Origin of the sequence: Ensifer canadensis (assembly GCF_017488845.2) — a bacterium.
GTDB classification, from domain to species: Bacteria; Pseudomonadota; Alphaproteobacteria; order Rhizobiales; family Rhizobiaceae; genus Ensifer; species Ensifer canadensis.
This window is the reverse complement of record NZ_CP083370.1, coordinates 56,898-114,118: the sequence shown is the minus strand read 5'-3', so window position 1 is coordinate 114,118 and position 57,221 is coordinate 56,898. Positions and strand designations below refer to the sequence as shown.

At 63.0% G+C, this 57,221-nt stretch carries 52 protein-coding genes and 1 tRNA gene (1 of these 53 only partly in view); 32 read left to right on the top strand and 21 right to left on the bottom strand.

All coding sequences use genetic code 11. The features are described from left to right. Positions 1-194: 194 nt before the first annotated feature. Together J3R84_RS00540 and J3R84_RS00535 are read left to right on the top strand one after the other, a co-directional pair. A complete protein-coding gene (locus J3R84_RS00540; protein WP_025425769.1) occupies positions 195-1,427 on the top strand; it encodes an ROK family transcriptional regulator in 1,233 nt (410 codons plus the stop codon). Continuing rightward, positions 1,427-1,855, top strand: a complete 429-nt coding sequence (locus J3R84_RS00535) for an RbsD/FucU family protein (protein ID WP_025425768.1) — start codon at positions 1,427-1,429, stop codon at positions 1,853-1,855. Before J3R84_RS00540 ends, J3R84_RS00535 begins: the two co-directional genes overlap by 1 nt. Before the next feature lie 71 nt (positions 1,856-1,926). On the opposite strand, the gene J3R84_RS00530 is transcribed toward J3R84_RS00535, so the two are convergent. Continuing rightward, positions 1,927-2,349, bottom strand: a complete 423-nt coding sequence (locus J3R84_RS00530) for a DoxX family protein (RefSeq protein ID WP_025425767.1) — start codon at positions 2,347-2,349, stop codon at positions 1,927-1,929. A gap of 265 nt (positions 2,350-2,614) precedes the next feature. Here J3R84_RS00530 and J3R84_RS00525 point away from each other — a divergent pair, with 265 nt between their 5' ends. Next, entirely contained in the window at positions 2,615-3,319 is a 705-nt protein-coding gene (locus J3R84_RS00525; protein WP_025425766.1) for a Crp/Fnr family transcriptional regulator, read from the top strand. A gap of 5 nt (positions 3,320-3,324) precedes the next feature. Then, entirely contained in the window at positions 3,325-5,199 is a 1,875-nt protein-coding gene (locus J3R84_RS00520) for a CHASE2 domain-containing protein (protein ID WP_203527349.1), read from the top strand. A gap of 68 nt (positions 5,200-5,267) precedes the next feature. Here J3R84_RS00520 and J3R84_RS00515 read toward each other — a convergent pair whose 3' ends face one another. Next, entirely contained in the window at positions 5,268-5,888 is a 621-nt protein-coding gene (locus J3R84_RS00515; protein WP_203527391.1) for a FecR family protein, read from the bottom strand. 231 nt (positions 5,889-6,119) lie between these two features. Here J3R84_RS00515 and J3R84_RS38990 point away from each other — a divergent pair, with 231 nt between their 5' ends. The 8 genes from J3R84_RS38990 (at position 6,120) to J3R84_RS00475 (ending at position 15,982) form a co-directional block, all read left to right on the top strand. Then, on the top strand, positions 6,120-6,980 hold the full coding sequence (locus tag J3R84_RS38990) for a tetratricopeptide repeat protein (RefSeq protein WP_025425763.1): 861 nt from the start codon (positions 6,120-6,122) through the stop codon (positions 6,978-6,980). A gap of 129 nt (positions 6,981-7,109) precedes the next feature. Next, the gene (gene spdA / locus J3R84_RS00505) at positions 7,110-7,916 is read left to right on the top strand and encodes a 2', 3'cyclic nucleotide phosphodiesterase SpdA (protein ID WP_025425762.1); all 807 of its coding nucleotides are present in this window, start codon (positions 7,110-7,112) and stop codon (positions 7,914-7,916) included. Between the two features lie 310 nt (positions 7,917-8,226). Further along, complete coding sequence (locus tag J3R84_RS00500) at positions 8,227-8,541, top strand: YkgJ family cysteine cluster protein (protein ID WP_025425761.1); 315 nt, start codon at positions 8,227-8,229, stop codon at positions 8,539-8,541. A gap of 189 nt (positions 8,542-8,730) precedes the next feature. Further along, positions 8,731-12,438, top strand: coding sequence for a trifunctional transcriptional regulator/proline dehydrogenase/L-glutamate gamma-semialdehyde dehydrogenase (gene putA, locus J3R84_RS00495; protein ID WP_025425760.1), 3,708 nt, complete (start codon positions 8,731-8,733; stop codon positions 12,436-12,438). Between the two features lie 170 nt (positions 12,439-12,608). Beyond that, positions 12,609-13,193 carry an IMPACT family protein gene (locus J3R84_RS00490; protein WP_025425759.1) on the top strand — a complete coding sequence of 195 codons (585 nt, stop codon included), beginning with the start codon at positions 12,609-12,611 and terminating at the stop codon, positions 13,191-13,193. Between the two features lie 97 nt (positions 13,194-13,290). Next, a complete protein-coding gene (locus tag J3R84_RS00485; RefSeq protein ID WP_025425758.1) occupies positions 13,291-14,277 on the top strand; it encodes an aldo/keto reductase in 987 nt (328 codons plus the stop codon). 204 nt (positions 14,278-14,481) lie between these two features. After that, positions 14,482-14,919 carry a DUF1810 domain-containing protein gene (locus J3R84_RS00480; protein ID WP_198956827.1) on the top strand — a complete coding sequence of 146 codons (438 nt, stop codon included), beginning with the start codon at positions 14,482-14,484 and terminating at the stop codon, positions 14,917-14,919. Positions 14,920-15,511: 592 nt separating this feature from the next. Continuing rightward, a complete protein-coding gene (locus tag J3R84_RS00475) occupies positions 15,512-15,982 on the top strand; it encodes an aminoacyl-tRNA deacylase (protein WP_025425755.1) in 471 nt (156 codons plus the stop codon). A 159-nt stretch (positions 15,983-16,141) separates the two neighbouring features. Here J3R84_RS00475 and J3R84_RS00470 read toward each other — a convergent pair. The 5 genes from J3R84_RS00470 to J3R84_RS00450 all read right to left on the bottom strand — a co-directional run bounded on the left by J3R84_RS00470 (position 16,142) and on the right by J3R84_RS00450 (position 22,372). Beyond that, a tRNA-Arg gene (locus J3R84_RS00470) sits at positions 16,142-16,218 on the bottom strand. Between the two features lie 161 nt (positions 16,219-16,379). Next, positions 16,380-17,861 carry a sensor histidine kinase gene (locus J3R84_RS00465; protein ID WP_025425754.1) on the bottom strand — a complete coding sequence of 494 codons (1,482 nt, stop codon included), beginning with the start codon at positions 17,859-17,861 and terminating at the stop codon, positions 16,380-16,382. 22 nt (positions 17,862-17,883) lie between these two features. Then, positions 17,884-19,308 (bottom strand): dihydrolipoyl dehydrogenase family protein, encoded by a 1,425-nt coding sequence (locus J3R84_RS00460; protein WP_025425753.1) that lies wholly within the window; start codon positions 19,306-19,308, stop codon positions 17,884-17,886. 16 nt (positions 19,309-19,324) lie between these two features. Next, positions 19,325-20,125 (bottom strand): TVP38/TMEM64 family protein, encoded by an 801-nt coding sequence (locus tag J3R84_RS00455; RefSeq protein ID WP_025425752.1) that lies wholly within the window; start codon positions 20,123-20,125, stop codon positions 19,325-19,327. A gap of 243 nt (positions 20,126-20,368) precedes the next feature. After that, complete coding sequence (locus tag J3R84_RS00450; protein WP_025425751.1) at positions 20,369-22,372, bottom strand: methyl-accepting chemotaxis protein; 2,004 nt, start codon at positions 22,370-22,372, stop codon at positions 20,369-20,371. A 388-nt stretch (positions 22,373-22,760) separates the two neighbouring features. Here J3R84_RS00450 and rpmH point away from each other — a divergent pair, with 388 nt between their 5' ends. The 5 genes from rpmH to J3R84_RS00425 all read left to right on the top strand — a co-directional run bounded on the left by rpmH (position 22,761) and on the right by J3R84_RS00425 (position 26,615). Then, positions 22,761-22,895, top strand: a complete 135-nt coding sequence (rpmH, locus tag J3R84_RS00445) for a 50S ribosomal protein L34 (RefSeq protein WP_081788836.1) — start codon at positions 22,761-22,763, stop codon at positions 22,893-22,895. 20 nt (positions 22,896-22,915) lie between these two features. Continuing rightward, positions 22,916-23,314: a ribonuclease P protein component gene (gene rnpA, locus J3R84_RS00440; RefSeq protein WP_025425750.1), complete on the top strand. Its 399-nt coding sequence runs from the start codon at positions 22,916-22,918 to the stop codon at positions 23,312-23,314. Continuing rightward, a complete protein-coding gene (gene yidC / locus J3R84_RS00435; RefSeq protein ID WP_025425749.1) occupies positions 23,314-25,110 on the top strand; it encodes a membrane protein insertase YidC in 1,797 nt (598 codons plus the stop codon). Before rnpA ends, yidC begins: the two co-directional genes overlap by 1 nt. 192 nt (positions 25,111-25,302) lie before the next feature. After that, positions 25,303-25,956: a ribosome biogenesis GTP-binding protein YihA/YsxC gene (yihA, locus tag J3R84_RS00430; RefSeq protein ID WP_025425748.1), complete on the top strand. Its 654-nt coding sequence runs from the start codon at positions 25,303-25,305 to the stop codon at positions 25,954-25,956. A gap of 119 nt (positions 25,957-26,075) precedes the next feature. Then, entirely contained in the window at positions 26,076-26,615 is a 540-nt protein-coding gene (locus J3R84_RS00425) for a DUF1269 domain-containing protein (protein ID WP_025425747.1), read from the top strand. Positions 26,616-26,767: 152 nt separating this feature from the next. On the opposite strand, the gene msrB is transcribed toward J3R84_RS00425, so the two are convergent. The 4 genes from msrB to J3R84_RS00405 all read right to left on the bottom strand — a co-directional run bounded on the left by msrB (position 26,768) and on the right by J3R84_RS00405 (position 29,511). Then, positions 26,768-27,223 carry a peptide-methionine (R)-S-oxide reductase MsrB gene (msrB, locus tag J3R84_RS00420; protein ID WP_371412231.1) on the bottom strand — a complete coding sequence of 152 codons (456 nt, stop codon included), beginning with the start codon at positions 27,221-27,223 and terminating at the stop codon, positions 26,768-26,770. Between the two features lie 266 nt (positions 27,224-27,489). Further along, positions 27,490-28,047, bottom strand: a complete 558-nt coding sequence (locus tag J3R84_RS00415) for a fasciclin domain-containing protein (RefSeq protein ID WP_025425745.1) — start codon at positions 28,045-28,047, stop codon at positions 27,490-27,492. 205 nt (positions 28,048-28,252) lie between these two features. Further along, positions 28,253-28,975, bottom strand: a complete 723-nt coding sequence (locus J3R84_RS00410; protein ID WP_025425744.1) for an anti-sigma factor — start codon at positions 28,973-28,975, stop codon at positions 28,253-28,255. Then, positions 28,972-29,511 carry a sigma-70 family RNA polymerase sigma factor gene (locus J3R84_RS00405; protein ID WP_025425743.1) on the bottom strand — a complete coding sequence of 180 codons (540 nt, stop codon included), beginning with the start codon at positions 29,509-29,511 and terminating at the stop codon, positions 28,972-28,974. The genes J3R84_RS00410 and J3R84_RS00405 overlap by 4 nt, the downstream gene beginning before the upstream one ends. A gap of 156 nt (positions 29,512-29,667) precedes the next feature. On the opposite strand from J3R84_RS00405, the gene argB reads away from it, so the two are divergent. Next, positions 29,668-30,555, top strand: coding sequence for an acetylglutamate kinase (argB, locus tag J3R84_RS00400; protein WP_203527347.1), 888 nt, complete (start codon positions 29,668-29,670; stop codon positions 30,553-30,555). A 77-nt stretch (positions 30,556-30,632) separates the two neighbouring features. On the opposite strand, the gene J3R84_RS00395 is transcribed toward argB, so the two are convergent. From J3R84_RS00395 to J3R84_RS00380, 4 genes are all read right to left on the bottom strand, one after another. Then, positions 30,633-31,400, bottom strand: coding sequence for an isocitrate lyase/PEP mutase family protein (locus J3R84_RS00395; protein ID WP_025425741.1), 768 nt, complete (start codon positions 31,398-31,400; stop codon positions 30,633-30,635). Further along, complete coding sequence (locus J3R84_RS00390) at positions 31,397-32,476, bottom strand: bifunctional transcriptional activator/DNA repair enzyme AdaA (RefSeq protein ID WP_025425740.1); 1,080 nt, start codon at positions 32,474-32,476, stop codon at positions 31,397-31,399. The genes J3R84_RS00395 and J3R84_RS00390 overlap by 4 nt, the downstream gene beginning before the upstream one ends. Before the next feature lie 80 nt (positions 32,477-32,556). Next, positions 32,557-33,471: an EamA family transporter gene (locus J3R84_RS00385; RefSeq protein ID WP_025425739.1), complete on the bottom strand. Its 915-nt coding sequence runs from the start codon at positions 33,469-33,471 to the stop codon at positions 32,557-32,559. An 80-nt stretch (positions 33,472-33,551) separates the two neighbouring features. Next, positions 33,552-34,349: a sterol desaturase family protein gene (locus J3R84_RS00380; protein WP_225906198.1), complete on the bottom strand. Its 798-nt coding sequence runs from the start codon at positions 34,347-34,349 to the stop codon at positions 33,552-33,554. Between the two features lie 151 nt (positions 34,350-34,500). On the opposite strand from J3R84_RS00380, the gene J3R84_RS00375 reads away from it, so the two are divergent. After that, positions 34,501-35,214, top strand: coding sequence for a pyrimidine 5'-nucleotidase (locus J3R84_RS00375; protein WP_025425737.1), 714 nt, complete (start codon positions 34,501-34,503; stop codon positions 35,212-35,214). A gap of 128 nt (positions 35,215-35,342) precedes the next feature. Then, positions 35,343-35,864, top strand: coding sequence for an EF-hand domain-containing protein (locus tag J3R84_RS00370; protein ID WP_158071680.1), 522 nt, complete (start codon positions 35,343-35,345; stop codon positions 35,862-35,864). A gap of 444 nt (positions 35,865-36,308) precedes the next feature. Here the strand turns inward: J3R84_RS00370 and J3R84_RS00365 are convergent, their stop codons facing one another. Further along, positions 36,309-37,208, bottom strand: a complete 900-nt coding sequence (locus tag J3R84_RS00365; RefSeq protein WP_025425735.1) for an LOG family protein — start codon at positions 37,206-37,208, stop codon at positions 36,309-36,311. A 310-nt stretch (positions 37,209-37,518) separates the two neighbouring features. Here J3R84_RS00365 and dapD point away from each other — a divergent pair, with 310 nt between their 5' ends. The 3 genes from dapD to J3R84_RS00350 all read left to right on the top strand — a co-directional run bounded on the left by dapD (position 37,519) and on the right by J3R84_RS00350 (position 40,888). Then, complete coding sequence (dapD, locus tag J3R84_RS00360; RefSeq protein ID WP_025425734.1) at positions 37,519-38,376, top strand: 2,3,4,5-tetrahydropyridine-2,6-dicarboxylate N-succinyltransferase; 858 nt, start codon at positions 37,519-37,521, stop codon at positions 38,374-38,376. 4 nt (positions 38,377-38,380) lie between these two features. After that, on the top strand, positions 38,381-38,764 hold the full coding sequence (locus J3R84_RS00355; protein WP_025425733.1) for a DUF805 domain-containing protein: 384 nt from the start codon (positions 38,381-38,383) through the stop codon (positions 38,762-38,764). A 156-nt stretch (positions 38,765-38,920) separates the two neighbouring features. Further along, on the top strand, positions 38,921-40,888 hold the full coding sequence (locus J3R84_RS00350; RefSeq protein ID WP_203527345.1) for a DEAD/DEAH box helicase: 1,968 nt from the start codon (positions 38,921-38,923) through the stop codon (positions 40,886-40,888). A 93-nt stretch (positions 40,889-40,981) separates the two neighbouring features. Here the strand turns inward: J3R84_RS00350 and J3R84_RS00345 are convergent, their stop codons facing one another. Next, positions 40,982-41,299: a DMT family transporter gene (locus J3R84_RS00345; RefSeq protein ID WP_025425731.1), complete on the bottom strand. Its 318-nt coding sequence runs from the start codon at positions 41,297-41,299 to the stop codon at positions 40,982-40,984. A gap of 82 nt (positions 41,300-41,381) precedes the next feature. On the opposite strand from J3R84_RS00345, the gene J3R84_RS00340 reads away from it, so the two are divergent. After that, on the top strand, positions 41,382-41,783 hold the full coding sequence (locus tag J3R84_RS00340) for a winged helix-turn-helix transcriptional regulator (RefSeq protein ID WP_051509149.1): 402 nt from the start codon (positions 41,382-41,384) through the stop codon (positions 41,781-41,783). Between the two features lie 2 nt (positions 41,784-41,785). On the opposite strand, the gene J3R84_RS00335 is transcribed toward J3R84_RS00340, so the two are convergent. Beyond that, positions 41,786-42,697 (bottom strand): LysR family transcriptional regulator, encoded by a 912-nt coding sequence (locus tag J3R84_RS00335; RefSeq protein WP_025425729.1) that lies wholly within the window; start codon positions 42,695-42,697, stop codon positions 41,786-41,788. A 140-nt stretch (positions 42,698-42,837) separates the two neighbouring features. Here J3R84_RS00335 and J3R84_RS00330 point away from each other — a divergent pair, with 140 nt between their 5' ends. The 5 genes from J3R84_RS00330 (at position 42,838) to J3R84_RS00310 (ending at position 50,239) form a co-directional block, all read left to right on the top strand. Beyond that, positions 42,838-43,662, top strand: coding sequence for an alpha/beta hydrolase (locus J3R84_RS00330; RefSeq protein ID WP_025425728.1), 825 nt, complete (start codon positions 42,838-42,840; stop codon positions 43,660-43,662). Positions 43,663-43,746: 84 nt separating this feature from the next. Beyond that, the gene (locus J3R84_RS00325; RefSeq protein ID WP_025425727.1) at positions 43,747-44,952 is read left to right on the top strand and encodes an efflux RND transporter periplasmic adaptor subunit; all 1,206 of its coding nucleotides are present in this window, start codon (positions 43,747-43,749) and stop codon (positions 44,950-44,952) included. Positions 44,953-45,091: 139 nt separating this feature from the next. Then, positions 45,092-48,277: an efflux RND transporter permease subunit gene (locus J3R84_RS00320; protein WP_025425726.1), complete on the top strand. Its 3,186-nt coding sequence runs from the start codon at positions 45,092-45,094 to the stop codon at positions 48,275-48,277. A 185-nt stretch (positions 48,278-48,462) separates the two neighbouring features. Then, positions 48,463-49,656 (top strand): succinyl-diaminopimelate desuccinylase, encoded by a 1,194-nt coding sequence (dapE, locus tag J3R84_RS00315; protein WP_025425725.1) that lies wholly within the window; start codon positions 48,463-48,465, stop codon positions 49,654-49,656. Continuing rightward, positions 49,643-50,239, top strand: a complete 597-nt coding sequence (locus tag J3R84_RS00310; RefSeq protein ID WP_025425724.1) for a hypothetical protein — start codon at positions 49,643-49,645, stop codon at positions 50,237-50,239. The genes dapE and J3R84_RS00310 overlap by 14 nt, the downstream gene beginning before the upstream one ends. Before the next feature lie 38 nt (positions 50,240-50,277). Here the strand turns inward: J3R84_RS00310 and truA are convergent, their stop codons facing one another. The 3 genes from truA to def form a co-directional block, all read right to left on the bottom strand. Then, positions 50,278-51,021, bottom strand: coding sequence for a tRNA pseudouridine(38-40) synthase TruA (truA, locus tag J3R84_RS00305; protein WP_025425723.1), 744 nt, complete (start codon positions 51,019-51,021; stop codon positions 50,278-50,280). Further along, positions 51,021-51,956 (bottom strand): methionyl-tRNA formyltransferase, encoded by a 936-nt coding sequence (gene fmt, locus J3R84_RS00300; protein ID WP_025425722.1) that lies wholly within the window; start codon positions 51,954-51,956, stop codon positions 51,021-51,023. Before fmt ends, truA begins: the two co-directional genes overlap by 1 nt. A 104-nt stretch (positions 51,957-52,060) precedes the next feature. Further along, positions 52,061-52,585 (bottom strand): peptide deformylase, encoded by a 525-nt coding sequence (gene def / locus J3R84_RS00295; protein WP_025425721.1) that lies wholly within the window; start codon positions 52,583-52,585, stop codon positions 52,061-52,063. 151 nt (positions 52,586-52,736) lie between these two features. On the opposite strand from def, the gene J3R84_RS00290 reads away from it, so the two are divergent. From J3R84_RS00290 to J3R84_RS00280, 3 genes are all read left to right on the top strand, one after another. Beyond that, a complete protein-coding gene (locus J3R84_RS00290) occupies positions 52,737-53,927 on the top strand; it encodes a DNA recombination protein RmuC (RefSeq protein ID WP_203527343.1) in 1,191 nt (396 codons plus the stop codon). 52 nt (positions 53,928-53,979) lie between these two features. After that, positions 53,980-54,879 (top strand): ribokinase, encoded by a 900-nt coding sequence (locus tag J3R84_RS00285; RefSeq protein WP_025425719.1) that lies wholly within the window; start codon positions 53,980-53,982, stop codon positions 54,877-54,879. Between the two features lie 486 nt (positions 54,880-55,365). Then, positions 55,366-57,221, top strand: the 5' portion of a protein-coding gene (locus J3R84_RS00280) for a methyl-accepting chemotaxis protein (protein WP_203527341.1). The gene runs 556 nt beyond the window's last position; the window shows 1,856 of its 2,412 coding nt (coding positions 1-1,856); its start codon is at positions 55,366-55,368; its stop codon lies off the right edge, out of view.

Here is a 57,221-nt window from a genome sequence, read left to right as displayed (position 1 = left end):
GATCAAAAACAAACATTAAATTTCGGGGGTGTCAATAAATAAATCAAATTGAATTATTATTTCGATGTGGCATTCTCTGGATAACAGCGATCCGAGGCCATCCGGGCCGTCGCGCAAATTGACAGGTCCGCCCAGAGCGGAAACAACAGACCCGCGCCAAGCGGGCACCAATGCCAACGGGAGGAGACGGTGGCATGTCATTGACAGACGGCCCCGACAGGGGACCGATACAACCTGAGGTCATCGACCCGAGCGGCGGGGCGAACCAGACGCGCGTGCGCGCCTACAACGAGAGGCTGGTGATGTCGCTGGTGCGGCGTCACGGCGAGCTGTCGAAGGCGGATATCGCCAGACGCTCCGGCCTTTCGGCGCAGACCGTTTCCGTCATCATGCGGGCGCTCGAAAGCGATGGCCTCTTGGTGCGCGGCGCGCCGGTGCGCGGCCGTGTCGGCCAGCCGTCGACGCCGATGCGGCTCAACCCGGATGCGGTGTTTTCCTTTGGGGTGAAGATCGGGCGTCGAAGTGCCGACCTGGTGCTGATGGATTTCGTCGGCAATATCCGCCTGCACCTGCACCAGATCCATGCCTATCCGCTGCCCGGCGAACTGGTCGACTTCATCGTCGGCGGCATCGAGAAACTCGAGGCGCAACTGAGCCCAGAGGAGCGCAAGCGCATCGCTGGGGTCGGTATCGCCACGCCCTTCGAACTGTGGAACTGGGCGGAAGAAGTCGGCGCCCCGCGGGAAGAAATGAACCGGTGGCGCGAGGTGGACCTGCAGGCGATCGTGGCCCAACGCACCCGCCACCCGGTGTTCCTGCAGAATGACGGCACCAGCGCCTGCGGCGCCGAACTCGCCTTCGGCGTCGGCGCCAGCTATCCCGACTTCGTCTATTTCTACATCGGCTCGTTCATCGGCGGCGGCATCGTCATCAATTCCGCGCTCTTTTCCGGCCGCACCGGCACCGCCGGCGCCGTCGGCCCGCTGCCGGTTTCCGGCAAGGACGGCAAGACCATCCAGCTCCTGAAGATCGCCTCGGTCTTCGTGCTCGAAAACCTGCTGCGCGAACGCGGCATCGATCCGAAGCCGCTGTGGTATTCGGCCGACGACTGGATCGATTTCGGTGAGCCACTCACGATCTGGATCGACGACAGTGCGGCAGCCCTTGCCCAGGCGGTCGTCTCCGCCGCCTCGATCATCGACTTCTCCGCCGTTGTCATCGACGGCGGCTTCCCGCCCTGGGTCCGCGCCCGGCTTTTGACGGCAACGCGCAAGGCGCTCTACGACCTCGACCTGCAGGGCGTGACGATCCCGGAACTGGTCGAAGGTTTGGTCGGCAGCCATGCCCGCGCCATCGGCGGCGCGAGCCTGCCGTTGTTCTCCCGCTACCTGCTCGACACCAACGTCCTCTTCAAGGAGCTCAGCTGATGCTGAAAGGCATAGACCCGATCCTCAGCCCCGAATTGCTGGCGACGCTTAGGGCAATGGGCCATGGCGACGAGATTGCGCTGGTCGACGGCAACTATCCCGGCCAGGAACATGCTCGCCGGCTGGTTCGGCTCGACGGCCACGGGCTGATCCCGGTGCTGGACGCCATTCTCAGCGTGATGCCGATCGACGATTTCGTGCCGGCGGCGATCTTCCGCGCTACAGTCAAGCAGGACCGGGACGCGCTAGATCCCGTCCACCGGGAGATCATTGATTGCTGCGGCAGGCATGAGCCGGCACGAACGGTCGTGCCCCTGCTCGGCCCGGAATTCTATCCGCGGGTGCAAGCGGCGCACACGGTGGTGCAGACCAGCGAACCGCGGCTTTACGGCAACGTCATCCTGCGCAAGGGCGTGATCTATCCCTGACGGATCGGGCGACAAAACGAAAAACCCGCCGGCGGAACCGGCGGGTTTTTTCGTTTCATGTCTGGAATGTCTTAGGCGCGACGTGCGTCGATCGACAGTGCGCCCGGGCCGAAGGCGGCAAGCACCAGGAAGCCGCCGGCAACCGAGATGTTCTTCATCATCATCAGGCCGTTGAAGACGCTCAGCAGGCCGTTGGCTTCCGGCGGGAACGTCGGAATGTTGATTGCGCCGCTGTGGAAGACGAAGGCGGTGACCAGGCAGAACAGAGCCAGCAGGTAGGCTGCAATCTTCGTCTGGAAGCCGACCAGAACGGCAAGACCGCCGATCAGCTCGAAAGCGCCGGCGAGATAGGCAAGCGCGGTTGCTGCCGGCCAGCCGGCATTAGCAATCATTCCGGCGGTGCCGGCGGGATCAGTCAGCTTGCCGAAGCCAGCGGTGATGAACATGATCGAAAGGAGAATGCGCCCGATGAGGACGACGACATTCTGAGACATGCGAGGCTCCTGTGAGAAACGAGTGTTGGCAGCAGAAGTATCAGCATTTTCAAATTCATCTAGCCGCACGCCCGGCGACAGATCGTTCACAACGTAGAGACAACCGGGATTTATCGTCAACCGACATTTGAGCCGCGGCCCAGTCTGTGCAGTGCTTTTCGTCCTAGCGAGCGCTGGTTCGGCCACAAGTGTTCTTTTCTGTTGCAAGGACGGGGCTGCTGGGTGAAATTCAGGCGCGGCAGGGGACGCCGCGCGGGGGCATCTCATGAACGAAATCAACAGGAGCCCGGCCTTCTGGCACTCATTCGCGATCTTCGAAGGGTTCGACAAGAAAACGATCGAGGATCTCGCCGATATCGCCACCTATCGAAAGTGGCCGGCCGGCACGGTGATCTTCCAGCGTGGCGACGAAGGCAACTATATGATCGTGGTCATATCGGGCCGCATCAAGCTTTCTCTGATCACACCGCAGGGCCGCGAACTGATGCTGCGCCAGCATGAAGCCGGCGCGATCTTCGGCGAGATGGCGGTGCTCGACGGCCAGACGCGGTCGGCAGACGCCACGGCGCAGACGGCGTCCGAAGGCTACGTGATCGGCAAGAAGGCGTTTCTCGATATGGTCACTACCCGGCCGGCGGCAGCTGAGTCCGTCATCCGCTTTCTCTGCGCCCAGCTGCGCGACACCACCGAGCGGCTGGAAACCATCGCGCTCTATGACCTCAACGCCCGCGTTGCGCGGTTCTTCCTGGCCACACTCCGGCAGATCCACGGCAACGAGCTTCCCGAAAGCGCCAATCTGCGGCTGACGATGAGCCAGACGGATATCGCCGGCGTTCTCGGCGCCAGTCGCCCCAAGGTCAACCGGGCCATTCTGTGGCTAGAGGAGAGCGGCGCCATCAAGCGGGGAGAAGGGATCATCGCCTGCAAGGTCGGCCGGCTGCTGAGCATCGCCGATCCTGAAGAGGATTAGGCGGCATGACCGTGCAACCTCGCCGGCAATTTCGCTTCACTCCGCTCGCCGGCGGGATCCTGACGAGCCTGATCGTCGCATTGGCACTCTATTTCTATGCGGAACCGGTATTCGAAACGCAGCGGGAGCTGTTCTTCGACCGCCTGATGCAATGGGTGCCGTCACCGCAATCGCCCGACATCGTCGTCGTCGATATCGACCGGGCGGCCTACCAATCCCGGCCTGATGGAGACTGGGACAGGGCGGCAACCGCCGAACTCCTATCCGGACTGACCGTGGCCGGCGCCAAGGTCATCGCCGTCGACTTCGTCTTCAGTTCCGATTGTGCGGCAGAGCTGCCAGGCAATACATCGCTTTCGCAAGCGCTTTCGAAGACCCCCGTCGTTCTCGGCTTTCTCATTGCCGATACGCTGCAGGAGCGCCCTCGCCCGGCTCCGCCACTGGCGTTGAGCCGCCCCTTCGCAGCACCGGAACTCTGGTTCCTCGACGGCGCGGAAACCTCCTGCCCTTCCTTCATGGATCACGCCAAGGCGGCGGCCGCATCATTTCTTGTCGGCGACGAGGATGCCCGTATCCGACGGGTGCAGGCTTTCGCTGTTCTCGGCGAAGAGGCCTATCCGACGCTTGCGATCGAGGCGACGCGGCTGATGATGGGTGCAGGAACGCCGATACTCGGCGGCGACCCAGCCTGGCTGCGGCTCGACAGGCAGGTGATCACACTCGACGATACCGGCAGCCTGCGCTTCGTCGCGAGCACCCCTGACTTGATCGCCGCCCGGACCATTTCGGCAGCCGACGTTCTCTCAGGGAAAGCAGGCAGCGACAGGTTTGCGGGCAAACTCGTCTTCATCGGCAGCAGCCTGCCCAATCTCGGCGGCCTCCGGCCGAGCGCCTCAATGCCGCTCGAGCCCTCGGTTCAGATCCATGCCGATATCGCCAATGCGATCGCCACCGGTTTCATTCCACGGCGTGACGCGCGGCTTCCCGTCATCGAGGCCCTGTTCTCGCTGGCAGCGGGCATTGCCGCCGCCTATGGCGCGGCAAGGCTCCGGCCGATGACATCGGCCGTGCTCGGCATCGTCGCGGTTGCCGTCGTCGTCGCGGCGACTGCCGCGATCTACCGCACCAGCGGCTGGCTCGTCGATGCAGTGAGCATTTCAGTCGCACTTGCTGCCGTGCTGGCAGTGACCAGCACGCTGCAGTTCGCCCATGTCAGGCGGGCGGAAGCGACGGCGCGGGAAAAATTCTCGCGATACCTGCCGCAATCCGTCGTCGCGCGCTACATCGACAATCCAGGTGCTGCCCGGGTTGCGGGCGAGGAACGGGCGGTGACGGCGCTGTTCACCGACATCGAGAGCTTTTCGACGCTTTCGCAAAAACTCGGGCCGCGCGACCTCATCGCCCTGCTCGATATCTATTTTACCGAGGTCAACGGGCTGGTAGCGCAATATGGCGGCATGGTCGACAAGGTGGTCGGCGACGCCGTGCACGCCTTCTTCAACGCGCCGGAGGATCTGGCCGATCATGTCGACAAGGCAATCGAATGCGCCAAGGCAATCCATGCGTTGACCGAAGAAATGCGCAGGCGACCGCAGTTTGCCGCACGGGATTTCGGGCGCACGCGCATCGGGGTCGAGACGGGTCAGGCGGTGCTTGGCGAAGTCGGCGCCGGCGGCAAGCTCGACTACACCGCCCATGGCGACGCCATCAACCTTGCAGCGCGACTGCAGGAGGCAAACAAATTTCTGGGCACGGCCATCTGCGTCGGCCCGGCTGCAGCAGCTGAAAGCAAGCAACGGCTTCGCTCGCTCGGCAGCCATGAAATCCGCGGCTTTGCCACGATGGAACTCTTCACAGTCGCCGACCCTGAACAGGTGTAGCGCCACTGCAGAATTCCATGGTCGGCATCGATTGAGGCAGAGAATTGCTCCTCGTGGTGCTGCCGACGCTACTGTTGGCCAACACTGGCATAGGCTTCCCGGATCCGCGCCTGTCCCCAGTTGACGGGGTCGCTCGGCGCGTCGCCTCGCTGTCGGAACTCGACGCCCTGCCCCGCAGCGACAATCTGCGTTACGCCGCCCGCGGCGACCGCAACGCTGCCATGCTCGACGAAGACGGCGAAGGCGACACGGCTCGGGCCGCAAAAGAACTTGGTGCCGCGCACGCCGATCATGCCGAAAGCGGTCCTGACGGCAACATCGACCTTGGGCAGCCCCTCGGGGCGGTCGAATACCATTCGGCCGATGCCGAGTTCGAGCGTACCGCCCTGGCCGGCAATGAAGCTGTCGACCAGCAGATCGGTCTCAGCACCCAAGAGGACGCGGGTGTCGGCACCAAGCGCCAGGGTTGCGAAACTTTCGGCCTCGGTGCGCACATGATCGTTGTCGAAGATCTGCGCACCGACAGCCAGAGCCTCTTCCTGCTCAGTCTGTCGACGACGAACGTCGCCGCGGATTTCCGTTGCCTTGCCGATCACCGGGCTCGCCATGGTCGTTGCCACGCCGCCGCTCATGGCCGCCAACAACAGGCCACCAACGACGACGCGCCTGCTCACCAGCATCTGCCGCACCAGCTCCCGGTCCATCATGGTCCTTCTCCCTGTTCGACGCGTTCGAGCCCTCGAGCGTCCGGCTTTCCCAAAGGATATCCCCGATATCAGCGGAAACAAGCCGAACGCGCAATGGTGCGTTCCTTGCCACCTCTCCACTTCGCCAGAGCCCCAGCAATCCGGCTGTTACCGCCGGAACAGGCAGTGCGAACCCACCGGGCTAAGTTCGCGTCAAGAGACGGGGAGAGCATCATGGAAAATCAGCGCAAAACAGGCATTCGCATCTTCAACGCATTGCTTCTCGCCATCGTCAGCTTCCTGGCGCTTGCGGCAATCGCGCTTCCTCCCGCCCGTGCGGCAGAACTTTCGGCCGTCGACATCTGCGACCGCGAGGCGGGCAGCATCTTCGACCTGCAGCGCAACCAGGCCTTCCCGGCAGTTGCGACCGAGGACATGAAGATCGGTATCGCCCTTTCGGCCTGCCGCGAGGCCTATAACCAGCATGCCGGCGCCCGCATCGAGTTCCAGTTGGCCCGCGTGCTCGACAAGGCCGGCCAGAAGATCCAGTCGCTGCGCATCCTCAGCGAAGCGGCCGAACACGGCCATGCGCTGGCGATGACCAACTATGCGGTGCTTGTCGGCGAACAGGGCGACATCAAGACCGAATTCGCGCTCAACCAGAAAGCCGCCGCAGCCGGCAATATCCTCGCTGCCTATAATCTCGGCGTCGCCTACCGCGACGGCATGGGCACCGCCGCCAACGGCAAGCTCGCCATCGAATGGTTCGAGCGGGCGACGCTCGCCGGCGATGACATCGCCGCATTCAACCTCGCGGTCATCCTGGATGAAGGCAAGCTGGTGCCGGAAGACAACGCCAGGGCCGCGCGCTTCTATCGCCTCGCCGTCGAGCGCGGCAATGTCGACGCGATGGTCAATCTCGGCCTGATGCTGGAGACCGGCGAAGGCGTAACCAAGGATTCATCGGCCGCGCGCGCCATCTTCCGCAAAGCCGCGGCCGAGGGCGACGCCTTTGCTGAGCGCAAGTTCGCCGAACTCAGCGGCGGCAGCAATTTCGAGACGGCCATGCTCGACAAGACCAGCCGCATCAAGTGACGCATTGCGAGCCGACCTCAACCGGTCGGTCCGCGTTATGTCCCGACAGGTTCCCCCCAAAGATGCAGCTTGACGTGCAGCCGGGCGCACTACAGCGTGGCGGGAAGACACCCCTCGCCTGGAAATGTAATGACGAAACTGATTATCTTTACCGACCTGCACATGGTGCCCGAGGGCACGACGATCATCGGCCTCGATCCCTACCAGCGCCTGGCCAACGGTATCGCACATGTGAACCGCTACCACGCGGATGCCGACCGGGTGATCTTCACCGGCGACCTCGCGCATCATGCCGACCGCGCCTCCTACGAGCGGCTGAAAACGCTGACCGATCAATTGCTGCCTCCGGCCGCCATCATGATCGGCAACCACGACCGGCGCGACGTGTTTCTCGACGTCTTTGCAGACGCCGTAACGGACGACGATGGCTTCGTGCAGCAAGTGGTCGACTTTGGCGATTGCCGGGCGATCCTGCTCGACACGCTGTTTGCGCCGCCCTACGACTACCCCAACAGCCATGCCGGGCTCCTGTGCCAGAAACGCCTTACCTGGCTCGATCGCCAATTGGCAGAAGCCGGCGACAGGCCGGTGCTCATCTTCATGCATCATCCCCCGCACGCCACCGGCTTCACCGGCATGGACATGATCCGCCTCGTCAACGAAGTGGAATTTTATGCGCTCGTGAAGAACCACGGCAATGTGCGCCACATCTTCGCCGGCCATGTGCACCGCACGATCAGCGGTTCCAGCCGCGGCATACCCTTCTCTGTCTTCAAGAGCCCGGTGCACCAGCAGCCGATGCCGTTCGATGCGCCGGATGCCTCGCTCTCAGTCGATGAACCAGCAGCCTACGGCATTGCCGTGGTGACGAAGGATGGCGTTCTCGTTCATACCGAGGATTACGAAATCGCCCGCCGGGACGCTGCCTTCGCCTGATACCAACCTGCACGGATATTGACCCATTGAGCCGGCGCGATTTTGGTTTCCTGTAAGGAGAAAACCGGAGCCGGACCACGCGGTCCGGTGAGGATTGTCGACGCTATCAGGAGGCCAAAAGCGCCCGGCCCTTCGGATGGGCCGCCTGTCGGCCACCGGCAGCCTCGCAATCCTCGACCGATGTCCAGGCATCGCTCTAAGGTCCGCTCCTTCCCGGACGACCGCAGACGGTCCCACGCAGTGGGCCAATATCCGTGCAGATTGGTATGAGGGGCATTCCGGCCGCCGGGCCTTCATGCTAGGTTGGCCCATGACCCAAACCACCGCCACCGATGAAATCCTCGACTGTCAGAGCTGCGGCGCCTGCTGCGCCTACTCCTCCGACTGGCCGCGATTCTCGATGGAGACGGACGAGGAACTCGACCTGATACCGGAAGAGTACGTCGCCGCCGACCTCGGCGGCATGCGCTGCGAAGACAACCGTTGCACGGCACTCGGCGGCAAGCTCGGGGTGCATGTCGCCTGCAAGATCTACGCTGTGAGGCCGATCGTCTGTCGCACCTGCATGCCCGGTGACGACGAGTGTCTGATGGCGCGCGAACGGCACTTCGGGCAGGCCGCGTAGAACTTCGGATCATCCGGCACTCAAGCCTACATTCCGTATCCCCATCGGTTTGCCGGCACTGCGATAGTGAAACATTCCGAGAATGACGAAATTTGCCGGATGGATGTTCGGCGGGACGACGCGTATTTTCTGCCCACGAAATCCAAGGCGCATTGCGCCTTGTCACCGCCTTCCGGAGGACCGCGTTCGATGAGCCAGACCCAGCTTCAAAAATCCAGCCCAAAGGCCGATGCGGCCCCGGCCCCCTTTGCCGACTTCGCACCGCCGATCCGCGCGCAAGGCACGCTGCGCCAGGCGATCACCGCCGCGTACCGCCGGCCGGAAACCGAAGCGCTGCCGCCGCTCGTCGAAGCAGCAACGCTTCCGGCCGAGACACAGAAGGCAGCCGCCAGAACCGCCCGCAAGCTGATCGAGGCCCTGCGCGCAAAACATAAAGGTTCCGGCGTCGAAGGACTGGTGCACGAATACTCGCTGTCGAGCCAGGAAGGTGTGGCGCTGATGTGCCTGGCCGAGGCGCTGCTGCGCATTCCCGACACGGCAACGCGCGACGCGCTGATCCGCGACAAGATTTCCGACGGTGACTGGAAGTCGCATCTGGGCGGTGGCCGCTCGCTGTTCGTCAACGCCGCGACCTGGGGTCTGGTCGTGACCGGCAAGCTGACGTCGACGGTCAACGACCGCAGCCTTTCGGCCGCGCTGACGCGCCTGATCGCCCGCTGCGGCGAACCGGTGATCCGCCGCGGCGTCGACATGGCGATGCGGATGATGGGCGAACAATTCGTCACCGGCGAAACCATCGACGAGGCGCTGCGCCGCTCGCGCGCGCTCGAGCAGAAGGGTTTCCGCTACTCCTACGACATGCTGGGCGAAGCCGCGACCACGGCTGAAGACGCCGAGCGCTATTACAAGGACTACGAAACGGCGATCCATGCCATCGGCAAGGCATCGGCCGGACGCGGCATCTACGAAGGCCCCGGCATCTCCATCAAGCTTTCGGCGCTGCATCCGCGCTACGTGCGCGCGCAGTCGGCCCGCGTCATGGAAGAGCTTCTGCCGAAGGTGAAGGCACTCGCGGTCATTGCCAAGAAGTACGACATCGGCCTCAACATCGACGCCGAGGAAGCCGACCGGCTGGAGCTTTCGCTCGACCTGCTCGAAGAACTGTGCCTCGACAAGGATCTCGCCGGCTGGGACGGCATGGGCTTCGTGGTCCAGGCCTATGGCAAGCGTTGCCCCTTCGTGCTCGACTTCATCATCGACCTCGCCCGCCGCGCGAGCCGCCGCATCATGGTCCGGCTGGTCAAGGGCGCCTATTGGGACGCCGAGATCAAGCGCGCGCAGCTCGACGGCCTGGAAGACTTCCCCGTCTACACCCGCAAGATCTACACCGACGTTTCCTACATCGCCTGCGCCCGCAAGCTGCTGGCAGCAACCGACGTGATCTTCCCGCAGTTTGCCACCCACAACGCTCAGTCGCTCGCCACCATCTACGAACTGGCCGGCAAGGACTTCCAGGTCGGCAAGTACGAGTTCCAGTGCCTGCACGGCATGGGCGAACCGCTCTACGACGAAGTCGTCGGCAAGGGCAATCTCGACCGGCCGTGCCGTATCTATGCGCCCGTGGGCACGCACGAGACGCTGCTGGCCTACCTGGTGCGCCGCCTGCTTGAAAACGGCGCCAACTCTTCCTTCGTCAACCGCATCGCCGACCCGAAGGTCTCAATCGACGAACTGGTTGCCGATCCGGTCGACATCGTGCGCGCCATGCCTGTCGTCGGCGCGACGCACGCGCAGATCGCCCTGCCGGTCGGTTTGTTCGGCGATGCACGCCCGAACTCCGGTGGTCTCGACCTTTCCAACGAAACCTCGCTCGCATCGCTAACCGAAGCGCTCAAGGCCAGTGCTGCCATCGACTGGCGCGCGGTGCCGCAACTGGCAACCGGTCCTGCATCGGGCGAGACCCGCCCGGTCGTCAACCCCGGCGACCACCGCGATATCGTCGGCGCCGTCACCGAGACATCGGAAGCGGACGCCCGCCAGGCCGCAAGCCTTGCCGCGAAGGCCGCCTCGAGCTGGTCGGCGGTTTCACCGGCAGAGCGTGCAGCCTGCCTCGTGCGTGCAGCCGACATCATGCAAGCCCGCATGCCGACTTTGCTCGGCCTGATCGTGCGCGAAGCCGGCAAGTCGCTGCCGAACGCCATCGCCGAAGTGCGCGAAGCGATCGACTTCCTGCGCTACTATGCCGAACAGACCCGCCGCACACTCGGTCCTGCTCATAAGGCGCTCGGACCAATCGTCTGCATCAGCCCGTGGAACTTCCCGCTGGCGATCTTTGCCGGCCAGATTGCCGCAGCACTCGTCGCAGGTAACCCGGTGCTGGCAAAGCCGGCGGAAGAAACGCCACTGATCGCCGCCGAGGGCGTGCGCATCCTGCACGAAGCCGGCATTCCGGCCGACGCGCTGCAGCTCCTGCCCGGTGACGGTCGCATCGGTGCGGCACTGGTTGCCGCGCCTGAAATCGCCGGCGTGATGTTCACCGGCTCGACCGAAGTCGCACGCCTCATCCAGGCGCAGCTGGCCGACCGGCTGTCGCCGTCGGGCCGGCCGATCCCGCTGATCGCCGAAACCGGCGGCCAGAACGCCATGATCGTCGACAGTTCGGCGCTCGCCGAACAGGTCGTCGGCGACGTGATCGCCTCGGCCTTCGACAGCGCCGGCCAGCGCTGCTCGGCGCTGCGCGTCTTGTGCCTGCAGGAAGATGTCGCCGACCGCATCCTCGCGATGCTGAAGGGCGCGCTGCACGAACTGAAGATCGGCCGCACGGACAAGCTTTCCGTCGACGTCGGCCCTGTCATCACCGCGGAAGCGCAGGGGATCATCGAGAAGCACATCGAAACCATGCGCGGCATGGGTCGCAAGGTCGAGCAGATCGGCCTCGCGTCCGGTACCGAACTCGGTACCTTCGTGCCGCCGACGATTGTCGAGCTCGAAAAGCTCTCCGACCTCAAGCGCGAGGTCTTCGGTCCCGTTCTCCACGTCATCCGCTACCGCCGTGACGATCTCGACCGGTTGATCGACGATATCAACGCGACGGGCTACGGCCTGACCTTCGGCCTGCACACCCGCCTCGACGAGACGATTGCCCACGTCACGTCTCGCGTGAAGGCCGGCAACCTCTACGTCAACCGCAACGTCATCGGCGCTGTCGTCGGCGTACAGCCCTTCGGCGGTCGTGGCCTCTCGGGCACCGGCCCGAAAGCAGGCGGTCCGCTCTATCTCGGCCGCCTCGTCGCCACCGCCCCGGTGCCGCCGCAGCACAGCTCCGTCCACACCGATCCGGCGCTGCTCGACTTCGCCAAATGGCTCGACGGCAAGGGTGTCAAGGCGGAAGCCGAAGCCGCCCGCACAGCCGGCAGCAACTCGGCCCTCGGCCTCATCTCCGAGCTTCCAGGCCCGGTTGGCGAGCGTAACCTCTATGCGCTGCATCCTCGCGGCCGCGTGCTCCTGGTGCCAGCCACCGAGACCGGCCTCTATCGCCAGCTCGGCGCGGCACTGGCGACCGGCAACACCGTCGTCATCGACGCGGCGTCGGGCCTGCAGTCCTCGCTGAAGACCTTGCCGGCAAGTGTTTCCACCCGCCTGTCCTGGTCGAAGGATTGGTCGGCGGACGGCCCCTTCGCCGGTGCACTGGTCGAAGGCGACGGCGAGCGTGTGCGTGAGGTGAACAAGGTGATCGCCGGCCTGCCGGGTCCGCTGGTTCTGGTCCAGGCCGCCTCGACTGACGAGATCGGCCGCAACCCCGACGCCTATTGCCTCAACTGGCTCTTGGAAGAGGTGTCTACCTCGATCAACACCGCCGCTGCCGGCGGCAATGCCAGCCTGATGGCGATCGGCTGAGCCGGCCTGCATCAACAAGTACGGCCCTCTCCCCCACGGGGGAGAGGGATAAATCAGTTCTCATTGCTCCGGTCCGCCGCTTCGGACTTTGACGACCGCGCTACCTGCGTGCGCCGGATGGCGCATTTGGCAGCAATCCGCTATCAGCGTTGAACAAACGGAAGCAGCGGATGTTCACCCTCAAGCACACAGAAACCTCGACGCAGGAAATCAAGAAGAGCCGGTTTCTGGCAATCTGCGCGCCCGTGCCCGACGAGCAGGCGGCAAAGGCTTTCCTTGCTGAGCATTCCGATCCCACCGCCAACCACAATTGCTGGGCGTGGCGCATCGGCCAGGCCTATCGCTTCAACGACGACGGCGAGCCGAGCGGGACCGCGGGCAAGCCGATCCTCGCTGCGATCGATGGCCAGTCGCTCGACCGCGTCGTCGTGGTGGTCACCCGCTGGTTCGGCGGCATCCTGCTTGGCAGCGGCGGCCTGATCCGCGCCTATGGCGGCACCGCCGCGCTCTGCCTGCGGGCGGCCGAGAAGATCGAAATGATCGAGACGATACGCACCACCATCGCCTGCGACTTTGCCGATCTGGCGCTGATCAAGGCCCGCCTTCTTGCCCGTGACGTCACGATCTCAGGCGAAACCTTCACCGACAAGGGGCCGGTAATGACGGTCGACATGCGCAAGGACGAAGCAGACGGCATTCTTGCCATGGTCACCGATCTCAGCCGCGGCCGCGCGGTCATTTCGACCGACGATTGATCGCCTTCCCCTTGCCGATCGAACCATCATAAAAGCGACCCGCAAACCGAATAATATTCAATCCGAAAACGATTTCGACGCCAGGGAGATGATCTGCATGAAAACGAGAGTTCTGGGCAAGACAGGTGCGACGATTTCGGAGATCGGCTTCGGCGCCTGGCAGATCGGCGGCTCCTGGGGCGACGTCAGCGAAACGGACGGCAAGCGCGCGTTGAATGCCGCACTCGACAGCGGCGTCACCCTCGTCGACACGGCCGACGTCTATGGTGACGGACGGTCTGAAAAGATCATTGCCGCCGTCCTGAAGGAGCGCGGCGGCGAAAAGCCGTTCGTCGCCACCAAAGCCGGACGCAGGCTGAACCCGCATGTCACCGAAGGCTACACCGGCGCCAATATCGAAGCCTTCATCGATCGCAGTCTTAGCAATCTCGGTATCGAAACGCTGGATCTCGTCCAGCTCCACTGCCCGCCGACCGACGTCTATTACCGTCCGGAGTTTTTCGGTGCGCTCGACCAGCTCATCACCAAGGGCAAGATCCGCAATTACGGCGTCTCGGTCGAGAAGGTCGAGGAAGCGCTGAAGGCGATCGAGTATCCGGGTGTTGCCACCGTCCAGATCATCTACAACATCTTCCGCCAGCGGCCGCAGGACCTGTTCTTCGCGGAAGCCAGGAAGAAGAATGTCGGCGTGATCGTGCGCGTGCCGCTCGCCTCCGGGCTGCTGTCGGGCAAGATTACCCGCGACACGGCGTTTGCCGCCGACGACCATCGCAACTTCAACCGCTTCGGTGAAGCCTTCGATGTCGGCGAGACTTTTGCAGGCGTGCCCTTCGAGACGGCACTGGAAGCCGTCGAGCAGCTTCGCCCGCTGGTGCCCGCAGGCGTGCCGATGGCGCAGTTCGCCCTGCGCTGGATACTGGAGCAGGATGCCGTGTCCGTCGTCATCCCTGGCGCCCGCAATGAGACGCAGGCGCAATCCAATGCGGCTGCCAGCGCGCTGCCTGCCATCGACGAAAAAGCCAAGGCCGCCATCGCCGCGCTTTACGAGCGGCTGGTCAAGGTTCATGTTCATCATCGCTGGTAGGATGTATCGTAGCTGCCAATGGGGCCGCCGCCAATGGGCGCGACCGGCGGCAGCGGACACCACCCGACTGCATGTTTCCTTAAGTCCTATTCGATTTAAGGATAAAAACATGCAGCCATTCAAAGTGCTACAGCGACCTTTGCACGTCTAATAAGACGCGCGGCGCTGTAGCGGGCACACAGGCGCGCCAGGGCGGGAGAAGCGATCATGGCAGACCCTTTCGTGCTGCAGCGCTTTGTCGACGCTCAGGGCCGCGTCCATGCCGCAGCGCTCGACGAATTGCGGCGTGGCCGCAAAGAGACCCACTGGATGTGGTTCGTCTTTCCCCAGCTTGCGGGCCTCGGGCATTCGCCGATGGCCCAGCGCTTCGCCATCTCCGGGCTCGCGGAGGCCAGGGCCTATCTCGCCCATCCAATCCTCGGGCCCAGGCTTGTCGAATGCACCGAGACCGTCAACGGGCTGATCGGGTGTTCGGCACACGAAATCTTCGCAAGCCCTGATGACATGAAATTCCGCTCGTCGATGACGCTGTTTTCGAAGGCCGCAAACACAGGCAGCGTCTTCGGGCAGGCCCTCAGTTTCTATTTTGCCGGGGAAGAGGATCGACGAACGCTCGACCTGCTCGGCCCGCCTTCGCCATGACGGCGCACAAGCGCCAGGGGCATTCAGCCCGCGGATCGCGTTAGACGCCGTGCGCGGCGCTCGCGAGGAAGAACAGGATCACGAAAGCGCAGACGGAAAGCCCGGCTACGATCACCAGCAGCTCTTTCATCATATAACGATACATCGGGCACCTCCTTCCATCAGCCGTACGGCTCCCTTTTATATGGGAATCGGACCGGCCATTTTTCAGTCGCAGGCTTCAAAAGATCGTGAGGATGCCCCCTTTTTCCGGCCGCCGCAGACGCCTCCGGATCGCTCTCTTCCGCCCCCATCAGGCGCAACGCAAGCGCGCAGCCTGTAAGTTACATTATACTAATATATAGATTTATTACAACTGTTCTTACGGCTCCGCCGAGGCGCATCACGATCGGATGGAACGGAGAACCAGCGCGGTTTTTTTTGATCGCGGCGCTAGTGAAGCGCCGACGAAAACGCCTCGCAAACGTAGCCGGATGCTCAATCAACCGAAGCGCGCGCACGCTTGCGACCATAGGCTCGTCGTTGACTTCGCAGGCGATGAGAGGAAAATGTCTTCTTATGCGTCACAACGTAACACAAGGGGCGCCCAACGATGACTATCGCAAGGAAACTTCAGGACTATATCGACGGCGAGGGTGTCGCCTACGACACCGTCGCGCACCATCGTACGGCAACGACCAGCCAGTCGGCGCGCGCCGCGCATGTTCCGGGCAGCAGACTGGCCAAGTCCGTGGTCGTACACCACGAAATGGGGTACGTCCTCGCCGTTGTTCCGAGTACGCACCGGATCGAGCTCTCCACATTGCAGAGTGTTATGAACAGACGCCTTGGCCTCGCCTCGGAGGAGGAGGTCTGTTCGCTTTTCGCCGATTGCGACATTGGCGCGGTGCCGCCGATCGGATCGGCCTACGATGTACCGGTGATCCTCGACGAAAGCCTCGAAGACGCCAGCGACGTCTATTTCGAAGGCGGCGACCACAAGACACTGGTGCACGTCACCGGACCTAACTTTCGCAGCCTGATGAAGGATGCGCAGGTCGCCCGCTTCAGCCACCTGCCGTAGACGCCGCAATCCTGCATCGTACACCTCGCAGAGGACGACGTGGAGTTGGTGCCTGCGGGGGCAAGTCAAAGTGCTACAGCGTCCTTTGCGCGTCCAATAAGACGCGCGACGCTGTAGGGAATGCTGGAGAAGCGCCTTCAGTTAAGGCTTTGAAATTGTTGGCGCACCCGAAGAGATTCGAACTCCTGACCCCCAGATTCGTAGTCTGGTGCTCTATCCAGCTGAGCTACGGGTGCTTGCCTGAAGCGGTCGAACCGCTTGCGTGAGCGGTTCTCTAAAGGGTCCTTTCGGGGATTGCAAGCGCCGCTCGGCAAAAAATTTCATTTTTACGACGACGCGGTTTCAAGCTGTGGATTTTCACGGCGAAATCAGCGCGCAATCTCACCCGCGAACCCCTTCAATGCCGGGCTTTGGAGCGAAATGCATCGAGCGGCACCGGGCGGTCCGGTAATTCGATGCGAAAAAGCGTTCCGGGCGTCGGCTTTTCCACAAGGGCAATCGTTCCCCCATGGGCGAGCACCAATTCGCGTGCAATCGCCAGGCCAAGACCGGTGCCGCCCGAGCGCGCCGAGCCGCGGAAGGCTGCAAAAAGATTTTCGCGGGCCTTTGCCGGCATGCCTGGGCCGGTATCGTCGACGGAAATGGTGACGACACTGCCCATGCGCATCGCCGAAACGCTGACGACGCGTGGCCGCCCGTCCTCGGCCTCGTGATTCGTCAGCGCCTGGACGGCGTTGCGGCAGATATTGTGCACCACCCGGAACAGTTGCTCGCTGTCGGCGTCGACCTCAAGGTCGTCCTGCACCTGGATCTGGAATTCGATGCCGGATTGCGGATCGATCGAAAGCAGCTCGGCGACATCGGAGACCAGCGGCTTGAGGGCGACGAACCGGCGGTGCGGTTCGGCCTCGGTGGTACGGCCATAGGAAAGAACCTCGCGGGTATAGCCGACGGCCCGGTCGATCGCCCGCAGCAGCGTCGGTGCGAAGCGCTTGACGACGGGATCATCGACATCGGCGAGACGGTCGGAGATCAGCTGCGCCGACGACAGGATATTGCGCATGTCGTGGTTGATCTTCGACACCGCCAGGCCAAGCTCGGCAAGGCTCTTCTGCTGCTTCAGCGTCTTCTGCAGCTCGCGCTGCATGCTCGCCAGATGCTGGCCGGCGACCGCGAGTTCGTCGCGCCCCTCCGGCGGAACGAGCACGCGCGCCGGATTGGACGGATCGTTGGAGAATTCCTGCATGCTCGCCGTCATTCGCCGGATCGGCACGATCAGCATCCGGTTGATCGCAAGGAAGATCAACGTCGCGGTAATCAGCGAGATGATGATCGACAGGAAGAACACGTTGCGGGAATAGACGAGCATCGCCTTGTGCAGGCTGGCATCAGCCATGACCAGCTCGATCACCGCGTCGCTTTCACCGAGCGGCCCGTAGACGCGCACCACCCGGTTGCCACCGAACAGCAGCGTATCGAAGGCATCGCGGATCGCCGCCAAGGCGGTGAAATTGGCGGTGTCGTATTCGCCGTCGATCTCTGATGGCATGTCGGCGGCAGCGATCATCCGCGAGGCATCCTTGCGGCGAATGACGATCGCCTTGGTGCCCGTTGCCATCAGCGTGTCGTCCTGCACGTTTCGGGGCAGCTCGACATTCTGCAGGCCGTCGACGACGACGGCGGCGGCAGCGACGGTGTTCAGCCGATCCTGCAGCCAGCGGATGCGCATGTTTGCGACCGACGGCACGAAGATCAGCACCTCGGCCAGCATGACGAAAACGATCGTCAGCAACAGCAGCTTGCCCGAGAGCCCGCGGAGGAAGCCCGCTGCGGTTCGCGGCGCTTCACTCACCGTCGTCGGCTGCGCCTCTTCGCTCATCGTCCCGAAAAATCCCTGTCCGTCAGCCGAAATACCGCAAGGCCCTGATGGCGGACCGCACGACCGCCTTCCTCGCCAAGGGCGCATAATAGGAGATGACCGCCTGTTTTCCAATCTCGGAAAGGGTCGGATAGGGTGCGACATAGCCGCGGACCTGTTTCAGCGTCATGCCGTTGGCGACCGCAAGCGACCACATGTTGATCAGCTCCCCTGCACCTGGGGCGGCAATGCCGACACCGAGGATGCGTCCGCGGCGGCCGGCGACGATCTTGATCACGCCAGCCTCGACCCCGTCCGTGCGGGCACGGTCGCCTGCGGCAAGATCGGTCCTGATGACGTCGACGGCGCCGAATTTTTCCCGCGCCTCCGTCTCGCTCAATCCAACCTCGGCGATTTCCGGATCGGAGTAGGTGACCTTCGGCACAATCGTCCGATCTTCCCGCGCCGGCAATCGAAACAGCATCTGCTGCAGCACCAGCCGTGCATGATAGCTCGCCACATGGGTGAACTGCAGCCCGCCTGCGACATCGCCGATCGCATAGACGCGGCGATTGCTGGTGCGAAGGTTGGGCCCGACCTCTATGCCTTTCGCATTGTGGTCGATGCCGGCGGCGGCAAGGCCGAGCGATGCGTGGTTCGGCCGACGACCGGCGGCAATCAGGAGATCGCTGCCTTCGACCTGGAAAACGCCGCCTCCATTCTCGCATCGCAGAACGACCCGCCCGCCATCCTGCTCGGCGCCAAGGATCGTCGTTGCCTCGTGCAGGACCACGCCCCCGTGCCGAAGTGCGGCAATCGCGATCGATGAAAGCTCGGGATCGGCATCCGAAAGCGCGCGCCGGCTCTCGATGACGGTGACGCCGGCGCCAAGCCGGCGATAGGCCTGCGCCATCTCGATGCCAACAGGACCCGCACCGACAATGATCAAATGGGCCGGAAGCCGGGTCAGATCGAACAGCGTCTCGTTGGTCAGGAACGACACTTTGTCGAGGCCCGGAATATCAGGGATCGCCGGCGACGAGCCGGTGGCGACGACGAAACGGCGGGCGCGGACGAGATGGTCTCCGGCGGCAACGGTATTTTCATCGACGAACCGGGCCGAGGATTGCAGCACCTCGACGCCGAGGCCGGTAAAGCGCTCGACGCTATCGTGCGGAGCGATACCGGCAATGACCTCGTGGATGCGGGCATGAAGGCGTTGATAGTCGACGACGGGTTGGCCAGCGGCCAGACCGAAGCGACCCGCCATACGGATCGCCTGCGCGTGCCTGGCGACGGCAATCAGCGTCTTCGACGGCACGCATCCGTGGTTGAGGCAATCCCCACCCATGGTGCCGCGTTCGATCAGGACCACGGGAACACCGAAGGCGGCGGCACCCGCCGCCACGGAAAGCCCGGCGGCACCGCCACCGATCACGCAGATATCCGGATTGATGACTTTCGCCACGCCTGCCCCGTACCCGTCAAACAGCCTTGCGGCGCGACCATACCCGCTTGAAAGCGAGTGGCAATGCCGCAAACAACGCTAATACCACAAGCGCCAAGGTCAATTTCGGCGTTGCGAAATCCGACACCGACAGCTCGCGGCCAACGGCAGCCGAACTGGCGATCACCTCGTCGAGCCCACCGCCGAGCCAGGCATAGGCGAAGGTGGCGGGAACGATACCGATCAGAGTTGCCATCGCAAACGTTCTCAATCTCACCTCGAAGAAGGCGGGCGCGATGTTGACGACGAAGAACGGGAAGATCGGCGTGAGCCGCAGGACGAGAAGATAGAGAAACGCATTGCGGCAGAAACCATCGGCAAAACGCGCGAGGAATGGCCCGGCACGCCGCCGCAGGAGATCGCCGAACATGCTGCGGGCCGCCAGAAACAACAGGCACGAGCCGAGCGTCGCGGCTGCAACGACGAGAAGGCCGCCACCGGCGCAGCCGAAGAGAAAGCCGGCAAAGATCGTCAGAACCGAAGCAGCCGGGATCGAGAAGACCACCACTGCTACGTAGACCAGGAAAAACAGACCGGCGGCCTGAAGCGGATAGGCTTCGACATAGAGGCGCAACGCCTCACGGTGATGGACGAGTGCGCTCAGAGACAGATAACGCTGAAGTCCGAAGGCATAGGAGGCAAACCCGCCGGCGACAAGAAGGGCCAACAGCACCAGACGCCACGCGACCTTGCCGCGGTCTTCGGGCGAGCCCTCGTCCGGTGCCTCCGACGGCGTTGGACGGGCATCCCCGGCTCTGTTGATGGCGCTTCGGTTCATGTGATTTCGTTTCTTGGAAAAGTCTTTCCTTGCAGTATCGGCAATCCATACCGGAGACCAATAACGAATGGTCGCGTTGCAAAACGACAGCGTGAACGGGCCGACAAGACAACTCACGTTGCCGTTACACGAGAGCGTGGCGGCAACGACGGGGCGATGATTGCAGATTATCCACGGAAAACGCCCGCGGAGACGTCAGTCGTCCGCGGGCGTCGATTGGTGCGATCCGTCAAACTGGTCGGATCAGAACTCTTCCCAGTTGTCCCTGGCGACGGCCGCCGAAGATCCGCCGCTGAAGGCGCGGGCGACGTTGCCCATCATCCGGCGGGCGGGCGAATCCACCGGACGGCTGGTTTCCCGCGCCGGTGCGATCGTGCGTGCCGCCGAAGTGCCGTCGAGCTTGAAGTAGGCGATCAGGCTCGCAAGGTTGTTGGCTTCCGCCGACAGCTTGTGGGTCGCGGCATTCGCCTCTTCCACCATGGCGGCGTTCTGCTGGGTGACCTGGTCCATCTGGTTGACGGCGGTGCTGACTTCGCCGAGGCCGGTCGACTGTTCGCGTGCGGCCGTTGCGATCGAGTGGATATGATCGTTGATCTTGAGCACGCGCTCCTCGATCTCGCCAAGCGCCGCGCCGGTTTCCTGCACGAGCCGGACGCCGGTTGCGACTTCCGAGCCCGACTTCGAGATCAGGGCCTTGATGTCCTTGGCAGCACTGGCCGCACGCTGAGCAAGCTCGCGAACTTCCTGAGCGACAACGGCAAAGCCTTTACCGGCATCACCAGCACGGGCAGCCTCGACGCCGGCATTCAGCGCCAGCAGGTTGGTCTGGAAGGCGATCTCGTCGATGACATTGGTGATCTGGCCGATCTCGCTCGATGCCTGCTCGATCCGGCCCATGGCCTCGACCGCGTTGCGCACGACTGCGGCCGATTCGGCAGCGCTTTCCTTGGCTTCGTTGACCATTACGGTCGCTTCCTGCGCCCGCTCGGTCGAACTCCTGACGGCGACGGTGATCTCGTCGAGTGCCGCAGACGTCTCTTCGAGTGCTGCGGCCTGCTGCTCGGTGCGCTTCGACAGATCGTCGGCGGCGGAGCGAAGCTCGGACGAATTGCCGTTGATCGAGTCCGTGGTGACACGCACTTCGCGCAGCGTCTTCTGCAGCGTCGACAGCGTCTCGTTGACGTTCTTCTGCAATTCGGCGAAGGCGCCATGGAACTGGCCGTTCATGCTCTGGGTCAGGTCGCCGGCGGCAAGGCTGGCGACGACGCGGCGCGTTTCGGCAATGCCGGCATCGACGCTGCCGACGAGTTCGTTGACGCTCGACGCAAAACGATTGAGATCGTCGTTCTCGTAGTCCTTGCCGATGCGCTTGGTGAAATCGCCGGCGGCCGCAGCCGAGACGACGACGCCGATGCTCATCTGCAGATCGGCGCTCTTTTCGCGCAGCGCCGCTTCCTGGGCGTTGAGATCGCGAACGGCAAGGCCATTCTGCTTGAAGATCTGCACGGCCGCAGCCATCTCGCCGATTTCGTCCTTGCGGTCGGCAAAGGGTACGTTGGCGGAAAGATCGCCGCCGGCGAGCAGCTTCATCTTGCCGGTGAGATCGAGGATCGGACGGCTCAGATGATTGGTGCCGATATAGAAGGCGGTGCCGATACCGACGGCGAGCCCGAGCCCGGCGATGCCGAGAATGATGACGATGACCGAACGTTCGAACGAAGCGATGTCAGCCTTGACGGTCTCGAGCGTTGCCAGGTTGGCTTCGACGACGGCGTCGATCTCGCCCTGGAAGGCCTTGCGGTTGGCGCGGTTGGCGTCGGTGTTGCCCTGCTCGTTGGCCGCCTGCGGCGATACCTCCTGGCCAAGACGCGCGGTTTCGACGCGGAACGTCTTGAACTCCTCAGCGCGCTTGACCAGCGCATCGAACGAGCCGAGCTTGTCGGCCGGCACCAGGGGTCGCCACTCGGCAAACAGCGCATCGATTTTTTCGAGGTTCTTCAGAATGCCTTCGGCGAAGGGCTTTGCCTTTTCGATGGTGGGCGCTGCGTAGATTCCGCGCGCTTCCATGACGACGCCGGTCACCAGTCGATTGAGATGCTCGCCGTTGAAGGCACGCTCAGAAGCGTTCTGGTACTGATGGAACCGGCTGTTGTATTGAGAAACCACCAGCAGCGACATGCCGGTCACCGCGATCGCCAGGAGGCTCATTACCCCGACGATCAGATTGATCTTACCACGTATTTTCATCCCTGCCTCCACGACACCGCAAGACTTGCCCGGTTATCGGAAGGGTCGCGGCCTCATTGCACCGCAGTCACGCTAAAACATTCATGGTTAATAAAGATCGCGGTGGCCGGCCGGCATTCTGGGGAGTGCCGGTTAGCTCCCTGTTTACCAGTCTGAGATAGTGCGTCGCGGCTTGTGCCTGCGAAATCGAGGTCGCCCGGATATCGGGATGCGATCACTTTTGCCCATCGAAGGCCTCGCGTGATTGACTTTCCGGGAAATTTGCCTTTATAAGCCGCCCACGTCCGGCCAAGCCTGCCTGCCCGACAGGCGGAGCTATGTCCGGAACGTAAACGCTCCTTGCTACGTGCAAACCCAAGAAGGGCCGCACACCGCGGTATTAAAATAAATGAAGCGTACTTACCAACCGTCCAAGCTTGTTCGCAAGCGCCGTCACGGCTTCCGTGCACGCATGTCCACCTCGGGTGGCCAGAAGGTCCTCGCAGCCCGCCGGGCTCGTGGCCGCAAGCGTCTTTCGGCTTAAGCCGAAGTTGCCCGAAACCAGTGTCCGGGCACATGACGTCAGATAAAGACAAAACGACTGTCGGGCGGCTGAAAAGCCGTCCGCAGTTTTTGGCCGTTCGGGCAGGAGAAAGCCGTAGAGGCCCGCTGTTTCTCCTCGAAGTGCTCGACCGCAACGATCCGGAGGGAGAGGCCCGCGTCGGCTTCACCGTTACCAAGAAACACGGCAATGCCGTCGAGCGAAACCGGATGCGCCGACGCCTGAAAGAGGCGGTGCGGCTTTCCGCCGGGTTTGCAATGAAACCCGGACACGACTATGTGATTGTCGCCCGACGCGATCTCCTGAATGCCCCCTTCGACGCCTTGACCCGGGGGCTTGGCGAGCGCATCGAAAACAAGCCGAAACAGAAGCGGCCGCCGGCCGGTTCCAGGAAACAATGATGGAAAAAAACCGCAACTATTTCGTGGCGATTGGCCTGTCCGTGCTGATCCTCGTCGCCTGGCAGTTCCTTTACGTCAATCCGAAGATGGAAAAGGAACGCATCGCTGCGGAAGCGCTGCAGGCCCAGCAGGCTCAGCAGACCCAATCGCAGCCGGGCACCACGGCTCAACAGCCGGCGACCGGTCAGGCCCTGCCTGGCGGCACAGTTCCCGGGACGGGCGAAAACCGCGACAAGGCGCTTGCCAAGTCGGCGCGCGTTGCCATCGACACGCCTGCGGTTTCCGGCTCCATCAACCTGACCGGCGCGCGCTTCGACGATCTCAAGCTCAAGGCCTATCACGAGACCGTCAGCAAGCAGAGCCCGATCATCACCCTGTTCAGCCCGGCTGAGACCACCGACGGTTACTTCACCGAAATCGGTTATGTCGGCGATGCGGCAAGCGGCAGCGTGCCCGGCCCGCAGACCGTGTGGACGCTTTCGGGCGGCGACAAGCTGACGCCCGCAACGCCGGTGACGCTGAGCTTCACCAACGAGAAGGGCATCACCTTCAACCGGACGATCTCGATCGACGAACGCTACATGTTCCAGGTGGTCGACAGCATCAAGAACGGTGCCGCAGAACCGGTGTCGCTCTCCTCCTACGGTCGTGTGACGCGCTTCAACAAGCCGACGACACCGAGCGTCTATGTTCTGCATGAAGGCTTCATCGGGGTCATCGGCGATCATGGCCTGCAGGAAGTCGGCTATTCGAAGATCGAGGACGACAAGGCGATCGAACCCGGCAAGGCGACGGGCGGCTGGCTCGGCATCACCGACAAGTATTGGGCCGCAACGATCGTTCCGCCGCAGGCGACGCCTTACGAGACCCGCTTCTCGCACTTCACAGATGGCCGCGCCCGCTATCAGAGCGACTACAAGAGCGACGCAATCACCATTGCCGCCGGTCAGTCCTCGGAACTCAAGAACCTCGTATTTGCCGGCGCCAAGGAAGTGCCCGTCGTCGACAACTATGAGGCCGCCTATTCTATCCCTAACTTCGACAAGCTGATCGATTGGGGATGGTTCTACTTCATCACCAAGCCGATGTTCAAAATGATGGATTTCTTCTTCCGTCTGTTCGGCAACTTCGGCATCGCCATCCTGACGACGACAATCGTCGTCAAGCTGCTGTTCTTCCCGCTTGCCAACAAGCAGTACTCTTCGATGGCGAACATGAAGAAGGTTCAGCCGAAGATGGAAGAGCTGAAGAAGAAGTTCGGCGACGACCGCATGGGCCTGCAGCAGGCAATGATGCAGCTCTACAAGGACGAGAAGATCAATCCGCTCGCGGGCTGCTGGCCGATCCTCATCCAGATCCCGGTCTTCTTCGCGCTCTACAAGGTGATCTACATCACCATCGAGATGCGCCACGCACCGTTCTTCGGCTGGATCCACGACCTGTCCGCGCCGGATCCGACGACGATCTTCAACCTCTTCGGCCTCTTGCCGTTCGACGCGCCGTCCTTCCTGCACCTCGGCGTCTGGCCGATCATCATGGGCATCACCATGTTCGTGCAGATGCGCATGAACCCGACGCCGCCCGATCCGACCCAGGCGATGCTGTTCACCTGGATGCCCGTTGTCTTCACCTTCATGCTGGCCTCGTTCCCGGCCGGTCTGGTGATCTATTGGGCCTGGAACAACACGCTTTCGGTGCTGCAGCAGTCGATCATCATGAAGCGCCAGGGCGTGAAGATCGAGCTGTTCGACAATCTGAAGAACCTGTTCTCGAAGAAACCCAAGCCGGCGGAGTGACGCCGGCAGACAGAGCCTTCACAAGGCCCCGGACCTCGGTCCGGGGCTTTTTCGTTCGGCCGCTCTAAGCTCACCGTCGAGGGGCTGCGCCAGCAAATCCCGCCGGTTCGATAGCTGCGCCGAGCCGAAAGCTTGACATCGCCGGCCAAAACCGTGAAGCCAAAGCCAATCTTGACGAAGGAATGAACATCGATGGCCGACACAAAGACAAAAGACGACAAGCCGCTGTTCGGCCGGCCGTGGATTTTCATTCGCGGCGTCCCGGCGATGAAGTTCCTGCCGCCGGAAGGACCGACCGAAATTGCCTTTGCCGGCAGATCGAATGTCGGCAAGTCGTCGCTGATCAATGCGCTGGTCGGCCAGAAGGGCTTGGCGCGCACATCCAACACGCCCGGACGCACCCAGGAACTCAACTACTTCGTGCCCGACGGCTATTCCGGTGAAGCGGGCGATCTGCCGCCGATGGCGCTGGTCGACATGCCCGGCTACGGCTATGCCCAGGCGCCGAAGGAACAGGTGGATGCCTGGACCAAACTGGTGTTCGACTATCTGCGCGGCCGCGCGACGCTGAAGCGCGTCTACGTGCTGATCGACTCCCGCCACGGCATCAAGAAGAACGACGAGGACGTGCTGTCGCTGCTCGACAAGGCGGCCGTCTCTTACCAGATCATCCTGACCAAGACGGACAAGATCAAGGCCGCCGGCGTGCCGCGGCTGATCGCCGAGACGCTCGAGAAGATCAAGAAGCACCCCGCCGCATTTCCCGAAATCCTCTCCACCTCCTCGGAAAAGGGAGAGGGCATCGATGAGCTTCGCGCGACGATCGAGCTTGCGCTTTCGCGCTGAGAGCGACGATCGCCCGAAAGTCTTTGATCTCCGTCACTACTCTGACATGCAAACCGCTCTATCTCTGCCGTGCGGTCGCGCGTTTCCTTGCGCGATAGCGTCAAGGATAGGAGAGACACATGTCCGATTTGATCGTTGTGGGATTCGACACGCCTGAAGAGGCCGACAAGGTTCTCGTCAAGCTCGCCGGCCTCAAGAAGGAATATTTGATCGATCTCGAGGACGCCGTCGTCGTCGTGCGCGACGCAGAAGGCAAGGTCCACCTCAAGCAGAGCCTCAACCTGACCGCGATCGGGGCGACCTCCGGTCTCTTGTCCGGCTCCATCTGGGGCGGGCTCGTCGGGTTGCTGTTCCTCAATCCACTCGCTGGCTTTGCCATCGGCGGCGCGCTCGGCGCCGGCGCCGGTGCGCTCTCCGGCTCGCTGACCGACTACGGCATCGACGACGAATTCATCAAGTCGCTCGGCAACACCATCCCGAACAACTCGTCGGCGCTGTTCGTCCTGGTGCGCAAGGTGCAGCCGGAAAAGGTCCTGGCCGAATTCTCAGGCCTGCGCGGCCGCGTGCTGAAAACATCGCTGTCGCCCGAGCAGGAGCAGAAGCTCCAGGCGGCGCTCTCCGACGCCCAGACGCCTTCGCCGCAAGCCGGAACGTTCTGAGCCGCATCAGCGCGATCTTCCTGCGGGCGCATCGTCGACCGCAGGAACGGGCGCTAGTGCGTTCGGCTTAAACGGAGTCGCAGAACTACCATCTTTTTGTTTTCGCGCATTTCCTGCCGGAAAACCGCTTCGCACTTCTCCTGGAAGTGCTCCTAGGCGCTCGCCGCAACGAATGTCAGCGCGAAACCATTGATGCAATGGCGTTTGCCGGTTGGCGGCGGGCCATCGTCGAAGACGTGGCCGAGATGTCCGCCGCAGCGATGGCAGTGGCATTCCGTTCGCGTCATGAACAGTGCGTTGTCCTCGCGCGTTGCCACGCCGCCCGGCAGGGACTGCCAGAAACTCGGCCAACCGGTGCCGCTGTCATATTTGGCTTCGGAGGAATAGACAGGGAGCGCGCAACCGGCGCATTGAAACGTGCCCTTGCGCTTTTCATTGTTGAGCGCGCTGGTAAACGGACGCTCGGTGTCCTCCTGGCGCAGTATCCGATACTGTTCGTCGGTCAGGATCGCCCGCCATTCGGCATCGGTCTTCGTGACCTCGAACGTTTCGGCCGAGGCTGGGCGCGCCGCCAGCGGAAACCCCTTTGCCGCCGCGATCGCGATCACGCTTAGTGTCCCGCCAAAAATCAGAAAATTCCGCCGGTTCACGATCGAACCCTCCTTGTCATGCCCCTTGACGCTGCCGAGGTCGAAGATAGCGGCCGGCCTGTCACGCGGCAAAACAAGACCGATCAAAGCGCCGTGAAGAAGCCGGGTTGAAAGGCCACCGATCGCAAGCGATCGGTGGCAGAAGCGCCGGCGCGCCACGGATGAGACCCCGGCGGCGGATCGCCTGCGAATGTCTGCCGCGGCGATCCGGAGGAAGCGAGAGCTCAGCCCTTCGGCAGCAGCACCTTGTCGATAACGTGGATCACGCCGTTTGACTGCTTGACGTCGGCGATGGTGACCGTGGCCGTGCCGCCGGTCTCGTCCGTGAGTGTGATCTTGCCGCCGTCATCCTTGGCCTGGAGAACGCAGCCGCCAACCGTCTTGACGTCGTGTTCGCCACCATCGCCTTTGACCATCTTGGCGATCGCCGAGGACATCGCGTCGGCGGAGACGACATGGCAGGTCAGAACCTTGGTCAGCTTGTCCTTGTTTTCCGGCTTCAGGAGCGTGTCGACCGTGCCGGTCGGCAAGGCCTCGAAAGCCTCGTTCGTCGGCGCGAAGACGGTGAACGGCCCCTTGCCCTGGAGGGTCTCGACCAGCCCGGCCGCCTTGACCGCCGCCACCAGCGTGGTGTGATCCTTCGAGTTGACGGCGTTTTCGACGATATTCTTGTCCGCATACATCGCCGCGCCACCGACCATCGGGTTCTCGGCATGGGCGATTGCCGCACTTGCGGTCAGTATGGTGATGGCAGCGAACGAACGGATTCCATAGGTGAACATCTTGGTCTTCCTTCCTGTTGAACCTGTCAGGGAGGCGACACCCAGCCGCCTCGTTGAAATTGCCGTTCCCTCCCCGGGAACATGACAAGCAACGGAAGCCTTGGAAAAAGAGTTTCAGGAATTTTCGGATTGCCGGTCGGTTGGGCGAAAAACGACGTGAGAAGCGACCGACGCTGCAGGACCGGGAAGGCCCGCGTGCGCTGAGTTAGAGATCGCGGGCCTTGCCGAGCGCGATGATCGGGCCGGTGGCCGATCCGGTCGGCGAACCGCCAAGCGGCTCGATACTGACGGCCAGAACCGAACCGCGCGAGAATTTCCCGCGCATGGCCGGGGCGATGATGATCTCGCCTTCGCCGGTCTGGGGCAGCACGCCGAGGGAAACGGCCGGGTTGTCGCCGTTGATGAGCCACAGCTCCAGCGATTTTTGCTCGGCCTGCTGTGCGGCAACCGGCGTCACCCGGAGATGGCCGGTCTCGCGATCGAAACGGGCGACGAGATCGACCGAAATGCCCTTGCCGGTCATTTCGGCGACAAGCGGCCGGCCGCCGGACGGCGGTGCAAACAGCCCTGCCATGGACGCGCCCATGACGGCGACGGCAGCAAGCGAGGCGAGTGCGAGACCACGCCAGAGCGCAAGCGATTGCCATATGCCTGCCCGCACCGGGGCCGCGGCAGGCGGGGCCGTTTCGAAGAGCCGGCGCTCGATCGCCGCGAAAATCCGCGCCGGCGGCACGACGGGATCATAGGCTTCGTCGAAGGAGGAGAGATTGTTTTGCCAGCGCGTCACCATGGCGGCGAAATTGCGGTCGGATGCAAGGCGGGCCTCGACTTTGCGGCGGTCGTCGGCGGATAGCACACCCAGCACATATTCCCCGGCGATCACCTCGTCGCGGCGGAAATCTCCTTTGTCTGGGGTGGACGCTGTCATCGCTCCATGCACTCTCTCAACTTCAACAGGCTGCGCCTCAACCAAGTCCTCATCGTGTTCAGCGGCACAGCGTACATTTCAGCCAGTTCCTGGTAGCTCAGACCTTCGACATAGGCACGCCGCACGGCGTCCGCCCGATCGGTTTCGAGCTCCTCCATGCACGCATCGATCCGCCTGCCCTCTGCTCTGACCACTGCCGATTTTTCCGGATCGGCAGCAGGATCAGCCAAATCGTAGGCTTCGTCAATCGCGTTGGCTACGGGTTTTCGCGCCCGGATCAGATCGATGGCACGGTTGCGCGCAATCGCCGCCAACCAGGACATCGGCGTTGACTGGCCGGGCGAAAAACGGTCGGCGTGCTGCCAGATTCTGACGTAGATTTCCTGGAGCGTTTCTTCCGCTTCACTTCGGTCTCTCAGGATACGCAGGCAAATGGCGAAAAGTTTCGGGCTGGTCAGCCGGTAAAGTTCGGCAAAGGCCGCACGATCCCTGAGCGCAACACGGCCGAGCAGTCCGGAAATTTCCTCGTCGATCATTGCCAACCCGACCCGATGCATTCTTGAGATAGGACATAGAGCACAAATCGCTATCCGCCAGCGCGCATCGTCATTGCTGTTTTATGTTGCTCGCCGATCATTCCATCGACGGGAAACTTGCGTTAAACAGCAGCCGGTATTTTTCGAGGGTCCGCCATGTCCGCTAATGAAAGTGAAATCCAGGCACGCCTGCTCAACCAGGCCCTGCCCTACATGCAGCGCTACGAGAACAAGACGATCGTCGTCAAATATGGCGGCCACGCCATGGGCAACGCCGAATTGGGCCGAGCCTTTGCAAGCGACATCGCTCTGTTGAAGCAGTCAGGCGTCAACCCGATCGTCGTGCACGGCGGTGGCCCGCAAATCGGCGCGATGCTGACGAAGATGGGCATCGAATCGAAGTTCGAAGGCGGCCTGCGCGTCACCGACGAAAAGACCGTCGAGATCGTCGAGATGGTTCTGGCCGGCTCGATCAACAAGGAAATCGTCGCCCTCATCAACCAGACCGGCGAATGGGCGATCGGCCTTTGCGGCAAGGACGGCAACATGGTCTTTGCCGAAAAGGCACGCAAGACCATCAAGGATCCGGATTCCAACATCGAACGCGTGCTCGATCTCGGTTTCGTCGGTGAGGTCGTCGAGGTCGACCGTACCCTGATTGACCTGCTCGCCCGCTCGGAGATGATCCCGGTGATCGCGCCGGTGGCACCTGGCCGCGACGGGCACACCTACAACATCAACGCCGACACCTTTGCCGGTGCAATTGCCGGTGCGCTGAACGCCACGCGGCTCCTGTTCCTCACCGACGTTCCCGGCGTGCTCGACAAGGAAGGCAAGCTGATCAAGGAACTGTCCGTAGCGCAGGCACGGGCGCTGATCGCCGACGGCACGATTTCCGGCGGCATGATCCCGAAGGTCGAAACCTGCATTGATGCGATCAAGGCCGGCGTCCAGGGCGTCGTCATCCTCAACGGCAAGACGGCGCATTCCGTGCTGCTCGAAATCTTCACCGAGCGCGGTGCCGGCACGCTGATCGTTCCCTGATCGACAGCAAACCGAAAACACGAAAAAGCGGGATGCGGTTTTCAGGCCGCATCCCGCTTTTGTTTTGGGCTGATTGATCAGGCCTGATAAACGGCCTGGGCCTCCTGCTTCAGCTTTTCCATCATCGCCCGGTAGGGGAAAGGTCCGTAACTGACACGTGCGACGCCGGCGCCGGCGAGCGTCTGCAGGTCCGGCGCACCCGGCCGCATCATCACGTTGACCGGCAGGCTCGAAGCGGCGCAGACCTTGGCAATCAGCGCGGCATCGACCAGCCACGGCACGAAGAAGCCGCTGGCGCCGGCTTCGGCAAAGGCCTTTCCGCGCGCAATCGCCTCATCGACAAGACCGGCATGGCGGCCAGCATCGCTTTCCTGCAGGAACAGGTCGGTGCGGGCATTGATGAAGAACGGCACACTGCGGCGGTCCGCCATTTCGCGGATCGCGCGGATGCGGGCGGCCTGCTTTTCGACCGCATGCACGCCGGATTTGCCGACAACCTGATCTTCGAAGTTGATGCCGATGGCGCCGACGTCGATCAGACGCGAGACATTGGCAGCCCCCGTTGCCGGGTCGTCGGAATAGGCGCCCTCGAAATCGACCGTGACCGGCAGTTCGGTCGAGGCGACGATCAGCCGGGCGATATCGGTAAGCAGCGCCAGCGGAACCTTCTCGCCATCGCCAAACCCATGCGCGGCGGCAATCGACCAGCTGCCGGTCGCAAGCGCCTTGGCTCCAGCCTCGGCCACGGCCTTGGCGCTGCCCGCATCCCAGATATTGTAGAGCACCACCGGATCGCCCTTGCGATGCAGAGCGGCGAATTCGGTGGCCTTTTCAGTCTGGTTCATTGCATTTCCTCCGCAAACAATCCCACAGGTTTCATTTTGCCTTCGTGCCGCAGCAGCCATTGCTTGCGCCACAACCCGCCGCCATATCCCGTCAGCGAACCATCGGAGCCGATGCAGCGGTGGCAGGGAATGACGATGGCGATCTGGTTGGACCCGTTGGCCTTCGCCACGGCACGCACGGCCTGGATCGTATCGACCTCGCGCGCGATGTCACCATAGGAACGTGTCTCTCCGAGCGGAATTTTCACGAGCCTTGCCCAGACCTCACGCTCGAAGGCAGTGCCGCCAGGCGCCAGGGGCGTGCGAAACTCTGCGATATCGCCCGAGAAATAGGCTTTCAGCTCCGCCTCCATCTGGTCGATCGGCGCCGTGCGGCCTGGGACGATCGCCGAGCGGGTCTTGCGCTTCAGGTTTTCGAGCTCGGTCGGCAACGCCTTGCGATCGTGAAACTCGAGAATGTGCAGATGGGTCTTGTCGGCGACCGCCACCATCGGGCCAAGCGGCGTGTCGATGCGGTCGGCAAACAGCAGCACACGGCCCTGCGACATAGCCGGCGCTTCGCCGAGCAATTTGGCAAAGGCGGCGCGAAAGCCGCTCGGCGATTCGTATCCGGCGTCGATCTGCGCATCAATGACCCGGCCGCCCTCGGCGAGTTGGCGGGCGGCAAGGCCCAGTCGCCGATGTCGGGCAAGATCGAGAAAGGTGATGCCGAGATTGCGCTTGAAGGCGCGGCGAACGGTCGACGGATCATGGCCGCGGCGAACCAGGTCGTCCTCGGTCCAGCGCCGTTCGGGTGCTGCCTCCAGTGCCTGCAGCAGGTCATCGACCAGCGGATCCTTGGCACCGACGGTTGCAAGCGGCTTGCAGCGCTGGCACGGGCGAAAGCCGGCTTCGAGGCAGGTGCCGATCGAGCCGACGAAGATGGTGTTCTCGCGCTTCGGCTTGCGAGCGGGACAGGAGAGGCGGCAGAAAATGCCCGTCGTCTTGACGCAGACATAGGCAGCGCCCTCGTATTCGGTGCTGCGCGCAATCAGGGCATCGTAAAGCGTTTCGTCGGAAGGAAGATCGAACAACATGCGGCCCTTCTACCATGTGTGCGAAGGGACGGGCGCCGGTTTTCGGGCGTCTATTTTTCCGGCGATGGTTTGGCGACAGTTCAGATAAGCACGAGCGTCACCACGCCGAGCACGATCAGGAGGCAGCCGAGGAGTTCGAGACGATTGATCCACTCGCGGAAGATGAAGAAGGACGAGGCGAATGTGAAGAGCATCTCGACCTGCGCCACTACTTTCACGATCGCCGCCTGCTGCAGCGTCATTGCCATGAACCAGCCGAAGGAAGCGGAGGCGCCGACGAAGCCGACGACGAAGGCAGGCTTCCACGCAGCGGCAATGCGCTTCAGCTCGGCCGGCTCGCGCAGCACGATCCAGATCAGCATCACCACCGTCTGCAGCAGGATGACGAAGCCGAGCGTGAAGCTCGCCTGCATCATGTAATCCGGTGCCGGCAGGCTGGGCGCGAGCACCAGCGAGGCCGAACGATAGGCCACGGCCGAAAGCCCGAAGAACGTGCCCGAGAGAAGGCCTATCCCGGCCGTGCGGCTGAAAACCGAAGTGACCAGCGAGCGCGGGCTCAGCGTCGTACGCGCAACCGAAATCAGCATGACGCCGACGACGGAGATGGCGATCGCCACCAGCGTGCCCTCGCTCGCCCGCTCGCCCAGGAAGATGAGGCCGAAGAGCGCTGCCTGGGCCGGCTCGGTGCGCGAATAGGCGGTGCCAACCGCAAAGTTGCGGAAGGAGAAGAGGTGCACCAGCAGGAAGGTCGCCGCGATCTGCGCCAGCCCGCCGATGACCGCCCACAGGAAGAATGTGCCGTTCGGCACCGGCAGCGGATGGCCCGCCACGCGCCAGAGCACGATGAGATAGAGCAACGCAAAAGGCAGGCCGAAACCGAAACGCACGAAGGTCGCGCCGGTCGTGCCCATGACGCCCTTCAGGTGTTTCTGCATGGCGGAGCGGACATTCTGAAGGAAGGCCGCAGCGACGGTGATGATTACCCAGGTTTCCATGGCTGCGAGCTAGCACGCGGGTCCTGATATTGCCAAGAACTCCGTACAGTCTCGCCGATATATACCAACCTGCGCTGATATCAGTCCGGCTTTTCCTGAACTTCCGCCAGGTCGACCGCCCGACTGAACGTGAGCGGCTGACCTTCGTCTTCGAAGGCCTTCACGCGCTGATCGTAGTTCGGCGAGATCGTGCCGAGCACGCGATCCCAGAACGAAAAGTAGTTGCCGTAGTTGTACTTGAAGCCGGAATGATGCTGGTCGTGGAACGTCGTGCACAAGAGAGGGGACGGATATCGCGCCGTCGATGAGGCGAAATACTCGAACCCGCAGTGCCCGAACATGCCGTTGAAATGTTCGAACAACCGGTGCCCGATCAGGATCGCCGGCGGAAACGGGACGGCGAAAACGACGACGGCTGAAAAACTCTGCAAGAGGAAGTTGTCGAAGAAATCCTCAGAATAGGTGCTCCAGATCGTTGGTGCGACGCTTCTGTGATGAAGGGCGTGCAGTGGAAACAGCCACTTGGTGTGCAGCAGCCGGTGCATGAAATAGAACCAGGTATCGTAGAGGAACATGCACAGGACAAAGAGCGGCACCGCCGCCCACCAATTGAAGGTCCAGGGCCCGGGCGCCCAGCCCTTTTGCTGGACATAGAGGCCGATCGTCAGCGGCAGGCAGGCGCTGAACATCGACACCAGGCTCTGGCGGACTTCCGCCCTGCGGCGCTTGTCGGAACCGCGTCCCTTCTGAATCTTTCGCTCGGGATTGCGGTCGTTGACCCAGGTCAGGCCATAACCCAGGGCGAAATAGGTAACGACTGTCGTCGCGTAGAATCCGAACAGAAACAGCAGGTAAAACAGTTCGTCCGACATCGGCATCCGGAACCCCTACGTCAAAGCCGCGCCGGCCGAACGATGCCATGTTGTTTTGGCAATTCAAAGTGGAAACGTCTGCGCCGGTAGGGTAGCCCGTGCGGCGGGGTGAATTTTCTCGTTTGGTGGCCGCCCATACCCGTGTCATAAGGCGGTCATGAAAAAGCTCGATCGCCTGCCGACCCACGACGAATTCGCCCATGTCACCGACTGGGTCTTCGATCTGGACAACACGCTCTACCCGCACCACGTCAATCTGTTCTCGCAGATCGACCGTAACATGACGGCTTACGTTTCGGCGCTGCTGTCGCTCGAGCCGGCGGACGCGAAGAAGCTGCAGAAAGACTACTACCGCGATCACGGCACGACGCTCAAAGGCCTGATGATCCATCACGGCATCGACCCGAGCGACTTCCTCGAAAAGGCGCATGCGATCGACTACAGCATCGTGCCGCCGGATCCGACGCTGGGCGAAGCGATCAAGGCGCTACCGGGGCGCAAGTTCATCTTCACCAACGGCAGCGTTGCACATGCGGAAATGACCGCTCGCGCACTCGGCATCCTCGATCACTTCAACGACATCTTCGATATCGTCGCTGCCGATTTCGTGCCGAAGCCGGCCGGCGAAACCTATGACAAGTTCATGAGCCTGCACCGGGTCGATACCCGCAATGCGGTCATGTTCGAGGACCTGCCGCGCAACCTTCTGGTTCCGAAAACGCTCGGGATGAAGACGGTTCTACTGGTGCCGCGCAACTTCGAATACGAGTTCGCCGAATCCTGGGAGCAGTCCGGAGACGAGGACGAGCAGATCGATTACGTCACCGAGGATCTCGCCAGCTTCCTCAGGCGCGTGGTCGCCGACCTCTGACCCCGACACATTTTGGCCCGGGAAAAACCCCTTTCCCGCCAAAGACTTAAATTACCAAAGTTTAACTGGTGCTCGCCGTCCCGCTGCCTATCATTCGTTCGGGCATAACCCGATCGAAAGGAAGCATGATGCGGAACAGAACCCTGATCCTTGGCGTAACCGCCCTTGCCGTCGCCGTTACCGGATTGGCTGCGCCATCATTTGCCGCCAGAGACAAGATGACGCCCGAACAGCGGGCCGAACGGATGATCAAGCGACTGGACACCAACAGCGATTCCAAGGTGTCACTCGACGAGTTACAGGCGCACATGACCGCGAACTTCAAGGCATTCGACACCAATGGCGACGGCCAGATCAGTGCCGACGAGATGCAGGCGAAGCGCCAGGCGTTCCGCGACGCCCGCAAGGCCTGGCAGGAAGCCAAGAGCAAGGACGGCAAGGAGCGCGACGCAGCCCTTGCCCAACTGAAGGACGCGCGGCCGGCCATGGTGCCCGGCATGCGGCCAAAGGCCTTCAAGCGCGTCGACGCCGACGGCAACGGCTCTTTGAGCGCTGCCGAGGTCGCAAGTGCTTCAGAAAAAATGTTCAAGCGTCGTGACAAGAACGGCGACGGTGTCATCGACGCCGCCGACTTCACCAAGAAAATTTGATCCATCGGTGCCCTTTCCCGCCGCCCGGTGAAAGGAGTATCCGACGACACCGCCGCGCGCCTGGATTGGCACGCGGCGGTGTCGAAAGCTCCGTGTCAAACAGGGCGGCGGAAATGCACAATCCTTGTTTTGACGCATTGCCGTTACCGAAGCACTAGGCGCGGCTGCTGGCTCAACGACTGGCTCGCCGGCATTGATTGCTGGCGCTGGTTCCGGTTTTGGATGCAGGGCTTAGGGCGGCATCAAACCGAATGACGAAGAAGGCTCTCGATCAGGAACCCGATCGCTCCGGCAAGCGTCATCGCGGCACCCAGGGCGAGGGAGATTGTTTTTCTGACTGATGATCGATTGTCGTTCTGCATGGGCACAAAATACACGAGAACCGGAGGAAATGAAGATGGCCTCCCCTGAGCGAAACCGCTTCGCAAGTTTACCGGAGAGGCGCTATCGCCTGCCGTTCGCCATCGGCACCGACCGCGGATCGACGGTCTCGTAGAAGCGGGAGATGATATCCCAGGCCTCATCGGCGGTTTCGACGAACTGCACCAGATCGATATCGTTCGGCGCGATCGTGCCGAACTCGGCAAGCGCCTCGAAATTGATGATCGAGCGCCAGAACTTTTCCCCGAAGAGAATGAGCGGGACCAGCGCCAGGCGACCGGTCTGCATCAGCGTCATCGTTTCGAACAGCTCGTCCAACGTGCCGAAGCCGCCTGGAAACACCGTGACGGCCTTGGCGCGCAGCAGGAAATGCATCTTGCGGATGGCGAAATAGTGGAAGTTGAACGACAGCTCCGGCGTCACGAAGCGGTTCGGCGCCTGCTCGTGCGGCAACACGATGTTGAGGCCGATCGACGGCGCGCCGACATCGTCAGCGCCACGGTTGCCCGCCTCCATCACACCCGGCCCGCCGCCGGTGACGACGACATATTCCTTGTAGTGCAGCTTGGCGGAATGTTCCGAGACGATCTGCGCGAACTTGCGCGCTTCGTCGTAATAGACCGAGGCTGCTTCCAGGTTCTTGCGCTGGATATCGTTCCTGGCGGCCCAGGCGTCGCCGCCCGGCTCGGGAATGCGCGCGCCACCGAACATCACCACGGTCGAGTTGATGCCGTACTCCTCCAGCATCATTTCGGTCTTCAAGAGTTCGAGCTGCAGCCGCACCGGGCGCAGTTCCTCGCGGCAGAGAAAATCGTCGTCGATATAGGCAAGGCGATAGGAAGGAGAGGCCGACTGCGGCGTCACCGGCACCGTCTGCGCCCGTTGCCGGCTCTGCGAGCTATCGGCCAGCGGATCCCAAACCCCATCCTTACGGCGCAGATTGCGCTTCTTCATGCGTGCCATGCTATCGTCTTTCCCGTCGCGTTCCGGACAATCGGCATCTCGGGCGGACGCGTCCTATCCTGTTTCATCGGTCATGAATGCCCCTGATGCCGCAGTCGACCGCGCTTGCCAAGCCCTGCCGGCAGCGTCGAGCCGAAAAGCGGTCCAACTTTTCCGGAACGGGCCTCGGGCGCCGCGCATTCCAGCCGATACAGAACACCCACGGGCGCACATCGCGTCGCTGCCTAATTTTGTCCTTAAATCGATTCCGATTTTCGGAATTATGCAGTAGAGCTTTCGCAGGATAACCGCCGAACTTTAAGGAATTCCGATGACGAACCACAACCTCGCCTCCCTGTCGCAGACGATCGACGCCGCCTTTGATGACCGCGATTCCGTAAACACCGGAACGCGCGGCGCGGTGCGCGACGCCGTGGAAACGGCACTGAACCTGCTCGACAGCGGCAAGGTGCGGGTGGCAGAGCGTGGCGCCGACGGCAACTGGACCGTCAATCAATGGCTGAAGAAGGCCGTTCTGCTCTCCTTCCGCCTCAACCCGATGGAAATCGTCCGGGGCGGCCCGGGGGAATCCGTCTGGTGGGACAAGGTCGCCTCCAAGTTCGACGGCTGGAGCGTCAACGAGTTCGAGAAGGCCGGCTTCCGCGCCGTGCCGAACTGCGTCGTGCGCCGCTCGGCCTATATCGCGCCGAACGCCATCCTGATGCCGTCCTTCGTCAACCTCGGCGCCTATGTCGGCGAAGGCACGATGGTCGACACCTGGGCCACGGTCGGCTCCTGCGCCCAGATCGGCAAGAACGTGCATCTCTCCGGCGGCGTCGGCATCGGCGGCGTGCTGGAGCCGATGCAGGCCGGCCCGACGATCATTGAGGACAATTGCTTCATCGGCGCCCGCTCCGAGGTCGTTGAAGGCTGCATCGTGCGCGAGGGCTCGGTTCTCGGCATGGGCGTGTTCATCGGCAAGTCGACCAAGATCGTCGACCGCGCCACCGGCGAAGTGACCTATGGTGAAGTCCCGCCCTACTCCGTCGTCGTCGCCGGCTCGATGCCGTCGGGCTCGACCATGGGCAACGGCCAGCCGGCACCGAACCTCTACTGCGCCGTCATCGTCAAGCGCGTCGACGAGAAGACCCGCTCCAAGACCGGCATCAACGAACTGCTTCGAGACTGATCCGATGACACCGGAGGGGCGACGGCCGAGCATGATCTGGCTGTTCTTCAGCCCCTCCGGCCGCATCACCCGCCTGCCCTTTTTCCTGTCCTGGCTTTTCTGGCTGCTGATAGGCGGTTTCGTCGTCGCGCAGATGCTCGCCAACGAGAACCACAGGACCGCGCTGGCGCTCTGGACGCTGGCGCTGATCGTGTCCGGCATCGTTTCCACGCTCTCGATCGCCATGCTGGCGATCAAGCGGCTGCACGATATCGGCTATCCCGGACCGCTGGCGATCTGCCTGTTCATCCCTGTCCTGAGCCCCATCGTCTTCATCGCGCTCTGTCTCTGGCCGGGCACCGAGGGGCCGAACGAATTCGGCCAAACCAGCGATGAACCCGGCGCTTGAGCGGCGCACTGTACATTTCGGGCCCGAACGCGTATGTAGCGCGCCATGAACAGGCCGGCGATAAGATGCTGGCCGCGGCAATCGGCGCCTGATGACGACCTGATCCAAGGTCTTGTTCGTTTACCGGCGCGAAAACCGAAATCCGAAAGACGAGAGATGACAGAATTCGAAGGGATCGCGCCTGCGATCGCCGAGGCGTTGGCAAAACGCGGTTACAACGAGTTGACGCCGGTTCAACAGGCGATGCGCGATCCTGATCTGGCGGGCAAGGATGCGCTGGTATCGGCCCAGACCGGCTCCGGCAAGACCGTCGCCTTCGGCCTGGCGCTGGCACCGACCCTGCTTGGCGACCAGCGCCGCTTCAGCGCGCCCGGCGCGCCGCTGGCGCTTGTGATCGCACCAACGCGCGAACTGGCGCTGCAGGTCAAGCGCGAGCTCGAATGGCTCTATGAGCAGACTGGCGCGACGATCGCGTCCTGCGTCGGCGGCATGGACATGCGCACCGAGAAGCGCGCGCTGGAGCGCGGCGCCCACATCGTCGTCGGCACGCCCGGACGCCTATGCGACCATATCCGCCGCAACTCGCTCGATATTTCTTCGTTGCGTGCCGTCGTGCTCGACGAGGCCGACGAGATGCTCGATCTCGGTTTCCGCGAGGACCTCGAATTCATCCTCGAGGAGTCTCCCGACGACCGCCGCACGCTGATGTTTTCGGCGACCGTACCGCGCTCGATCGCGACGCTTGCCAAGAACTACCAGCGCGACGCCGTGCGCATCAGCACCGCGTCCGAGCAGAAGCAGCACGTCGACATCGAATACCGCGCCCTGACCGTTGCGTCGAACGATCGCGAAAACGCGATCATCAACGTCCTGCGCTTCTACGAAGCGAAGAATGCGATCGTCTTCTGCTCGACCCGTGCAGCCGTCAACCATCTGACTGCCCGCTTCAACAACCGCGGCTTCTCGGTGGTGGCTCTGTCGGGCGAACTCAGCCAGAACGAACGCACCCACGCGCTGCAGGCCATGCGCGACGGACGCGCCCGCGTCTGCATCGCCACCGACGTTGCCGCCCGCGGCATCGACTTGCCGGGCCTCGAACTGGTCATCCACGCCGACCTGCCGACCAACCCGGATACACTGCTGCACCGCAGCGGCCGCACCGGACGCGCCGGCCAGAAGGGCGTCAGCGCCCTGATCGTGCCGGTGAGCCAGCGCCGCAAGGCGGAGCGCCTGCTCGAAAACGCCCGGATCACCGCCAACTGGGCCCGCCCGCCGTCGGCCGACGAGGTCAGCCGCCGCGACGACGAGCGCCTGCTTGCCGACACGAGCTTTGCCGAACCGATCCGCGAAGACGAAGAGGCGATCGTGCGCGCGCTCATCGAGCTTCATGGTGCCGAGCAGATGGCTGCCGCCTTCGTGCGCCAGTTCCGCTCTGGCCGCTCGGCCCCGGAAGACCTGATCGAGGTTGCCGTCGGCGACAGCCGCGCAAAGCCGCGCCGCGATGAGAAGTCTGCACCGCGCGAAGACTATGACGCGCCGCGCGCCGATTTCAGCGATGGCAGCTGGTTCTCGCTCTCGGTCGGCCGCAAGCAGAATGCCGAGCCGCGCTGGCTGATCCCGATGCTCTGCCGCCACGGCAAGCTGACCAAGCGCGACATCGGCGCGATCCGCATGCAGCAGGAAGAGACCTTCGTCGAAATGACCTCCGATGGAGCCGAGCGCTTCCTGTCGTCGATCGGCAAGGAGGGCATGCTGGAGAAGGGCATCCGGGTGAAGACGCTGCCGGGCGCTCCCGATCTGTCGCAGCAGCGCCAGGAGAAGCCGAGTTTTTCCAAGGACAAGCCGAACTTCTCCAAGGACAAGCCAGGTTTCTCCAAGGACAAACCGGCCTTTGCCAAGAAGCGCCCCTATTCGGACGATGCGGCACGCAGTGACGGCGACTTCAAGCCGAAGCGCAAGTTCGACAAGAAGCCGGCTTACGCCGCCGCCTCGGCCCACACCGACGACAAGCCGCCGGAAAACCGCGACGCCTGGACTAAAAAGAAGGCCAAGCCGAACGCCGGCAAGGACGGCGGCTTCAAGCCGAAGCCCAAGGGCAACAACGCCAAGAACCGCCAGAGCTAAGCTTGCCGCAGCAACGGCGTCAGCCCAAATCAAAAAGCGCCGCGATCAAATCGCGGCGCTTTTTTTTGTCTGCAGTTGCGGCGGCTGGCCGTATCAGGCTTCGAGGAAGCGCAGGCCGGCGACGGCGACGATGATCATCGCGATGCAGGTGATCCGCATCCAGGAGACGGGATCCCCGAAAAGCACGATGCCGAGCACCGTGATGCCGACTGAGCCGATGCCGGTCCAGGCGGCGTAGGCAGTGCCGGCCGGCAGGTCGCGCATGGCGATCGTCAGGAGGTAGACGCTGCCGAGCGCCGCTGCGATGCCGATCGCGCTCGGCACCAGTTTCGTCCAGCCTTCGGCATATTTGAGCGCCAGGCCCATGATGATTTCAATCAGGCTCGCCGCTATCAGGATGATCCATGCCATTACCGTCTCCATCGAAATTTCCATCTGGAGAACAATCTGGTAGGGTAGGCACTGGATAGCAATTACGCACCTTTTGGTAACTATGAAAATCTCGACAGACCCGCTCGAAGCACCCATCACCTCCATTCCGGATGTCTTCGACCCGACCTGCTCCTCGCGGCATGCGCTGGAGCTGATCGCCAGCAAATGGGCGATGCTGATCATCTCGGCGCTCGAAGAAGGGCCGATGCGCAACGCCGCGCTGATGCGCCGGCTTGGCGACGTCTCGCAGAAGATGCTGACGCAGACGCTGAAGGAACTGGAGCGGAACGGCCTTGTCATTCGCGAGGACAAGAAGACCGTGCCGCCGCATGTGGAATACAGCCTCAGCGCTGTCGGCCGTTCGCTCAGCGAAACCCTGCTGGTGCTCGACCGTTGGGCCGAGACGCATTTCGGCACTCTCGACGCGGCGCGCGCGCGCTACGACGCCGAGCGGGGCAAATAGGCCTATTCGCCGTCGAGTTGCGACTGGGCGATCACTTTCACCACCCAGTCGGCAAAGACGCGCAGACGGCTGCTCAGGTGTCGGTTCGGCGGATAGACGAGATAGATCGGCATCGATTCGATTTGCCAGTCCTGCAGCACCCTCCGCATCGCGCCGGTCTCAAGATCCTCCCGCACCATGAAGCGGGGCGCCTGGATGACACCGAGGCCGGCACGGGCGGCGGCGAGATAGGTGGTCGATTCGTTGGCGGCCACCGCATAACGACCATGAACCTCGATCTCTTCCGCGCCGCGCTTGAAATAGAACGGCATCTGCTGGCCGGTCTGCGGGCGGAAATAGCCGACGACATAACAATTCTTCGAAAGATCGGAGGGATGTTGCGGCGTCGAGCAACGGTCGAGATAGTCGGGTGCCGCGCAGGCGACGAAGCTCATGTCGGTGATGCGCCGGGCAATCAGCGACTGGTCGGTCAGGGTGCCGACACGAATGGCGCAGTCGACATTCTCGGCAACATAGTCGACGGTGCGGTCCGAGACGCCGAGATCGATCTGGATGTCAGGGTAGCGCTTGTGGAATTCGGACAGAGCCGGGATAACGATGAGATTGGCCATGGCGCTTGCCATCTCCACGCGCAGCCGCCCCTTCGGCAGCGTCTGGGCGCTCGACAGGCTGCCGTCGAGCTCATCGAGGTCGGTCACGAGGCGCGCGGCCCGCTCGTAATAGAGCGCGCCATCCGGGGTCACCAGAACCCGCCGCGTCGTGCGATTGAGCAGCTTGGTGCGCAGATGCGCTTCCAATCCCTGGATGAGATTGGTGACGGTCGCCTTGGGCATATTGAGCGAAGCGGAAGCACGTGTGAAATTGCCGGTTTCGACAACGCGGAGAAACGCGCGCATGGCCGTGAGCTGGTCCATTTTCAATAGCCATTATTGTTCGAGATACTGAATAGTGTAGTCGGATTAGACGGACTATTCCAGACAGAAGACAATGTTATTCTCCCATCATGGCGGGTTGTCGCCTCATGTGGGATGACCCCGTGGCAAAGGCAAGAGAGATGGGTGAACGCTTTACGGTAGAGACGATGCAGACGGGCAAAGGTTCGTGCCCGGCACGTGTCTATAGTGGCGAAACGCTGCTCAACCCGCCGCCCGTGGTGCTGCACCTGCATGGCGGCTCCTTCGTCGGCAGCTCGATCGCAGCCGGCGAACGCGTCGCCAAGGCGCTTGCGGCGGCCGGTGCCATCGTCATCTCGCCGGAATATGCGTCGGCCTGCCTCAATCCGTTCCCGGCCGCACTCGACGTCACCTATTCCATGCTTTCTTCGATGCGTGCGCGTTGCCCGCAGTTCGCGCATAAAAAATCGTTGCTGTTCATCGCCGGCGAGGAGGCGGGCGGCAACGTGGCAGCCGGCGTGGCGCTGATGGCTCGCGACCAGTTCCTCACCGACCTCAAGGGGCAGATCCTCCTGTCGCCGATGCTGGATCCGTGCCTGGCGACCGCATCGTTTCGCAAATACTGTCCCGAGGGTTCGGTGCAATCGATCGCCGAAGGCTGGCAACGGTATCTGGGCGAATGCGGTGGATTCACGCATCCCTATGCCGCTCCGGCGCACTGTACGCGGCTCGCCGGCCTTGTTCCCTCGCTCATCCTGACCAGCGAGGAATGCCCGATGCGCGACGAGACTGCTGCCTATGCAGACCGTCTTCGCCAGGCGGGCGTGAGCGTTCAGTCCCATATTCTTCCCGGCCGCGCCGGGTGGATACCGGAAAATACCGTGAACGCTGAAACCTGGGCATCCCAGGAAGAAACGATTACCGGCATCTTTTCCCGCTTCTTCCAGCAGGCGGGGGCGAAGCCGGCTGAAATGACGATGCGTTAGCCAAGGACGACAGGGCCGCCGGCCTTTCCCTTTCGCTGACGACAGCAGCAAAAACGCCGGCTCCCAACCGGCAAGGAGAGAAAAATGAAATCGACAGTGACCCGCCGGGCCCTCTGGGGCGCCGGCCTGAGCATCCTATTGTCCGCCGCCGGCGGTGCCGCGGTTCTTCTTGGCCTGCCGCAGCACTTCGAGGCGGATGCCGCAACCGAAACGGCAGCCGCGCTTCCACCGGCCGTGCCGGTTTCGGTGGCCAAGGCGCAGTCGCGCCGCATCACCACCTGGGAAGATTTTTCCGGGCGGCTGGAAGCGATCGAACGCGTCGAGATTCGCCCCCGTGTCGGCGGCGCCATTCTCCAAGCCCACTTCCGCGAGGGTGCACTGGTGAAAAAGGGCGACCTTTTGCTCACCATCGATCCCGAGCCCTATGCGGCAGCCGTCGACCGGGCTGCAGCCGAGGTCGCAGCAGCCGAGGCGCGGGTGGCGCTCGCCAGGACGGAACTCGACCGCGGACGCAAGCTCGTGACCACGAGCGCCATCCCACAGAGCGGCGTCGACCAGCGCCTCAGCGCCTTCGACGAGGCGCAGGCGAGCGTGCGCTCCGCCAAGGCCGCGTTGCGCACGGCCGAACTCGACCTGGAATACACCGAAGTCAAGGCACCGATCTCCGGCCGCGTCGGCCGGCTGGAAGTGACCGCCGGCAACCTCGTCGCCGCCGGCTCCGCTTCGCCGGTGCTGACGACGCTGGTCTCGGTCGACCCGATCTACGCAAGCTTCAGCGCCAGCGAAGAAGTGGTCACCACTGCACTCGCCCGGCTCCAGGCCTCGGCCGGCGGCAACGCCATCGAGCGCATCCCGGTGCAGATCGGCACCGCTGCCGACGAAGGCACGCCGATCTCCGGCCATATCCAGCTCATCAACAACGAGGTGGATGCGGCGACCGGCACGATCCGCGTCCGCGCCGCGCTTGAAAATGCCGACGGGCGGCTGATCCCCGGCCAGTTCGTGCGCATCCGCATCGGCGAACCGGAGCCCGAAGAAAAGCTCGTGATCAGCGATCGCGCCATCGGCTCCGACCAGGACAAGAAATTCGTGTTCGTCGTCGGCTCCGACAACAAGGTCGAGTACCGCCAGGTGAAGCTTGGCCCGAGTTCCGACGGGCTGCGCATCGTCGAAAGCGGCCTGAAGACCGGCGAGAACATCGTCGTCAACGGCCTGCAGCGGGTACGCCCGGGTGTGCTCGTGGCACCGCAGCAGGTCGAAGAAACGACGGCGTCGATCGCAACCAAGTAGGACATGACGGCACCCGCTTCGGCTGTCGCCGAGGCGGGATTGGCCGCCCAGACATCACTTAGCAGATCCCGGCGCGTGGCGAGTGTTCTTGCCGCGACAGCCGGAGATTTGCCTGAACTCGTCCCAAGGGGATACGTCAATGAACTTCTCACGCTTCTTCGTCGACCGCCCGGTCTTCGCGGGCGTTCTTTCGGTCCTGATCTTCGTGGGCGGCCTGCTCGGCATGACCGGCCTGCCGATCTCCGAATATCCCGAAGTCGTGCCGCCGCAGATCGTCGTGCGGGCGCAGTATCCCGGCGCCAACCCGGCTGTTATCGCCGAGACGGTGGCAACGCCGCTCGAAGAACAGATCAACGGCGTCGAGGGCATGCTCTACATGCAGAGCCAGGCGACGGCGGACGGTCTGATGACGCTGACCGTCACCTTCGAACTCGGCACCGACCCGGACCAGGCCCAGCAGCTGATACAGAACCGCGTCGCGCAGGCCGAGCCGCGCCTGCCCGAGGAAGTGCGCCGTCTCGGCGTCACGACCGTCAAGAGCTCGCCGGACCTGACGCTCGTCGTGCACCTGTTGTCGCCCAACGGCCAGTACGACATCAACTATCTGCGCAATTACGGCGTGCTCAACGTCAAGGATCGGCTCGCCCGCATCGACGGCGTCGGCCAGGTACAGATCTTCGGCGGCGGCGACTATTCGATGCGCATCTGGATCGACCCGCAGAAGGCTGCCGAACGCGGTCTTGCGGCAAGCGACGTGGCCAACGCCATCCGCGCGCAGAACGTTCAGGCCGCCGCCGGCGTCATCGGCGCCTCGCCGTCGGTTCCCGGCCTCGACCTGCAGCTTTCCGTCAACGCGCAAGGCCGCCTGCAGACGCCTGAGGACTTTGCCGACATCGTCGTCAAGTCGGGCGCCGGCGGCGAGGTCACGCGGCTTGGCGACGTCGCACGCGTCGAAATGGGCGCTGCCGACTATTCGCTGCGCTCGCTGCTCGACAACAAGGCCGCCGTCGGCATGGGCGTCTTCCAGGCGCCGGGCTCAAACGCGATCCAGATCTCGGAAAACGTTCACAAGGCCATGGCCGAGCTGAAGCTGACCATGCCCGACGGCGTCGACTACGAGATCGTCTACGACACCACCCAGTTCGTGCGTGCCTCGATCGAGTCGGTCATCCACACCCTGCTTGAAGCGATCGCGCTGGTCGTCATCGTCGTCATCGTCTTCCTGCAGACCTGGCGCGCCTCGATCATCCCGCTCGTGGCGGTGCCCGTCTCGATCGTCGGCACCTTCGCGGTGATGTACGTCTTCGGCTTCTCGATCAACGCGCTCAGCCTGTTCGGCCTGGTGCTGGCGATCGGCATCGTCGTCGACGACGCCATCGTCGTGGTCGAAAACGTCGAACGTAACATAGAGCAGGGTCTGTCGCCGGTACAGGCGACCTACCGTGCGATGCAGGAGGTTTCCGGACCGATCATCGCCATTGCGCTGGTGCTCGTCGCCGTGTTCGTGCCGCTTGCGTTCATCACCGGCCTGACCGGGCAGTTCTACCGCCAGTTCGCACTGACGATCGCCATCTCGACGGTGATCTCCGCCATCAACTCGCTGACGCTTTCCCCGGCGCTCGCCGCCCTCCTCCTGCGCAATCACCATGCGCCGAAGGATTGGCTGACCCGTGCCATGGACAAGGTGTTCGGCTGGTTCTTCCGCGGCTTCAACCGCTTCTTCGGTCGCAGCTCGGAAGCCTATGGCCGCGGCGTCGGCAGGATCCTGTCGCGCAAGTCGCTGATCATGGGCGTCTATGTCCTGCTGCTCGGCGTCACCTTCGTGCTGTTCCGCGCCGTTCCCGGCGGCTTCGTGCCCGCCCAGGACAAGCAGTATCTGATCGGCTTTGCACAGTTGCCTGACGCAGCGACGCTCGACCGCTCGGAAGACGTCATCCGCCGCATGAGTGATATCGCGCTCAAGCATCCCGGCGTCGAAAATGCCATCGCCTTCCCCGGCCTGTCGATCAACGGCTTCACCAACTCGTCGAACTCCGGCATCGTCTTCGTGGCGCTGAAGCCGTTCGAGGAGCGCACGACGCCCGAGCTTTCGGGCGGGGCGATCGCCATGCAGCTGAACCAGGAATTCGGCGCGATCCAGGATGCCTTCATCGCCATGTTCCCGCCGCCGCCCGTCCAGGGGCTGGGCACCACCGGCGGCTTCAAGCTGCAGATCGAGGACAAGAACGGCCTCGGCTACCAGGCACTCGACGAGGCGACCAAGGCCTTCATTGCCAAGGCCTACCAGACGCCGGAGCTGGCTGGCATCTACTCGAGCTTCCAGATCAACGTGCCGCAGCTCTACGCCGACCTCGACCGCGTCAAGGCGCGCCAGCTCGGCGTCGAAGTGACCGATGTGTTCGAGACGCTGCAGATCTATCTGGGCTCGCTCTACGTCAACGACTTCAACGCCTTCGGCCGCACCTACAGCGTGCGCGTCCAGGCCGATGCAAACTACCGCAGCCACGCCGACGACATCGGCAAGCTGAAGGTGCGTTCGCAATCGGGCGAGATGATCCCGCTGTCGGCACTGTTGAAGGTCGAGCAGACGGTCGGCGCCGAGCGGGCGATCCGCTACAACGGCTTCCTGTCGGCCGACATCAACGGCGGCCCGGCGCCGGGCTTCTCCTCGGGCCAGGCTCAGGCCGCGATCGAGAAGATCGCCGCGGAAACGCTGCCGCCCGGTATCGCATTCGAGTGGACGGATTTGACCTATCAGCAGATTCTTGCCGGCAATTCGGGCATGCTCGTCTTCCCGCTGGCGCTGCTCTTGGTCTATCTCGTGCTGGCCGCCCAGTATGAAAGCCTGACCCTGCCGATCGCGATTATCCTGATCGTGCCGATGGGCATCATGGCCGCCCTTGCCGGCGTCTGGCTGACCGGAGGCGACAACAACGTCTTCACGCAGATCGGCCTGATCGTGCTTGTCGGGCTTTCCGCCAAGAACGCGATCCTGATCGTCGAGTTCGCCCGCGAACTGGAACTATCAGGCAGCACCGCCGTCCAGGCGGCGATCGAAGCGAGCCGGCTGCGCCTGCGGCCGATCCTGATGACCTCGATGGCCTTCATCATGGGTGTCGTGCCCCTGGTGATCTCCACCGGCGCCGGCGCCGAAATGCGCTCGGCCATGGGGGTCGCGGTCTTTTCCGGCATGATCGGCGTCACCGCCTTCGGCATCTTCATGACGCCGGTGTTCTACGTGCTGATCCGCAAGCTCTCGGGCGAGCGGCCTCTGAAGCACGCCGGAGCGCATATCGAAGCACCTCATCTCGCGCCCGGAGAATGAGGTAATCTTGCCGCATATGCGCTTTGAGCGGGCCGGATCTGATCCGGCCCGCTTACGTTGAAGACGGACGGATAGCCTCAGCCGTCGGCTGCACACCCATCCTGCGTGACAGCCGCGCAACGATCGGATAAACCAGCACCCTCAATCCCATTGGCCCCAGCGCCACGCAGACGGCATATCGCTACATGACCTCGACCGATCCGATCGCCAATCTCGCCACCCTCATCCGTTGCCCCTCCGTTACCCCTGCCGAAGGCGGCGCGCACTCAGCGCTTGAAGCCATGCTCAAGCCGCTCGGCTTTGCCGTCGACCGGGTCACGGCCAAAGACGCGGGTACGCCCGATATCGAGAACCTCTATGCCCGGCTCGGCAGCGACGGCCCGCATCTGATGTTTGCCGGCCATACCGACGTGGTGCCGGTCGGCGACGACGGCGCGTGGACCCACGGTCCGTTTTCCGCCGATATCGCCGGCGGCGAAATGTATGGCCGCGGCGCGGTCGACATGAAGGGCGGCATTGCCTGCTTCGTCGCAGCCGTCGCCCGCCACATCGAAAAGCATGGGGTCCCCAAGGGCTCGGTTTCGTTCCTCATCACCGGCGACGAGGAAGGCCCTGCGATCAACGGCACGACGAAACTTCTCGGCTGGGCTGCCGCCAAGGGCGAGCGTTGGGACGCCTGCCTTGTCGGCGAACCGACCAATCCAGACCGTCTCGGCGACATGATCAAGATCGGCCGCCGTGGCTCGCTTTCCGGCCGGATCACCGTCAACGGCGTCCAGGGCCACGCGGCCTATCCGCACCTGGCGGACAATCCGGTGCGCGGCATCCTGCAACTGACCCAGGCACTGATGGACCCGCCCTTCGACAACGGCACGGAAAACTTCCAGCCGTCGAACCTGGAAGTGACGACCATCGACGTCGGCAATGGCGCCGTCAACGTCATCCCTGCGAAGGCGGCTGCTGCCTTCAATATCCGCTTCAACGACACCTGGACCGCCGAGAGCCTGATGGCGGAGATCATCGCCCGCCTCGACCGCGCGGCAACGGACGGCGCTCTGCGGGCAGGCCGCGACCCGGTCCGTTACGAGATCACCTGGAACGAACGGCCGAGCCACGTTTTCCTGACGCGCAACAATGCGCTGATCGATTCGCTGTCAGGCGCTATCGAAGCGGTCACCGGCCAGCAGCCGAAACTTTCGACCACCGGCGGCACCTCGGATGCGCGGTTCATCAAGGACTATTGCCCCGTCGTCGAATTCGGGCTTGTCGGCCAGACCATGCATATGGTGGACGAGCGTGTCGCCGTCGCCGATCTCGAAACGCTGACGGAAATCTACGAAACCTTCATCTTCAGCTGGTTCGGCCATGCCGCTGCTTGAGGAGGTTCTTTCCTATATCAAGGGCCTCTGGCTGCTGATCCAGGGCAATGGCGAAGGCTTCCGCTGGCTCGATTTCAGCGAGAGCGGATTGTGGCGTTCGTTTACAGCGATGCTCTGGTGCCTGCCGGCCATTGCCGTCACCTGGGCATCCTGGCGGCTTTATTATCTCTCTGCAATGCCAACAGGAACCACTGTCGGCTTCGGCTTCGTCTTCAAGCTTCTGGTTGTCGATCTCGCCAGCTGGCTGCTGCCGCTGGTGCTGGTCTTCGTCCTGGCGCGCCCACTCGGCTTTGCCGCCGCCGTGGTGCCGATCGTCGTCACCACCAACTGGCTTTCCGTGCCGCTGTCCTATGCGATGGCGGTGCCGGCGGCGATCCGCCTCGTCATTCCCGGCAGCGAAGGGCTGACGAGCCTGATCTGGCTGGTGCTGCTCTTCGTCAGCATCGGCATACTCTTCCGGCTGCTGCGCATCATTACCGGAAACCAGACCTTGCTGGCCACGGCGCTGACGGCGCTTTTCCTGCTGCCGTCGATGATGATGGGCGAATTGCTGCAGCAGTTCTTCGGCCTTATCCCGACCTGACAGACGTCACGCGCCATCTGAGCGCGACGTTACCTTCCTCAGTAATCGACCTGCATGAAATAAAGCCCGTCGGGCGGCGCCACCGGACCGCAGGCCTTGCGGTCGCGCGCTTCGAGTGCCGCCTGCAGCTCGTCCGGCGTCCATTTGCCTTCGCCAACCAGCTTCAGCGAGCCGGCGAAGGAACGGATCTGATTGTGCAGGAAGCTCTGCGCCGTGGCGCGAATTTCGATCAGATTGCCGGTGCGAGAGACATCCAGCCGGTCGAGCGTGCGCATCGGGCTTGTCGCCTGGCAATGGACGGAGCGGAAGGTGGTGAAGTCGTGGTGGCCGACGAGCCGTTGCGCGCCTTCATGCATCGCCTCGTGATCGAGCGGCTTCGTCACCCACCAGGCACGCTTCGCCTCCAGCGCCAGCCGCGACGGACGGCAGATGATGCGGTAGAGATAATGCCGGCGCAGCGCCGAAAACCGTGCGTCGAAGGCGTCTGTGACTTCCTGGGCGTCGAGGATCGAGACGCCCTCGCCGGCCATGCCCAGATGCGCGTTCAGCGCATTGCGCAGCGTGTGAGGTTTCCACTCGCGCGTCAGGTCCGCATGCGCCACCTGCCCGACGGCATGAACGCCGGAATCGGTCCGCCCGGCACCGCGGATCGAGACGGTTTCGCCGGTCAAGGACAGGATCGCTTTTTCGATCGCGCCCTGGACGGAAGCGCCGTTGTCCTGGCGCTGCCAGCCGACATAGTTGGAGCCGTCATATTCGACGATCAGTCGAAAGCGCGGCATCAGCCGACCCTCGTGCCGGCGGCGATGGGCGTACCGCGCAGGAAATCGGCAACACTGAGAGCCTTGCCGCCTGCCCGCTGCAGCCGCGTCGGCCGCACGGCACCGTCGCTGCAGGCAATGGTGAGAGTGTCGTCGAGCACCGTTCCGGCGGTTCCTGCCGCCGTCACGCGCTCGGAGTTCAAAACCTTGATGCGCTCCGGCTTGCCGGCGATCTCGAGCTCAAACCAGGCGCCGGGAAAAGGCGACAGGCCGCGAATATGGTCGTGCACTTCGCGCGCGGTCCTCGCAAAATCGATGCGAGTCTCGGCCTTGCTGATCTTGGCGGCGTAGACGACGCCCTCGCCCGCCTGCTCGGTCAGTGGCAGGTCATCGGCCTCAAGCTTGCCGATCGCTTCCTTCATCAGGTTAGCGCCGACCTGCATCAGCCGGTCATGCAGCTCGCCCGCCGTCATCGTCTCGCCGATCTGCACCGCCTTGGTGAGCGCGACCGGGCCTGTGTCCAACCCCTTGTCCATCTTCATCACCATCATGCCGGTCTCATGGTCGCCGGCCATGATGGCACGCTGGATGGGAGCCGCACCACGCCAGCGCGGCAAGAGCGAGGCATGGCCATTATAGCAGCCGAGCCGCGTTCCGGTCAGGATCGCTTCCGGCAACAGCAGGCCATAGGCGACGACAACGGCAACGTCAGCATTGAAATCACGGAAGGTCTGGCGATCGGCTTCGTCCTTGAAGTTGACGGGCGTGAGCACGGGAACGCCGAGCAGCTCGGCCGCCTGGTGCACCGGCGACTTCTGCAGGTCGAGCCCGCGCCGTCCGCCGGGCCGCGGCGGCTGGGTATAGACGGCAACGATCTCGTGACCTGCCCCTGCGAGTGCGGCAAGCGTCGGTACGGAAAATTCCGGCGTTCCCATGAAGATGATGCGAAGCGACAAGGCGGATACTCCGACCGTTTGAAATCAGGCCCCTTCAAACGGGTTTACGCGCCTCAAATCAAGCCCCTCAACGACAAAGCGCCCTGCGGGCGCTTTCCTCGGGATCAGATCGCCTTGGCGCCGCGGGTCTTTGCAGCCTTGGTGAACCTGCGGATCACCATGTCCCGCTTGAGCTTGGAGATGTGGTCAATGAACAGCACGCCGTTCAAGTGATCGATCTCATGCTGCAGGCAGGTCGCCAGCAGGCCGTCGGCCTTGACGATCTGTTCCTTGCCGTCACGGTCGAGGTGCTTGACGGTGACCTCCGCCGGACGCTCCACCTCGGCATAATAATCCGGAATGGAGAGGCAGCCTTCTTCATAGACCGAGAACGCGTCGGACGAAGCGACGATTTCGGGATTGATGAAAACGTGCGGGGTCTTCTCGTCGCCTTCCTTGGAGACGTCGAGAACCAGCATGCGTTTCGCCACGCCGATCTGGATGGCGGCGAGCCCGATACCCGGGGCGTCATACATCGTCTCGAGCATATCGTCGGCCAGGCGACGGATGTCGGCATCGATGGTTTCGATCGGGGTCGAGACCTGACGCAGAACAGGATCGGGAAGGATGATAAGCGGCTTGATCGTCATATCGCTCCCATAACCGATCTTTCCATCCGGGTGCAAGAAAATTGGCGCGCACGCTACGGGCATCGCGGCAATGTCGTCTCCCGTTAACCGCGCCGGGTAAATGTTCTCGTTTTGATCTGGTCTTCAAAAAAGAATCTGTTAGGCTTGCCGCATGGAACCTGCGCCAATTTCGTTTGACCAGCCTGTTTTTCTCATCGGCACCGTGCCGGTCACTGTCGCCCATCTCTGCATGGTTCTGGCCGTGCTGGCGATTGGCTTCGTGGTGATGACCGTTTCGCGGCGGCGGCGGGCGGGCGACGACGAGCGTCACGAGCAGATGGCCATGCTGCTGGCAGCGCAGACGGAAATGCAGGGCCGCATCGCGGCAATGGCCGACGTGTTCGGCAGCCGCCAGGCGGAACTGAACCAGACGCTGAGCCAGCGGATCGATGGCATGACGCACCGGATCGGCGCCTCGATCAGCGAGCAGACCAAGGCGACGCACGAAAACCTGCGGCGATTGCAGGAGCGCCTGGCAGTGATCGACACCGCCCAGAACAACATCCAGTCGCTGGCCAAGGACATGGCCGGGCTGCAGGCCATCCTTTCGAACAAGCAGACACGCGGCGCCTTCGGCCAGTCGCGTATGGAAACGATCGTCGCCGACGGCCTGCCGATGGGCGCCTTTGCCTTCCAGACGACGCTTTCCAACGGCGCCCGGCCGGACTGCACCATCCGCATGCCGAACGACCAACCGCCGCTGGTGATTGACGCGAAGTTTCCGCTGGAGGCCTGGAACGGCATGCGGGACGCTGCAACGCCTGAGCGCCGGCAACAGATGGTGCAACTGTTCCGCCGCGACATGGAGGTGCATGTCCGCGATATCGCCAGCAAGTACCTGATCCCCGGCGAGACGCAGGAGACGGCTTTCCTCTTCGTTCCCTCGGAATCGATCTTCGCTGAAATCCACGAGCATTTCGAAGCGATCGTCCAGAAGGCGCATCGCCAGCGGATCGTCATCGTCTCGCCGTCGCTGCTGCTCCTGTCGATCCAGGTGATCCAGTCGATCCTCCGTGACGCCCGCATGCGCGAGCAGGCGCATCTCATCCAGGGGGAAGTGGGGCGGCTGATGGAGGACTTGACGCGCCTCGACGAACGGGTCCGCAAGCTGCAGGGTCACTTCGCCATGAGCCAGAAGGATGTCGAAGAGATCCTCATCTCCTCGGGCAAGCTTTCCCGCCGCGGCGCCAAGATCGAAGCGCTGGAACTTGAGGCGGAAGGTGCGGCACGACCGGAAGAACCGCGCCATGCCGTCGACAATCGCGTCGGGCAATTGCGCCTCAGGGTGGTTGACGAGGACTGACGGTCTCGGGCACTCTCCGGCCAAAATCAGCAATTCGACGGGACATCTTCACATGATCACTGTTTTTGGGTCCATCAATATGGACCTGATCGCCACGACCGCGCGTCTGCCGAAGCCGGGCGAAACCGTTGCCGGCTCGGGCTTTTCGACTGCCGCCGGTGGCAAGGGCGCCAATCAGGCGCTGGCCGCACGGCGTGCCGGCGCCATCGTTCACATGGCCGGCGCCGTCGGCTCGGACAGCTTTGCCGACGGCGCGCTCGAATTGCTGCGGGAGGCCGGCGCCGACCTGTCCTTGACCAAAACCGTCGAGGAGCCGACGGGCACGGCCCATATCCTCGTCGGCGGTGAAGGCGAGAATGTCATTGTCGTCGTTGCCAGCGCCAACGCAACGGTCAACGAAGCCGATGCAGTTGCCGCCGTTGGTGGCCTGAACGCCGGCGACACCCTGATGCTGCAGCTGGAGATACCGGCAGCGTCGGTGGAAAAGGCGCTCTCGGAAGCCCGGCGCAAGGGCATTCGCTCCGTCATCAATATCGCGCCCCTGACCCCGGAAGCGGCCCGCCTCGGCCGGCTGGCCGATATCGTCATCGCCAACGAGACGGAGTTCGAACTTTTGGCCGGCAAGACCGGGATCGAAGGTCACGAACGCGAAGAGGCAATGAGAAAGCTGCACGCCGAAACCGGCCACACAGTCATCGTCACGCTGGGCGCGGAAGGCGTCATCGCCGTGCACGAAGGCGAGGTCCATCGCGCCCGCGGCCTAAAGATCGACCCGGTCGATACCGTCGGTGCCGGCGATACGTTCTGCGGTTACCTGGCTGCAAGCCTCGACGAGAAGCTCGCATTTCCCGACGCGCTCCGACGCGCCGCGGTGGCGGGTTCACTCGCCTGCCTGAAGCGCGGCGCCCAGCCCTCGATCCCGCTTGCCTCGGAAGTCGAGCCGCGCATCTAAGGGCCTGATCCGATCTTGAAGTGCGTTGCGATCGTTCGATTGCCGCACTTCAAAGCTCTCGCTTTTGCCGATGTCGTTATCGCAAATAGCTGCACACTTTTCCGGGCAGACTTTGACGCCCGTCGCGCGACCTGGTTTGAACGGCGAGGCTTTCCGTTCCTGCTGTGCCGAAAGCGCCCTTTCAGCGGGCAACGACCCTGAAAATCACTCTTCGACAGCCTTTGCGCAATCCGGACAGTCTTTGTCGCGGAGGTAAAACTTTGCGCGGAAATTCTCCATGAGCGGCGCATGAATTGGCCGTTGCGTTGGCCCAATCTTAAGATTTGCTCGGCTATTCAAGACCATGAGAAAGCCGGTTCCCCAAGGAATGGGCAGCCTCCTTAATGCCGGTCGGCATCTGGCGCTCCATGATGGAGTTTCACCCACATTGTGAAATGCGTTCGCCGCAGGTTGTCTCCTGCGGACCTCCCAGCACGTGAGGATTTCATGTTCAAGTTCCAAGCCAAATCGCTGGCGACCAAGCTGATCGCGGTGACAGGCGGCACGATCGCGCTCGTGTTGCTCGCCTCGAACTTCGTTCTCATCTCCCAGACACAGGAGCGCGTCGAAACGCTGGTGCTCGACCAGGCAACCGGCGAAGCGAAAGCCATCACTTCTGATATCGCCGGCGGCATCGGCGAACTGGCAAGCGCTTCGCGCTCGATGGCCGGCATCCTTGGCCGCAGCCACGCGGAAAAATCGATGGAACGCGCCGGTGTAATCAACATCCTCAGGGCCAATCTCGAACAGAACCCATTCGCCTTCGGCAGCTGGTTTGCCGAAGAGCCCAAGGCCTTTGACGGCCGCAAGGAGGACGTGGCCAACAACAAGGAGCTGGGTGCCAACGAGGAAGGCATCTTTGCGCCCTACTGGTCGAAAAACCGCGAAAACGAGATCCAGTTCTCGACCTTCCGCGCGGACTACGCGGCGGAATGGTACAGCCTTGCGGCAAAGAGCGGCAAGGGCGCAATCACCCCGCCCTATACCGCGCAGGACACCGATGTCCCGACTGCGATGAGCTCGATCGCCTATCCGGTCACGTCCAACGGCAAGCTGATCGGCGTTTCTGGCGTCGACATCTCGCTCGCTTCGCTGGCGGACGGCCTCTCCAAGCTGAAGCCGTTCGAAACCGGCCGCGTCTACCTGCTGTCCCAGACCGGCAAGTGGCTGGTCGCGCCGATCCCGGAGCTTTTGCTCAAGGATTATGACGGCGAAGGCAACGAGGTCGTCAAGAAGGCACTGGCTTCGGGAACTTCGGGCGTCGTCAAGAACCTGTCCTACGACGGCAACGAGCCCTTCGACCGCGTTGTCTACCCCTTCGCCGTTTCGGGTGTGAACACCAGCTGGATCGTGCTCGTCGACGTGCCGCGCACGGCGATCAACGCGCCGGTCCGCGACCAGACCTACATGATGATCATCGGGGGCCTGGTCGTTCTCGGCGCGGTGCTGCTCGGCCTTTACTTCGCAGTCCGTGGTTTTGTCCAGCAGCCGCTTGCAGGCCTCGTCAGGGACGTCCGCAACCTCAGCAACGGCGACTACGGCAATTCGATCACCGGCCAGGACCGCTCCGACGAGACGGGCCAGGTGGCAAAGGCGCTCGAAGGCTTCCGCCACCAGCTGGCCGACACCAAGCGGCTCGAAGGCGAAGCCCGCCACGAGCGCGAGCAGGCGGAACACGAGCGTAGCCGTTCCGAGACCGAGCGGGCCGAATCCAGCGCCCTCCAGCGCGACATCGTCGCCCGCCTCGGCAAGGGTCTTTCGCACCTCTCCTCCGGCGATCTCGCCTTCCGCATCACCGACGAATTCCCCGGTGAATATGCCCAGCTGAAGCGCGACTTCAACGCGACAATGGACAGCCTCGAAGAGACGATCCGCACCGTCAACCACTCCATCGTCAACATCGGCAACGGCACCAGCGAGATCAGCAGCGCCGCCAACGATCTGTCGCACCGCACCGAACAGCAGGCGGCAAGCCTGGAAGAGACGGCGGCAGCTCTCGACGAGCTGACCTCGCAGGTCAACGCCAGCGCCGAGAACGCCAAGGTCGCCGCCAAGTCGGTGGACGTGGCCAGCAGCGATGCCGGACAGTCCGGCGAAGTGGTGCAGAAGGCGATTGCCGCGATGAAGGGCATCGAGCAGTCGTCGCACGAGGTCAGCCGCATCATCGGCGTCATCGACGAGATCGCCTTCCAGACCAACCTGCTGGCGCTCAACGCCGGCGTCGAAGCCGCGCGCGCCGGTGACGCCGGCAAGGGCTTCGCCGTCGTCGCCCAGGAAGTCCGCGAGCTTGCCCAACGCTCGGC

Coding starts and splice junctions, on each gene's coding strand:
- J3R84_RS00540 (WP_025425769.1), top strand. CDS start 195: ATGTCATTGACAGACGGCCCCGACAGGGGACCGATACAACCTGAGGTC.
- J3R84_RS00535 (WP_025425768.1), top strand. CDS start 1,427: ATGCTGAAAGGCATAGACCCGATCCTCAGCCCCGAATTGCTGGCGACG.
- J3R84_RS00530 (WP_025425767.1), bottom strand. CDS start 2,349: ATGTCTCAGAATGTCGTCGTCCTCATCGGGCGCATTCTCCTTTCGATC.
- J3R84_RS00525 (WP_025425766.1), top strand. CDS start 2,615: ATGAACGAAATCAACAGGAGCCCGGCCTTCTGGCACTCATTCGCGATC.
- J3R84_RS00520 (WP_203527349.1), top strand. CDS start 3,325: ATGACCGTGCAACCTCGCCGGCAATTTCGCTTCACTCCGCTCGCCGGC.
- J3R84_RS38990 (WP_025425763.1), top strand. CDS start 6,120: ATGGAAAATCAGCGCAAAACAGGCATTCGCATCTTCAACGCATTGCTT.
- spdA (WP_025425762.1), top strand. CDS start 7,110: ATGACGAAACTGATTATCTTTACCGACCTGCACATGGTGCCCGAGGGC.
- J3R84_RS00500 (WP_025425761.1), top strand. CDS start 8,227: ATGACCCAAACCACCGCCACCGATGAAATCCTCGACTGTCAGAGCTGC.
- putA (WP_025425760.1), top strand. CDS start 8,731: ATGAGCCAGACCCAGCTTCAAAAATCCAGCCCAAAGGCCGATGCGGCC.
- J3R84_RS00490 (WP_025425759.1), top strand. CDS start 12,609: ATGTTCACCCTCAAGCACACAGAAACCTCGACGCAGGAAATCAAGAAG.
- J3R84_RS00485 (WP_025425758.1), top strand. CDS start 13,291: ATGAAAACGAGAGTTCTGGGCAAGACAGGTGCGACGATTTCGGAGATC.
- J3R84_RS00475 (WP_025425755.1), top strand. CDS start 15,512: ATGACTATCGCAAGGAAACTTCAGGACTATATCGACGGCGAGGGTGTC.
- J3R84_RS00465 (WP_025425754.1), bottom strand. CDS start 17,861: ATGAGCGAAGAGGCGCAGCCGACGACGGTGAGTGAAGCGCCGCGAACC.
- J3R84_RS00455 (WP_025425752.1), bottom strand. CDS start 20,125: ATGAACCGAAGCGCCATCAACAGAGCCGGGGATGCCCGTCCAACGCCG.
- J3R84_RS00450 (WP_025425751.1), bottom strand. CDS start 22,372: ATGAAAATACGTGGTAAGATCAATCTGATCGTCGGGGTAATGAGCCTC.
- rpmH (WP_081788836.1), top strand. CDS start 22,761: ATGAAGCGTACTTACCAACCGTCCAAGCTTGTTCGCAAGCGCCGTCAC.
- yidC (WP_025425749.1), top strand. CDS start 23,314: ATGGAAAAAAACCGCAACTATTTCGTGGCGATTGGCCTGTCCGTGCTG.
- yihA (WP_025425748.1), top strand. CDS start 25,303: ATGGCCGACACAAAGACAAAAGACGACAAGCCGCTGTTCGGCCGGCCG.
- J3R84_RS00425 (WP_025425747.1), top strand. CDS start 26,076: ATGTCCGATTTGATCGTTGTGGGATTCGACACGCCTGAAGAGGCCGAC.
- J3R84_RS00415 (WP_025425745.1), bottom strand. CDS start 28,047: ATGTTCACCTATGGAATCCGTTCGTTCGCTGCCATCACCATACTGACC.
- J3R84_RS00410 (WP_025425744.1), bottom strand. CDS start 28,975: ATGACAGCGTCCACCCCAGACAAAGGAGATTTCCGCCGCGACGAGGTG.
- J3R84_RS00405 (WP_025425743.1), bottom strand. CDS start 29,511: ATGATCGACGAGGAAATTTCCGGACTGCTCGGCCGTGTTGCGCTCAGG.
- argB (WP_203527347.1), top strand. CDS start 29,668: ATGTCCGCTAATGAAAGTGAAATCCAGGCACGCCTGCTCAACCAGGCC.
- J3R84_RS00395 (WP_025425741.1), bottom strand. CDS start 31,400: ATGAACCAGACTGAAAAGGCCACCGAATTCGCCGCTCTGCATCGCAAG.
- J3R84_RS00390 (WP_025425740.1), bottom strand. CDS start 32,476: ATGTTGTTCGATCTTCCTTCCGACGAAACGCTTTACGATGCCCTGATT.
- J3R84_RS00385 (WP_025425739.1), bottom strand. CDS start 33,471: ATGGAAACCTGGGTAATCATCACCGTCGCTGCGGCCTTCCTTCAGAAT.
- J3R84_RS00380 (WP_225906198.1), bottom strand. CDS start 34,349: ATGCCGATGTCGGACGAACTGTTTTACCTGCTGTTTCTGTTCGGATTC.
- J3R84_RS00375 (WP_025425737.1), top strand. CDS start 34,501: ATGAAAAAGCTCGATCGCCTGCCGACCCACGACGAATTCGCCCATGTC.
- J3R84_RS00370 (WP_158071680.1), top strand. CDS start 35,343: ATGCGGAACAGAACCCTGATCCTTGGCGTAACCGCCCTTGCCGTCGCC.
- J3R84_RS00365 (WP_025425735.1), bottom strand. CDS start 37,208: ATGGCACGCATGAAGAAGCGCAATCTGCGCCGTAAGGATGGGGTTTGG.
- dapD (WP_025425734.1), top strand. CDS start 37,519: ATGACGAACCACAACCTCGCCTCCCTGTCGCAGACGATCGACGCCGCC.
- J3R84_RS00355 (WP_025425733.1), top strand. CDS start 38,381: ATGACACCGGAGGGGCGACGGCCGAGCATGATCTGGCTGTTCTTCAGC.
- J3R84_RS00350 (WP_203527345.1), top strand. CDS start 38,921: ATGACAGAATTCGAAGGGATCGCGCCTGCGATCGCCGAGGCGTTGGCA.
- J3R84_RS00345 (WP_025425731.1), bottom strand. CDS start 41,299: ATGGCATGGATCATCCTGATAGCGGCGAGCCTGATTGAAATCATCATG.
- J3R84_RS00340 (WP_051509149.1), top strand. CDS start 41,382: ATGAAAATCTCGACAGACCCGCTCGAAGCACCCATCACCTCCATTCCG.
- J3R84_RS00335 (WP_025425729.1), bottom strand. CDS start 42,697: ATGGACCAGCTCACGGCCATGCGCGCGTTTCTCCGCGTTGTCGAAACC.
- J3R84_RS00330 (WP_025425728.1), top strand. CDS start 42,838: ATGGGTGAACGCTTTACGGTAGAGACGATGCAGACGGGCAAAGGTTCG.
- J3R84_RS00325 (WP_025425727.1), top strand. CDS start 43,747: ATGAAATCGACAGTGACCCGCCGGGCCCTCTGGGGCGCCGGCCTGAGC.
- J3R84_RS00320 (WP_025425726.1), top strand. CDS start 45,092: ATGAACTTCTCACGCTTCTTCGTCGACCGCCCGGTCTTCGCGGGCGTT.
- dapE (WP_025425725.1), top strand. CDS start 48,463: ATGACCTCGACCGATCCGATCGCCAATCTCGCCACCCTCATCCGTTGC.
- J3R84_RS00310 (WP_025425724.1), top strand. CDS start 49,643: ATGCCGCTGCTTGAGGAGGTTCTTTCCTATATCAAGGGCCTCTGGCTG.
- truA (WP_025425723.1), bottom strand. CDS start 51,021: ATGCCGCGCTTTCGACTGATCGTCGAATATGACGGCTCCAACTATGTC.
- def (WP_025425721.1), bottom strand. CDS start 52,585: ATGACGATCAAGCCGCTTATCATCCTTCCCGATCCTGTTCTGCGTCAG.
- J3R84_RS00290 (WP_203527343.1), top strand. CDS start 52,737: ATGGAACCTGCGCCAATTTCGTTTGACCAGCCTGTTTTTCTCATCGGC.
- J3R84_RS00285 (WP_025425719.1), top strand. CDS start 53,980: ATGATCACTGTTTTTGGGTCCATCAATATGGACCTGATCGCCACGACC.